The 57,671-nt window shown below is 71.0% G+C and carries 48 protein-coding genes and 1 tRNA gene; 18 read left to right on the top strand and 31 right to left on the bottom strand.

Features of this window, described 5'->3' with window-relative positions; translation table 11 throughout:
- The first annotated feature begins 188 nt into the window (after positions 1-188).
- From ACWEBX_RS05365 to ACWEBX_RS05350, 4 genes are all read left to right on the top strand, one after another.
- Positions 189-719 (top strand): PadR family transcriptional regulator, encoded by a 531-nt coding sequence (locus tag ACWEBX_RS05365; RefSeq protein ID WP_451883574.1) that lies wholly within the window; start codon positions 189-191, stop codon positions 717-719.
- A gap of 84 nt (positions 720-803) precedes the next feature.
- A complete protein-coding gene (locus ACWEBX_RS05360; RefSeq protein WP_451883573.1) occupies positions 804-1,979 on the top strand; it encodes a DUF2306 domain-containing protein in 1,176 nt (391 codons plus the stop codon).
- An 80-nt stretch (positions 1,980-2,059) separates the two neighbouring features.
- Positions 2,060-2,986 carry a hypothetical protein gene (locus tag ACWEBX_RS05355; RefSeq protein ID WP_451883572.1) on the top strand — a complete coding sequence of 309 codons (927 nt, stop codon included), beginning with the start codon at positions 2,060-2,062 and terminating at the stop codon, positions 2,984-2,986.
- 177 nt (positions 2,987-3,163) lie between these two features.
- The gene (locus tag ACWEBX_RS05350; protein WP_451883571.1) at positions 3,164-3,856 is read left to right on the top strand and encodes a hypothetical protein; all 693 of its coding nucleotides are present in this window, start codon (positions 3,164-3,166) and stop codon (positions 3,854-3,856) included.
- Between the two features lie 85 nt (positions 3,857-3,941).
- Here ACWEBX_RS05350 and ACWEBX_RS05345 read toward each other — a convergent pair whose 3' ends face one another.
- Complete coding sequence (locus ACWEBX_RS05345) at positions 3,942-5,171, bottom strand: PP2C family protein-serine/threonine phosphatase (protein ID WP_451883570.1); 1,230 nt, start codon at positions 5,169-5,171, stop codon at positions 3,942-3,944.
- A gap of 363 nt (positions 5,172-5,534) precedes the next feature.
- On the opposite strand from ACWEBX_RS05345, the gene ACWEBX_RS05340 reads away from it, so the two are divergent.
- From ACWEBX_RS05340 to ACWEBX_RS05325, 4 genes are all read left to right on the top strand, one after another.
- A complete protein-coding gene (locus ACWEBX_RS05340; protein WP_451883569.1) occupies positions 5,535-7,637 on the top strand; it encodes a DUF1996 domain-containing protein in 2,103 nt (700 codons plus the stop codon).
- 271 nt (positions 7,638-7,908) lie between these two features.
- Complete coding sequence (locus ACWEBX_RS05335) at positions 7,909-8,340, top strand: hypothetical protein (protein WP_355764276.1); 432 nt, start codon at positions 7,909-7,911, stop codon at positions 8,338-8,340.
- An 83-nt stretch (positions 8,341-8,423) separates the two neighbouring features.
- Positions 8,424-8,497 (top strand) — tRNA-Met (locus tag ACWEBX_RS05330).
- A 144-nt stretch (positions 8,498-8,641) separates the two neighbouring features.
- The gene (locus ACWEBX_RS05325) at positions 8,642-9,235 is read left to right on the top strand and encodes a uridine kinase family protein (RefSeq protein WP_451883568.1); all 594 of its coding nucleotides are present in this window, start codon (positions 8,642-8,644) and stop codon (positions 9,233-9,235) included.
- 236 nt (positions 9,236-9,471) lie between these two features.
- Here the strand turns inward: ACWEBX_RS05325 and pflA are convergent, their stop codons facing one another.
- The 3 genes from pflA to adhE all read right to left on the bottom strand — a co-directional run bounded on the left by pflA (position 9,472) and on the right by adhE (position 15,386).
- Positions 9,472-10,299: a pyruvate formate-lyase-activating protein gene (gene pflA, locus ACWEBX_RS05320; protein WP_451883567.1), complete on the bottom strand. Its 828-nt coding sequence runs from the start codon at positions 10,297-10,299 to the stop codon at positions 9,472-9,474.
- Between the two features lie 73 nt (positions 10,300-10,372).
- The gene (pflB, locus tag ACWEBX_RS05315; protein WP_451883566.1) at positions 10,373-12,637 is read right to left on the bottom strand and encodes a formate C-acetyltransferase; all 2,265 of its coding nucleotides are present in this window, start codon (positions 12,635-12,637) and stop codon (positions 10,373-10,375) included.
- Positions 12,638-12,698: 61 nt separating this feature from the next.
- Positions 12,699-15,386, bottom strand: coding sequence for a bifunctional acetaldehyde-CoA/alcohol dehydrogenase (gene adhE / locus ACWEBX_RS05310; protein WP_451883565.1), 2,688 nt, complete (start codon positions 15,384-15,386; stop codon positions 12,699-12,701).
- A 250-nt stretch (positions 15,387-15,636) separates the two neighbouring features.
- Here adhE and ACWEBX_RS05305 point away from each other — a divergent pair, with 250 nt between their 5' ends.
- Positions 15,637-16,089, top strand: coding sequence for a flavodoxin family protein (locus ACWEBX_RS05305; RefSeq protein WP_355764289.1), 453 nt, complete (start codon positions 15,637-15,639; stop codon positions 16,087-16,089).
- Positions 16,090-16,123: 34 nt separating this feature from the next.
- On the opposite strand, the gene ACWEBX_RS05300 is transcribed toward ACWEBX_RS05305, so the two are convergent.
- From ACWEBX_RS05300 to ACWEBX_RS05290, 3 genes are all read right to left on the bottom strand, one after another.
- Complete coding sequence (locus ACWEBX_RS05300; protein ID WP_451883564.1) at positions 16,124-17,773, bottom strand: FAD-dependent monooxygenase; 1,650 nt, start codon at positions 17,771-17,773, stop codon at positions 16,124-16,126.
- 122 nt (positions 17,774-17,895) lie between these two features.
- Positions 17,896-19,056 carry a PP2C family protein-serine/threonine phosphatase gene (locus ACWEBX_RS05295; RefSeq protein ID WP_451883563.1) on the bottom strand — a complete coding sequence of 387 codons (1,161 nt, stop codon included), beginning with the start codon at positions 19,054-19,056 and terminating at the stop codon, positions 17,896-17,898.
- A gap of 186 nt (positions 19,057-19,242) precedes the next feature.
- The gene (locus ACWEBX_RS05290) at positions 19,243-19,710 is read right to left on the bottom strand and encodes a hypothetical protein (protein ID WP_451883562.1); all 468 of its coding nucleotides are present in this window, start codon (positions 19,708-19,710) and stop codon (positions 19,243-19,245) included.
- A gap of 198 nt (positions 19,711-19,908) precedes the next feature.
- Here ACWEBX_RS05290 and ACWEBX_RS05285 point away from each other — a divergent pair, with 198 nt between their 5' ends.
- The gene (locus ACWEBX_RS05285; RefSeq protein WP_451883615.1) at positions 19,909-20,556 is read left to right on the top strand and encodes a TetR/AcrR family transcriptional regulator; all 648 of its coding nucleotides are present in this window, start codon (positions 19,909-19,911) and stop codon (positions 20,554-20,556) included.
- A gap of 182 nt (positions 20,557-20,738) precedes the next feature.
- Here the strand turns inward: ACWEBX_RS05285 and ACWEBX_RS05280 are convergent, their stop codons facing one another.
- From ACWEBX_RS05280 to katG, 6 genes are all read right to left on the bottom strand, one after another.
- Entirely contained in the window at positions 20,739-22,301 is a 1,563-nt protein-coding gene (locus ACWEBX_RS05280; protein ID WP_451883561.1) for an MFS transporter, read from the bottom strand.
- A 352-nt stretch (positions 22,302-22,653) separates the two neighbouring features.
- Entirely contained in the window at positions 22,654-23,388 is a 735-nt protein-coding gene (locus ACWEBX_RS05275; RefSeq protein WP_451883560.1) for an FAD binding domain-containing protein, read from the bottom strand.
- A 261-nt stretch (positions 23,389-23,649) separates the two neighbouring features.
- Positions 23,650-24,483, bottom strand: a complete 834-nt coding sequence (locus ACWEBX_RS05270; RefSeq protein WP_451883559.1) for an ABC transporter ATP-binding protein — start codon at positions 24,481-24,483, stop codon at positions 23,650-23,652.
- 153 nt (positions 24,484-24,636) lie between these two features.
- On the bottom strand, positions 24,637-25,371 hold the full coding sequence (locus tag ACWEBX_RS05265) for a hypothetical protein (RefSeq protein WP_451883558.1): 735 nt from the start codon (positions 25,369-25,371) through the stop codon (positions 24,637-24,639).
- Between the two features lie 18 nt (positions 25,372-25,389).
- Positions 25,390-26,790, bottom strand: a complete 1,401-nt coding sequence (lpdA, locus tag ACWEBX_RS05260) for a dihydrolipoyl dehydrogenase (protein WP_451883557.1) — start codon at positions 26,788-26,790, stop codon at positions 25,390-25,392.
- A gap of 159 nt (positions 26,791-26,949) precedes the next feature.
- Positions 26,950-29,172: a catalase/peroxidase HPI gene (gene katG, locus ACWEBX_RS05255; protein ID WP_451883556.1), complete on the bottom strand. Its 2,223-nt coding sequence runs from the start codon at positions 29,170-29,172 to the stop codon at positions 26,950-26,952.
- A gap of 592 nt (positions 29,173-29,764) precedes the next feature.
- On the opposite strand from katG, the gene ACWEBX_RS05250 reads away from it, so the two are divergent.
- Together ACWEBX_RS05250 and ACWEBX_RS05245 are read left to right on the top strand one after the other, a co-directional pair.
- The gene (locus ACWEBX_RS05250) at positions 29,765-30,175 is read left to right on the top strand and encodes a Fur family transcriptional regulator (RefSeq protein ID WP_355767177.1); all 411 of its coding nucleotides are present in this window, start codon (positions 29,765-29,767) and stop codon (positions 30,173-30,175) included.
- Between the two features lie 98 nt (positions 30,176-30,273).
- Positions 30,274-30,846, top strand: coding sequence for a GNAT family N-acetyltransferase (locus tag ACWEBX_RS05245; RefSeq protein ID WP_451883555.1), 573 nt, complete (start codon positions 30,274-30,276; stop codon positions 30,844-30,846).
- On the opposite strand, the gene ligA is transcribed toward ACWEBX_RS05245, so the two are convergent.
- From ligA to ACWEBX_RS05195, 10 genes are all read right to left on the bottom strand, one after another.
- Positions 30,834-32,927, bottom strand: a complete 2,094-nt coding sequence (ligA, locus tag ACWEBX_RS05240) for an NAD-dependent DNA ligase LigA (RefSeq protein ID WP_451883554.1) — start codon at positions 32,925-32,927, stop codon at positions 30,834-30,836. The two genes, ACWEBX_RS05245 and ligA, sit on opposite strands and share 13 nt — an antisense overlap.
- Before the next feature lie 211 nt (positions 32,928-33,138).
- Positions 33,139-33,513 carry an ArsR/SmtB family transcription factor gene (locus tag ACWEBX_RS05235; protein ID WP_451883614.1) on the bottom strand — a complete coding sequence of 125 codons (375 nt, stop codon included), beginning with the start codon at positions 33,511-33,513 and terminating at the stop codon, positions 33,139-33,141.
- A gap of 249 nt (positions 33,514-33,762) precedes the next feature.
- Positions 33,763-34,137 (bottom strand): hypothetical protein, encoded by a 375-nt coding sequence (locus ACWEBX_RS05230; RefSeq protein WP_355775584.1) that lies wholly within the window; start codon positions 34,135-34,137, stop codon positions 33,763-33,765.
- 171 nt (positions 34,138-34,308) lie between these two features.
- A complete protein-coding gene (locus ACWEBX_RS05225) occupies positions 34,309-36,309 on the bottom strand; it encodes an acetoacetate--CoA ligase (protein ID WP_451883553.1) in 2,001 nt (666 codons plus the stop codon).
- Between the two features lie 30 nt (positions 36,310-36,339).
- A complete protein-coding gene (locus ACWEBX_RS05220; protein ID WP_451883552.1) occupies positions 36,340-36,912 on the bottom strand; it encodes an RBBP9/YdeN family alpha/beta hydrolase in 573 nt (190 codons plus the stop codon).
- Between the two features lie 86 nt (positions 36,913-36,998).
- Positions 36,999-38,291 carry an MFS transporter gene (locus ACWEBX_RS05215; protein ID WP_451883551.1) on the bottom strand — a complete coding sequence of 431 codons (1,293 nt, stop codon included), beginning with the start codon at positions 38,289-38,291 and terminating at the stop codon, positions 36,999-37,001.
- Between the two features lie 129 nt (positions 38,292-38,420).
- Positions 38,421-39,329, bottom strand: coding sequence for a TauD/TfdA dioxygenase family protein (locus tag ACWEBX_RS05210; RefSeq protein ID WP_451883550.1), 909 nt, complete (start codon positions 39,327-39,329; stop codon positions 38,421-38,423).
- Between the two features lie 118 nt (positions 39,330-39,447).
- The gene (locus tag ACWEBX_RS05205) at positions 39,448-40,422 is read right to left on the bottom strand and encodes a quinone oxidoreductase family protein (RefSeq protein WP_451883549.1); all 975 of its coding nucleotides are present in this window, start codon (positions 40,420-40,422) and stop codon (positions 39,448-39,450) included.
- A 270-nt stretch (positions 40,423-40,692) separates the two neighbouring features.
- Entirely contained in the window at positions 40,693-41,745 is a 1,053-nt protein-coding gene (locus ACWEBX_RS05200; protein WP_451883548.1) for a 3-keto-5-aminohexanoate cleavage protein, read from the bottom strand.
- Between the two features lie 379 nt (positions 41,746-42,124).
- Complete coding sequence (locus tag ACWEBX_RS05195; RefSeq protein WP_451883547.1) at positions 42,125-43,126, bottom strand: AraC family transcriptional regulator; 1,002 nt, start codon at positions 43,124-43,126, stop codon at positions 42,125-42,127.
- A 323-nt stretch (positions 43,127-43,449) separates the two neighbouring features.
- Here ACWEBX_RS05195 and ACWEBX_RS05190 point away from each other — a divergent pair, with 323 nt between their 5' ends.
- Positions 43,450-44,943, top strand: coding sequence for a long-chain-fatty-acid--CoA ligase (locus ACWEBX_RS05190; protein ID WP_451883546.1), 1,494 nt, complete (start codon positions 43,450-43,452; stop codon positions 44,941-44,943).
- Positions 44,944-45,102: 159 nt separating this feature from the next.
- On the opposite strand, the gene ACWEBX_RS05185 is transcribed toward ACWEBX_RS05190, so the two are convergent.
- The 8 genes from ACWEBX_RS05185 to sigK all read right to left on the bottom strand — a co-directional run bounded on the left by ACWEBX_RS05185 (position 45,103) and on the right by sigK (position 53,099).
- Complete coding sequence (locus ACWEBX_RS05185; protein ID WP_451883545.1) at positions 45,103-46,713, bottom strand: sodium/solute symporter; 1,611 nt, start codon at positions 46,711-46,713, stop codon at positions 45,103-45,105.
- Positions 46,710-47,147, bottom strand: a complete 438-nt coding sequence (locus tag ACWEBX_RS05180; RefSeq protein WP_451883544.1) for a DUF485 domain-containing protein — start codon at positions 47,145-47,147, stop codon at positions 46,710-46,712. Before ACWEBX_RS05180 ends, ACWEBX_RS05185 begins: the two co-directional genes overlap by 4 nt.
- A 288-nt stretch (positions 47,148-47,435) precedes the next feature.
- Positions 47,436-48,101 carry a hypothetical protein gene (locus ACWEBX_RS05175; protein WP_451883543.1) on the bottom strand — a complete coding sequence of 222 codons (666 nt, stop codon included), beginning with the start codon at positions 48,099-48,101 and terminating at the stop codon, positions 47,436-47,438.
- 299 nt (positions 48,102-48,400) lie between these two features.
- Positions 48,401-48,892 (bottom strand): peptidylprolyl isomerase, encoded by a 492-nt coding sequence (locus ACWEBX_RS05170; RefSeq protein WP_451883542.1) that lies wholly within the window; start codon positions 48,890-48,892, stop codon positions 48,401-48,403.
- A 287-nt stretch (positions 48,893-49,179) separates the two neighbouring features.
- Entirely contained in the window at positions 49,180-50,697 is a 1,518-nt protein-coding gene (gene glpK / locus ACWEBX_RS05165) for a glycerol kinase GlpK (RefSeq protein WP_451883541.1), read from the bottom strand.
- Positions 50,698-50,721: 24 nt separating this feature from the next.
- A complete protein-coding gene (locus ACWEBX_RS05160) occupies positions 50,722-51,567 on the bottom strand; it encodes an MIP/aquaporin family protein (protein WP_451883540.1) in 846 nt (281 codons plus the stop codon).
- A gap of 198 nt (positions 51,568-51,765) precedes the next feature.
- Positions 51,766-52,500 (bottom strand): anti-sigma factor, encoded by a 735-nt coding sequence (locus ACWEBX_RS05155; protein ID WP_451883539.1) that lies wholly within the window; start codon positions 52,498-52,500, stop codon positions 51,766-51,768.
- Positions 52,497-53,099 carry an ECF RNA polymerase sigma factor SigK gene (sigK, locus tag ACWEBX_RS05150; RefSeq protein ID WP_451883538.1) on the bottom strand — a complete coding sequence of 201 codons (603 nt, stop codon included), beginning with the start codon at positions 53,097-53,099 and terminating at the stop codon, positions 52,497-52,499. Before sigK ends, ACWEBX_RS05155 begins: the two co-directional genes overlap by 4 nt.
- Positions 53,100-53,463: 364 nt before the next feature.
- Between sigK and ACWEBX_RS05145 the strand changes: the two genes are divergently transcribed.
- The 5 genes from ACWEBX_RS05145 (at position 53,464) to ACWEBX_RS05125 (ending at position 57,586) form a co-directional block, all read left to right on the top strand.
- Positions 53,464-53,820 (top strand): hypothetical protein, encoded by a 357-nt coding sequence (locus ACWEBX_RS05145; protein ID WP_451883537.1) that lies wholly within the window; start codon positions 53,464-53,466, stop codon positions 53,818-53,820.
- A gap of 220 nt (positions 53,821-54,040) precedes the next feature.
- Positions 54,041-54,400 carry a DUF6204 family protein gene (locus tag ACWEBX_RS05140; RefSeq protein ID WP_451883536.1) on the top strand — a complete coding sequence of 120 codons (360 nt, stop codon included), beginning with the start codon at positions 54,041-54,043 and terminating at the stop codon, positions 54,398-54,400.
- Positions 54,401-54,472: 72 nt separating this feature from the next.
- Positions 54,473-54,931 carry a MarR family winged helix-turn-helix transcriptional regulator gene (locus ACWEBX_RS05135; protein WP_451883535.1) on the top strand — a complete coding sequence of 153 codons (459 nt, stop codon included), beginning with the start codon at positions 54,473-54,475 and terminating at the stop codon, positions 54,929-54,931.
- A gap of 566 nt (positions 54,932-55,497) precedes the next feature.
- Positions 55,498-56,256, top strand: a complete 759-nt coding sequence (locus ACWEBX_RS05130) for an IclR family transcriptional regulator (RefSeq protein ID WP_451883534.1) — start codon at positions 55,498-55,500, stop codon at positions 56,254-56,256.
- A gap of 91 nt (positions 56,257-56,347) precedes the next feature.
- Positions 56,348-57,586: a PP2C family protein-serine/threonine phosphatase gene (locus ACWEBX_RS05125; protein WP_451883533.1), complete on the top strand. Its 1,239-nt coding sequence runs from the start codon at positions 56,348-56,350 to the stop codon at positions 57,584-57,586.
- The last annotated feature ends 85 nt before the right edge of the window (positions 57,587-57,671 follow it).

Genomic DNA, 57,671 nt, shown 5'->3' with positions numbered 1-57,671 from the left:
TGCGGTCGGTTGTGTGATCGCCCGTATACCCCGCATTGTGCCGGGCACCCGGATCTTCTTCGCGTCGGGCGGCGCCCGACGTGCCGCGGCCGTGTGTTCGGCGGAGCCCGTCGTGCGGAGTGCGCCGTGCGGTGGCCGGACCCGGCGGTGCCTGCCGCGCGGTGATCGCGTGGCGATACCGTCGCCCCATGGCTGACGCTAGGTTGACCACCGCCTCGTACCTCGTCCTCGGCATCATCGACAAGCTGGGCGAGGCCAGCGCGTACGACGTCAAAGGGGAGGCGGCGCGGACGGTCGCGCCCTTCTGGTCGGTGCCGCACGCGCAGGTGTACGCGCAGTGCGAGCGTCTCCTCGACGCCGGGATGCTGGCCCAGGTGCGGCAGGAGAGCGGCCGCAACCGCAGGGTGCTGACGCTGACGGACCAGGGCCGGGCCGCTCTGCGGGGCTGGCTCGACGACCCCGCGTTCGTCCCGGTGGAGGCCCGCGAGCGCGGCATCCTCAAGCTGTGGTTCGGCGGCGAGCCCGACGTGCTCGGCCCCGTACAGCTCGACGAGCACCGCAGAACCCTCGGCGACTACGAGGAACTCGCCGAGACGGTCGGCGCATTGCTGACGCGCGGGCAGCGGGACGCGCTCGAGTTCGGAATCCGGTACGAGCGGATGATGATCGACTTCTGGCAATGGGTGCAGCGCCGGGACGAGGACACGACAGACCGTTGACCCCGGCGGTGGACGGCCCTACCGTCTCGATAGTCCAAACGAGACTATTGATGGCCGGGCCGCGGCCACGAGCAGGGAGCCGTCGTGCGTCGTCCAACGGGCACCACCTGGCGCCGCCTCGCCGTCATCGCCGTGTCGGCCGTGTGCGTGGGCTACGCGCCGATCGCGATGACCGAGCTGTGGCCGTACGCGCGCCCCGGCGCGCCCGCGTTCGGTGAGTGGATCCTGGCCCACGTGGTCTCACCGCGCTACGTGGCCGACGCGCTGGCCACCCGGATCGGGCCGTACCGGCACAGCCTCGTCCCGATGATCGTGCACTCCGTTCTCGGCGGTGTGCTGATGCTGCTGGGTCCCGCGCAGGTGCTCACCGCCGTACGGCGACGCGTACGGCTGCACCGGGCCCTCGGGGTGGTCTTCGCGCTCACCGTGTACGCCTCGATGGCCGGCGCCGGCCTGTATCTGGCACGCACGGCGCCCGGGGACGCCTTCAGCGGTGCCGCGTTCTGGATCGTGCTCGCGACCATCCTGGTGGGCACCGTGATGAGCGTGACGTTCGGCGTGCTCGCCGCCGTCGGCGGGTTCCCCGACCTGCACCAGCGCTGGATGCTGCTGTGCTACGGCTTCCTGCTGACCGCCCCGCTGCTCCGGTTCGAGTGGGGTGGCCTGCCGCTGATCCTGCCCGGACTGTCCATGGCCGAGATCAACCAGCTCGCCACCATGCACCTGGGCTCCGTCGTCGCGTTCGGCGCCCTGATCGCCTCGCGTTCCCTCGACCGGCGCGTGAAGGTCGCCGGAGTCTCCGGTTCGTGGGCGCCCGTGCCCGTCCTGGCCGTCGCGCACCTCGCCGGGGCGGCCGCGCTGGCCTGGATCGCGCGCGCCTCGCTGGACCACGGCACGCAGGGGCGCCGGCTCCTGCTCGCCTATCTCCTGCCGTACGCCGTCACGTACGCGGCGATGGCCCTGGGCGCGAGGCGGGCCGGCCGGGAGGGCCGCCTCTGGGCGCGCGAGGAGTGGCGTCTGCACTGGGTGGCCCTGTGCCTGGCGCCGGTGCTGTCGGTCGGGGCCGCCCCTCTCTTCGAACGGTCGCTGGGGCTCGACGGGCTCACGGCGCTGGCCGCGGGGGCGGCGATCGGCTGCGGTGTGATGGCGTTCGCGGCGACTCTGATGGTGAGCCTGCGCGTCCTGTACGCACGGGAGGTCCTCAAGAGGGCCCTGCCCGCCCCCGGTTCGGCCGCGCGCCTGTCGGCACCGGTCTCGTAGCCCCCGCTCCGGCCCCTCTCCGATCCGGTCGGCTCGTTCACCGCATCCCATCGCGCCCTTCGTCCGGAAACGGAATCCTCATGCCGAACGCATCCGACCCGCCCCGGACCGACGACGTCCCGGGGCACCCCACGTCCCCCGCCGCGGGCGGGCGGCCGCTGACCGCGGGAGTGGCGATGCTGGCCATCGTGGTCGCCGTGGTCGGCGTCCTCGTCGGCGGCCTGCTGGCGGCCGTGGCCCTCACCGGACACGTCTTCGGCGCGTGGCGCTCCGACGAGTCGCTGACGCCGGGGCTGATCGGCGCGGCCATGCTCGGCACGGCGCCCGGCCTGTTCGCGCTGAACCGGGTCCGCGCCTGGCACGAGGCCCGCTCGCTCGTCCACCCGCTGGCCGTGGTGCTGGTCGGGCTGTTCACGGTGAGCCTGCTCAACGCGGGGCAGTTGTACATCGCCCGGGGCGGCTCCATCGTCCCGGTGCTGTTCAGCCTCGGCTGGCTCTTCGTGCTCGGCACCCTGTGCGTGTGCGCCCTGATCACGCTGGCCTGGCAGTACCTCACTCCCGGCCGGCCCCTCGGCCCACGCGGTGCGCCGCTGCCCGGCTGGTCGAAACCGGCGCTGGCCGTGCTCGGTTCGGCCTGGCTCGGTATCGGTACGGGTCTGCTCGTACGGCCCGGCTTCTGGGCCGACTTCGTGCCGTGGAGCGTCGGCCGCGCCGACGCGCAGGGGCTCGGGGTATGGGCACTGGCCCTCGGCGTCGGCGTCCTCGGAGCGCTCGCCGAGGACGACCTGGGCCGCACCGGACCGGCCCTGATCGCCCTGCCCGGCACGGCCGTCGCCGTGACCGTCGTACTGGCCTGCCGCGCCTCCGCCGTCAACTGGTCCTCGGGTCCGGCTCTCTGCCTCGTCGCCATGGTGGCCGGGCTCCTGCTGGCCGGTCTCAGCGGACGCGTGCTGCTGACGCGTTCCCTGGCGGCACCACCCCGGCAGACCCCAGCCGTCGAGAGCTGAGAACCCGGGGCCGGGCCAAGGCAGAGGGCCGAGGACGCGGACCGGGGCTTCGCTGCCGACTCCCGGAAACGTTGTCCACGTCATCTGTGCCGGACGGAGGCAGGGCCGTGGTCCGTACCAGGGCGGCAGGATATGAGGCGTCGACAGACAAGGAACCTTGCCGGGGGTGGTACAGCTATGCGCGGGTGGCGTCGTCCTCCGCCCGTCCAGGAGCCGGACCTGACGGCGTATCTGCGGAGCATGGTGTGGGGTCCCGCCGAGTTCGTCGGATGGCCGCCGCGTCGGCTGGTGGGGGAGGGGCTCCTCGCCGGGGCGCTCGGAGCGGGATCGATCGTCGGCGCCGGGGTCGCCGGCGACCGGACCGGCGTACCCGTGCTGGCCAGCGGTGAGGCGGGCCTCGTCTGCGCCGGGATCCTCGTCCTGCACCTCGTCCGCCTGCGGGCGGGGCGGGCGCTGGTCGGGATCGTCGCGGCTCTCGGCGTGTGTCTCGCCCTCCAGGCCCCGCCGGCCGCGGCGGACGTGGTGCCGGTGGACGGGGAGCGGGTGGCACCCATGGTCGTCATGTCCGTCGACGACGAGGGGAAGGCGGGCGCGGGCCGCACCCGTTACCTCTGCTCGGTGGTCGCCCGTGGCGGCGCACCCCTCGAAGTGCGCGTCCTGCGGGGATGCGGGCGGACCACCCGGCCGGGGGACGTCCTCGCCGTCGTCTACGACCCGGAGGGCCGGATGCCGCCACGTGCTCTGGCCACGGGACCCGTGACGACGGGGCCACTGCGTGACCTGGCCGCCCTGGCCGCGGCCCTCCTCGCCGCCTGCGTGCTCGCGGTCGTCCGCTCCCACCGGCTGACCACGGCGGGCTCCACCGCGTGACGCCAGGATCCGGCGGCCGTCGCCGCCGGTTGTCCGGAGGCGTCGGGCGGCCGAGGGCGCAGGGACCCTCCCGCGCCGGGCGGGCTCACAGCGGGAGGATCACCAGCGCCGTGTCGTCGGTGATGCCGACGGGCGGGAGCAGGTCCGTCAGCAGGGCGTCGGCGAGGGCCTCGGGCTCGGCCCGGCGGTGGTGGGTCAGCGCCGCGGCGAGGCGCCCGAGGCCCATGTCGATGTCCTCGCGGCGCCGTTCGATCAGACCGTCTGTGTAGAGGACCAGGGTGTCGCCCGCGGTGAAGTCCGTCGCGGCCTCGGGGCGCTCCACGTGCTCCGGCCGGGCTCCCAGCGGCGGGTCGGTCGCCCCGTCCAGGAACTCCACGCTCCCGTCGCCGCGCAGGAGCGCCGGCGGAGGATGCCCGGCGCTGCTGTACCGGATGGTGTGGGCCTCCCAGTCGATCCAGGCCGTCACCGCCGTGGTGGACTCGGCGCCCTCCACGGAGCGCGCGTACAGCCCGAGCACCTCCAGGGCGCGTGCGGGACCCTCGGCGGCACGGGACGCGGCACTGAGGGCGCTGCGCAACTGGCCCATGACGCAGGCGGCGGAGAGCCCGTGGCCCACGACATCGCCCACCGCGACCGCCATCCGCCCGTCGTTCAGCGTCACCAGGTCGTACCAGTCACCGCACACGTTCAGCGAACTCGTGGCCGGCCGGTAGCGCACCGCCGCACGGTGCGGCCCGGACTGGTCGGGGGAGGGAAGCAGCGCGTCCTGGAGGGCGACGGCGACCTCCCGCTCGCGGGCGTGGGCGCGCCGGAGGCGGTCGTTGAGCTCCTGCAGTTCGCGGGCCCGCGTGAACAAGTCGGCCTCCAGCACCGGGCTTCGGCCGCCCTGCTCGAGCCCGCCGCGGGCGCGGATGAGCTGGGTGACCTCCTCCACCCGGTGGACCACCAGGACCACGGTGCCGTCCTCGTGGAGCACGGGGGCGTTGACCGGGCTCCAGTACCGCTCCTCCCAGACACCCGGCCGGTCCAGGGACTGCACGTCGTAACGCTGGAGGGCCATGGCGTCGCGTTCCCCGGACTCCACCACCCGGCGCAGGGACGCCGCCAGGTTCCGCATCCCGGTGGAGGCGGGGTCGCCCGGCCGGTCGGGAAAGACGTCGAAGAGATACCGGCCGATCAGTTGCTCCCGGGAGCGCCCGGAATTGCTCAGGTAGTCGTCGTTGGCGTCCACGAAGACCATCTCGGGGGTGAGCAGGGCGACCATGCCGGGCAGGGCGTGGAAGACACCGCGGAAGTCGATCTCCGCTCCCGTCACTGGTTCACCGCCTCATGCCGCTGCCCTGGCCGTGCTCACGGGGGAAGCGGCGGAGCACCTTGCCCTGCCCCACCGGCCCTGGGCATGGCCGAGACCACGCCCAGGGCACACCCATGGTGCAGTGTTCCCATCAGGCCACCGGTCCGCCTCCGGTGCAACCGCAGAGGTGTGCGGGCCGCGCCCGCCGTGCCCGGTCCGCCCGGGGAGAGCGGGCGTCCGGGCGTCCGCCGAAGCGCCCTGGGGCAGTTGCTCCATACGGGGTCACTGTGAATTTCAGAGACGGCTGAACACAACGCGACCCGTGTGCGTATAGGGCCGGGGGATTTCCATGTCGAGCCGACCACGACGCGTAGGAGCACCACCTTGGGACGCAACAAGCGCAGACGCCCAACGGGCGCACGCCGCGCGACCTCTGCAGCTTTCGCACTGATACTGGGCGGAGGCGGACTCGTAGGAGTCAACGTCTACGCATCGGCGACCGAGACCGGCGCGACGGACGCGCAGGTCCTGTCCGCCGGCTCCGCCACCATCGACTGCCCCGACGTCGGCGACCAGTTGAAGGCGGTCCCGGACGCCGCCAAGGAGGCCGTCGACAAGGAACTCGGCGACCTGGACCAGCAGATCGCCGAGGCCTACCGGCAACTCCAGGCCCAGGCCGACCAGATGCAGCAGAACGGCGACAGCGGCGCCGACGCCGTCATGAATCCGCTGAAGGAGAAGCGGGCCGAGTCGATCGGCCGCATCGTGGCCGCCATCGACGCCGCGGGCGACCCGCCGAGCGGGCTCGACGCTTTCGCGGCCTGCACACTGCGCCCCTCCGGCAACCAGCCCGGCACCGGGGCGGACACCGGCCAGAGCGCCGCGCCGCAGGACCAGGGCGGCGCGTCACAGAGCGCGAGCGGCGCGCCCCAGGACCAGGGCGGCCAGCAGCAGGGCGCCCCGGCAGGCAACGGCCCCGTGGCCGCCGACTTCGCCGACATCAAGTCCGTGCAGCCCAACGCGCAGAACCCGCAGCCCCAGGCCGACGCCTCCCAGGGCGAGTTCGTCTCGAGCTGCGGTGTGAACGCCAACGGCCTGTTCAACTCGGACAACGTGATCGTGGCTCCCGGTGTCACCAACGGCGCCCACCACTTCCACGACTACATCGGCAACCAGTCCAACACCGCGTTCGCCAGTGACGACGACCTGGCCAAGGCCGACACCTCCTGCCAGGACAAGGGCGACAAGTCCTCGTACTACTGGCCCGTGGTGCGCCTCCAGAACGGGAAGCAGGAACGCGACGCGGGAGCCCCCGGAGGCGGGACCGAAGGCAACGCCGGTCAGATCGTCACGCCCAAGCAGGTCACGCTGACCTTCGTCGGCAACCCGCGCAGCAAGGTCACGGCCATGCCCCGCCTGCTGCGCATCATCACCGGCGACGCCAAGGCGTTCGTCAACGGGCCGGCCAACGCCAACGCCTCCTGGAGCTGCACCGGTTTCGAGGACCGGCAGTTGAAGGACAAGTACCCGCTGTGCCCGCAGGGCAGCGACGTGGTGCGCACCTTCAAGTTCCAGAGCTGCTGGGACGGCGCGAACATCGACAGCGCCAACCACCGTACCCACGTGGCCTTCGCGGACGCCCAGGGCAACTGCCCGGGCAACTTCAAGGCCATTCCGCAGTTGGTGCAGCGCATCGTCTACGGCATCGACGCGCCGAGCCTGCAGGACGGTGGCCGTACGTCGCCGCTGTTCGCGGTCGACTCCTTCCCCGAGAACCTCCACAAGCCGGTCACGGACCACGGCGACTTCATCAACGTCTTCGACGAAGGCCTCATGAACGACGTGGTCGACTGCATCAACAGTGGCAAGAAGTGCGGTGCGGGCGCCGGCAACGGGGGCGGCAACGGCAACGGGGGCGGTAACGGCAACGGCAACGGGGGTGGGCAGCAGGAGGACCCGCCGGCCACCGACGAGCCGTCGCAGACCGCCGACCCGAACCCGTCCGAGGCGGACCCGAACCCGTCGGAGAGCGCCGACCCGAATCCGTCGGAGGCGAACCCCTCGGAAGCCGACCCGAACCCCTCCGAGAACCCTTCCGAGGAGCCGGCGCCCACCGCGGACGACGGCAAGGGCGGAAACGCCGGTGACAACGGCGACGGCCAGACCGCCGAGCCCACCGAGGAAGCGCCGGGCACCGAGCCGGCCGGGGACGACGCCCCCACCGCCACGGTGGAGCCCAAGTCCGACGTGACGTCCTCGCCGCGGGAGACCGCGGGCGGCGACCAGGGCGGAGAGGTGGGGACACCCGCGCAGACCCAGCCCGCGGCCGAGTCCTACCCGCCGGCCACGTCGGGGATCGAGCCGCAGGCGGTCGGGACCGGGGGGCTCGCCGAGACCGGCGCGAACCTGTGGCCGGGCGTGATCGGCGGGATCTTCGTCCTCGGCGGCATCTTCGTCCTCTACCGGATCCGACGCACCTACGGGTGACGGGGACGGGCCCGGTAAGGGCGACTCCCGACGGATGAACCCGGACGGATGAGCCCGGACGGATGAACCCCGACGGGCGAAACCCGCCGGACGAGTCCTGATGGACGAGCTCCGAACGGCGAGTTTGAGGGGGCTCGTGACCTGTGCGGACAGGCCACGAGCCCCCTCGGCCGTGTTCCGGACGGCCGTCTCGACCGGCGGTGTGCGCCGATTCACAGCATGCTGGTGTGAGACGCGATCATGTCGTCCACATTGGGGAAGGCGAAGCTCCATGGACGCATCAGAGCAGGCACCGGATGACCGGCCCCTCGACCTGTACCTCGAAATGCTCCGCCTGCGCATGGATCCGGCGGACTACGCGCTCTTGTTGCGCATGGTCGAGCCCGTACTCGAAGCGATCAGGGAGGAGAGGGTGGGAGCCATCGAACTGTGTCTCGACGGCGCGGAACCCGACAGCGTCCCGCAGGAGGTCCGTGACGAGGCGTCCCTCGTGGTCGCCGTGGCCGTCACGGGACGTCTGGACAACCGGATCGTCGAGCTGGAGACCGAGGAGATCGGTGTCGTCCGGGTCGTCACGGATTCGGGTACGGCGGACGATCCCGAGCGGTGCAAGGAGATCGCCGACTTCATCGGCGAGCGGCACCGGCAGGACGAGGAGCTGCGGGGTATCGCCGAGGTGAGCGGGCTGCCCACCGACGTGTGACCTCACGCGGAGCACCCCGGCACCGCCGGCGGGCGATCATGGTTCTGGGACCGGAAAAGATGACGTAGAGTTGTGTTCACCGACGCGGGGTGGAGCAGCTCGGTAGCTCGCTGGGCTCATAACCCAGAGGTCGCAGGTTCAAATCCTGTCCCCGCTACTCGAAGTCAGAGGGGCCGACATCACCTGTCGGCCCCTCTGTCGTGTGTTCCGCCTCGTCCGCCCGGACCCGTGAGTCGTGGGAACGTACGAGACTGTGCTCATTCGTCATGGACGCGGCGCCGGGTGCCGCCACAATCACCCCATGACGAAGATCGAAGCTGTCGCGGAGCGCGTCGTGGCCGCGGCTCGCGCCCGCGGCAACCAAGGACTGGCGCTGATCGCCGTGGACGGCATGGGCGGGTCGGGCAAGTCGACCCTGGCGTCGGCCGTGGCCCGGCTCGGCGATGCCGTGGTCGTGCACGGAGACGACTTCTACCGTCCGATGGACGCGGACGAACGCGCCGCACTGACCCCCGCCGAGGGGTACGACCGCTACTTCGACTGGCAGCGGCTGCGCGACGAGGTCCTCACCCCGCTCGCCACCGGCCACGACGCGCACTACGGGCGCTACGACTGGCCGACCGGATCCCTGGCGACGGACGACCTGTGCGCCGTCGCCTGTGATGGCATCGTCCTCGTCGAGGGCGTCTACACCGCCCGGCCCGAACTCGTCGACCACTACGACCTGGTCGTCTACGTCGACACCCCGCCCGAGGAGTCCATGCGCCGGCTGCGGGCCCGTGGTGACGACCACGGACCGATCGACTGGGAGGCCCGCTGGCGTCTGGCCGAGGAGCACTACCTGACCACGACCCGCCCCCGGGACAGGGCGCATCTCGTGGTCCCCGGACACTGAGCGCAGGCGGTCGGACCACAACGAACACCGCCCCCGGTCGGATGACCGGGGGCGGTGTGCATGGAGCGCCGGGCAGGCCTTGCACCTGCATTTCCCCGCAGGAAGCGGGGCGTCTTTCCTTGGACCACCAACGCCGGGCTCGACACCGTGTGTTCGGTGCGGGCTCAAGATCGAGCATATCAGCAGATCATCGGGTCTCACGTCGGCCACCCCAGGCCGGTACACCCGCCCGTGCGTCACACCGCGTACAGGCCGTACGAGGCGAAGACGGAGCGGGCTTCGGCGATCTGGGCGGCGCTCGGGACGGGAGTGGAGGCGAGGGTGAAGTTCATGCCGAGGCCCGCCCACTTGTCGGCGCCGAACTTGTGGAAGGGCAGGACGTCGACACGGGTGACGTTGCCGAGGGACGCCGTGAAGGCGGCGACTCCCGCCACGTTCTCCGGGGGGTCGGTCAGCCCCGGGACCAGGACGAAGCGGACCCAGACCTCCTTGCCGAGTTCGGCCAGACGACGGGCGAAGACCAGGGTCGGCTCCAACTGACGGCTGGTGAGGCGCATGTAGAGCTCGCGGTCCCAGGACTTGATGTCCAGCAGCACCAGGTCGACGCTGTCCAGAAAGGCGTCGGTGGCGCGGGCGCCGAGGAAGCCGGAGGTGTCCAGGGCCGTGTGCAGGCCCAGGTCGTCGTGGCAGCGGCGCAGGATCTCGCCGATGAAGTCCGGCTGGAGCATCGGCTCCCCTCCGCTGACGGTGAAGCCGCCGCCCGCGGCGCGGATGAACGGTACGTACTTGGCCGCCTCCGCGACGACCTCGTCGGTCGTGGCGCGCTTGCCGTTGCTCATCCGCAGGGTGTCGGGGTTCTGGCAGTACAGACAGGCCAGCGGGCAGCCGGCCACGAAGAGGACGAAACGGGTGCCGGGACCGTCGACACCGGTGGAGACGTCCCAGGAGTGCACCGACCCGGTGAGGGGCCCGGTGCCGCGCTGCGGGACGGCCTGCTCGACCGGCCGGTCGGGGTCGGCGGAGACGATGGGCAGGAGAGCGTGTCCCGGCTGGATCAGGGTCATGGCGAAGCCTCCTTCCGTCGTGGCGGTTCCCGGGGAGCGCGGTGCGGGTCCGCGCTCCCCGGGAGGCCGACGGCTACAGCGACCCGTGGAAGGTGCGGCCCAGCACGTCGAGCTGCTGCTCGCGCGTCAGCCGTACGAAGTTGACCGCGTAGCCGCTGACCCGGACGGTGAGCTGCGGGTACTTCTCCGGATGCTCCATCGCGTCCATCAGCGTGTTCCGGTTGAGCACGTTGACGTTCATGTGGAAGCCCTGGGAGGTGACGAAGCCGTCCAGGACTCCCGCCAGGTTGCGGATCCGGTCCTCGGGGGTGCGGCCCAGCGCGTCGGGGGTGATCGTGTTCGTGAGCGAGACCCCGTCCTCCGCCTGCTCGTACGGCAGTTTGGCCACGGACAGCGCGCTGGCCACGTAACCGTGGGTGTCACGGCCGTTCATCGGGTTGGCGCCCGGCGAGAACGGCTCGCCCGCGCGGCGGCCGTCGGGGGTGTTGCCGGTCTTCTTCCCGTACACCACGTTCGAGGTGATGGTGAGCACCGACTGGGTGTGCTCGGCGCCCCGGTAGGTGGGGTGCTTGCGCACCTTGCGCATGAACTCCTCGACCAGCCACACCGCGATCGCGTCGGGCCGCTCGTCGTTGTTGCCGTACGCCGGGTAGGCGCCCTCGATGCGGAAGTCCACGGCCAGTCCCGTCTCGTCCCGCACCGGAGTGACCTCGGCGTACTTGATCGCCGACAGGGAGTCCGCGGCGACCGAGAGCCCGGCGATGCCGCACGCCATCGTGCGCCGGATGTCACGGTCGTGGAGTGCCATCTCCAGCCGTTCGTAGGCGTACTTGTCGTGCATGTAGTGGATGACGTTGAGGGCGTGGACATAGGTCTCGGCCAGCCAGTCCATCTGCCGGCCGAACTTGCTCAGCACCTCGTCGTAGTCCAGCGTCGCGCCGGTGACCGCCCCGGTGGCCGGGCCGACCTGGGCGCCGGACAGCTCGTCCCGGCCGCCGTTGATCGCGTACAGCAGTGTCTTGGCGAGATTGACCCGGGCGCCGAAGAACTGCATCTGCTTGCCGACCTCCATCGCCGAGACACAGCAGGCGATGGCGGTGTCGTCACCGAAGCGCGGGCGCATCAGTTCGTCGGACTCGTACTGCAGGCTGGAGGTGTCGATCGAGACCTGCGCGCAGAACTCCTTGAAGCCCTGCGGAAGCGCCGGAGACCAGAACACCGTCATGTTCGGCTCGGGCGCGGGCCCCAGGTTGTACAGGGTCTGCAGATAGCGGAAGGAGGTCCGGGTGACCAGGGTGCGGCCGTCCGAACCGATGCCGCCGATGGACTCCGTGACCCAGGTCGGGTCGCCGGAGAACAGCTCGTCGTACTCCGGGGTGCGCAGGAACCGCACGATCCGCAGTTTGACGATGAAGTCGTCGACGATCTCCTGAGCCGTGCTCTCGTCGAGGATGCCGGTGTCGATGTCCCGCTGGAGGTAGGCGTCGAGGAAGGTGGAGGTGCGGCCGAGGGACATCGCGGCGCCGTTCTGCTCCTTCACCGCCGCGAGGTAGGCGAAGTACAGCCACTGCACGGCCTCGCGGCCGGTGCTCGCCGGGACCGAGATGTCGGATCCGTAGGAGGCGGCCATCTCCTTCAGCTCGCCCAGGGCGCGGATCTGCTCGGAGATCTCCTCGCGTTCGCGGATCACCTCCTCCATGCGTGAGGCGTCGCGGGGCATGGCGTCCAGGCCGGCCTTCTCCTCCTGCTTGGCCTGGATCAGCCGGTCGACGCCGTACAGCGGGACCCGGCGGTAGTCGCCGATGATGCGGCCCCGGCCGTAGGCGTCGGGCAGGCCGGTGACGATGCCGGCCTTCCGGGCCGCCCTGATCTGCGGGGTGTACGCGTCGAACACCCCGGCGTTGTGGGTCTTGCGGTACTGGGTGAAGACCTTCTCCAGTTCCGGCGAGACGGGATAGCCGTAGGTCTGCAGCGCCCCGGCCACCATTCGCCAGCCGCCGAAGGGCATGATCGCCCGCTTCAGGGGGGCGTCGGTCTGGAGACCGACGATCAGCTCCGTGTCCTGGTCGATGTAGCCCGGCGGGTGGGCGGTGATGCTGGACGGGACGTCGTACGACACGTCCAGGACGCCCTTGGCGCGCTCGTCCGGGAACAGATCGGTGATCTTCTTCCACACGGCCGTCGTGCGCTCGGTGGGACCGGCCAGGAAGGAGCTGTCACCCTCGTACGGGGTGTAGTTCTGCTGGATGAAGTCCCGTACGTTGATCTCGTCCCGCCACAGACCTCCGCGGAAGCCGTCCCATGCGCTGCGAACGGACCGCTGCTGCTGCGTGGTCATCGGTGCACGACTCCTTCTCGGTGGGTCGGGGTCTTGTCGTTCCCGCGCTGTCCGCGGGGGCTCACACCGGGTCGCCGTAGTAGGCGCGGCGCATCAGTTCCTGCATGTCGGCCAGCATCGGCAGCCTCGGGTTGGCGGGCGCGCACTGGTCCTCGTAGGCGTTCATCGCCTGCTCGGGCAGGGCGTCCAGGAAGGCCGCCTCGTCGACCCCGGCGTCCTTGAACGACCGCGGGATGCCGACCTTCTCGCGCAGTTCCTCCAGCGCGTGGGCCAGGGACTCCACACCCTCCTCCGGGGTGTCGGCCGGCAGGTTCAGCATCCGGGCGACGTCCTGGTAGCGCTCGGGGGCGATGTACTCGTGGTACTTCGGCCAACTGGTGACCTTGGTGGGCGCCGACCCGTTGTAGCGGACGACGTGCGGCAGCAGCAGCGCGTTGGTGCGGCCGTGGGCGACGTGGAAGGTCGCGCCCAGGGTGTGCGCCATGGCGTGCACCACGCCGAGGAACGCCGAGCCGAAGGCCATGCCGGCGATGGTGCCCGCGTTGTGCATGCGTTCCCGGGCCACGGGGTCGTTCGGCCCGTTCAGCACGGCCTGTTCGAGGTTGTCGAAGATCAGTCGGACGCCCTGGAGCGCCAGCCCGTCGGTGAAGTCGTTGGCGTACACCGAGACGTAGGTCTCCAGACAGTGCGTGAGCGCGTCGAAGCCGGAGTCCGCGGTGATGGCCCTGGGCAGGTCGAGCGTGAGCGCCGGGTCGCAGATGGCGACGCTCGGCGTCAGCGCGTAGTCGGCCAGCGGGTACTTCTGCCCGGTGGCGGTGTCGGTGATGACGGCGAACGGGGTGACCTCGCTGCCGGTGCCCGAGGTGGTCGGGATACACACCAGGTCGGCCTTCTCGCCCAGGTCGGGGAACGTGAACGCGCGCTTGCGGATGTCGAAGAACTTCTCCTTCAGGTCCCCGAACTCGACCGCCGGGTGCTCGTACATCAGCCACATCACCTTGGCCGCGTCCATCGGTGAACCGCCGCCGAGGGCGATGATGGTGTCCGGCTCGAAGTGGCGCATCATCTCGGCGCCGGCGCGCACGGTGTCGATACTCGGGTTGGGCTCGACGTTGTCGATGACCCGGACCTCGGTGGGCTCGCCGCGGCGCCGCAGCACGGTGCGGATCCGCTCCAGGTGGCCGATCTCCACCATGGTCCTGTCGGTGACGACGACGACCCGGCTGCCGCGGCGCATGTCGGCGAGGTACTTGATGGAGTCCCGCTCGAAGTAGATCTTCGAGGGGATCTTGAACCACTGCATGTTGTTGTTCCGCCGCCCGATCCGCTTGATGTTGATCAGGTTCAGCGCGGTGACGTTCCCGGAGACCGAGTTGCTGCCGTACGAGCCGCAGCCCAGCGTCAGGGACGGCATGAACGCGTTGTAGACGTCACCGATTCCGCCCTGCGAGGTGGGCGCGTTCCAGATCACCCGGCAGGCCTTGACCGCATGTCCGTACTCCTCGGCGAAGGCCGGGTCCTCGGTGTGTACGGCGGCCGAGTGGCCCAGACCGTTGAACTCCACCATCTCCGTGGCCCGTCGCACACCGTCGGCCCGGCTGTCCACCGTCAGCACGGCCAGCACCGGGCAGAGCTTCTCCCGGGTCATCGGCTCCTCGACGCCGACCTCGGAGACCTCGACCAGGAGCACCGAGGTGTCCTCGGGCACCTCGAATCCGGCGCCCCCGGCGATGGCGACCGCGCTCTGCCCCACGATGTCGGCGTTCAACTGGGCGCCCGCGCAGTCGCGTCCGCCCTGCTGTTCGGCGCCGACACCGAACAGGTACGCCTCCAGCAGCGCCTTCTCGTGGTCGTTGACCGTGTACGCCTTGAGTTTGCGGAACTCGCCTATGGCCTCGTCGCGGATCTCCCGGTCGAGGATCACGGCCTGTTCGGAGGCGCACACCATGCCGTAGTCGTAGGTCTTGGAGAGCACCACGTCGTTGACCGCACGCCGTATCCGGGCGCTCTTCTCTATGTACGCGGGCACGTTGCCGGCCCCGACGCCCAGTGCGGGCTTACCGCAACTGTAGGCGGCCCGGACCATCGCGTTGCCGCCCGTGGCCAGGATCGACGCCACCCCGGGATGGTTCATCAGGGCGCTGGTGGCCTCCTTGGAAGGCCGCTCGATCCACTGCACGCAGTGGGCGGGGGCTCCGGCGCGCACGGCCGCGTCCCGGACGATCCGGGCGGCCTCGGCGGAGCAGTTCTGCGCGGCCGGGTGGAAGCCGAAGATGATCGGGTTGCGGGTCTTCAGCGCCATCAGGGCCTTGAAGACGGTGGTGGACGTGGGGTTCGTGACGGGGGTGACTCCCGCGATCACGCCGACCGGTTCGGCGATCTCCACGATCCCGTCGATGTCGTCGCGGCGGATCACCCCGACGGTCTTCACGCCCTTCATCGAGTGGGTGATGTTCTCGCAGGCGAAGATGTTCTTGACGGCCTTGTCCTCGAAGACGCCGCGCCCGGTCTCCTCGACCGCCATCATGGCGAGCCGGGTGTGCTCGGCGAGCGCGGCCAGACTGGCCTTCTTCACTATGTGGTCGATCTGTTCCTGGGTGTAGTCGGCGTACTCCTCCAGCGCCTCCAGGCCGCGAGCGACCAGCCCGTCCACGTCCTGCCCGACCCCGGCGGACCCGGATCGGGCGGCGGGAGCGGCTGCTCCGGCCCCGGAGGTGTGCCGGCCGTCGCTCTTCTTGCGGCTGGTCATCGGATCACCCTTCGGTCGAGGTGTGCCGAAACAGCCGGGCTTCAGCGGCTCCGGATTGGTTCCAGCCTTGCACCGCGGGCCCGATCGTGCAGCCGGGCGGAACCCCGCTTTCCGGCACGTGCGTGGCATGTGCGTGGCACGTGACGGACGGTGCCGGAGCGCGGATCTTCCGGCGCCCGGAGGGCAGTCGGCCGTCGGCGCGGCCCGTGGTGCTTGCGGTGGCGCCGGGCGGCGCGGCAGGGTGCGGGGTGTGCCTACTCTGCTGATCGTGCATCACACGCCCTCGCCCAACTGCCAGGCCATGTTCGAAGCCGTGCTCTCCGGCGCGACGGCGCCCGAGATCGAGGGCGTCCAGGTGGTGCGGCGGGCGGCGCTGGAGGCGACCGCCTCGGACGTGCTGGCCGCCGACGGCTATGTGCTCGGCACCCCGGCCAACCTCGGCTACATGTCGGGCGCGCTGAAGCATTTCTTCGACCAGGTCTACTACCCGTGCCTGGACGCGACGGCCGCGCGGCCCTTCGGCTACTACGTGCACGGCGGGAACGACGTCACGGGGGCGGTGCGCGGCATCGAGTCCGTGACGACGGGCCTCGGTTGGCGCCGTGCGGCCGAGGCGGTGAAGGTGACCGGCGAGCCGGGCAAGGCCGACATCGAGGCCTGCTGGGAGCTCGGTGCGACTCTCGCGGCCCAACTGATGGACTGAGCCCGCCCGTCGAGGCCGAAGGACGCCGACGCCGTTACCGGGTGCCGGAGTCGGCCGGGGCGAAGGTGCGGGCCAGGTGGGCTGTCAGCTCCGCCGCCGTCGGCGGGCAGAGGCGGGCGCCGATGTATCCGTCCGGGCGGACCAGGAAGGCGGTCACCGCGTCGGAGACCCCGTAGAGACGGGCGAACTCGCCGAGCGCGTCGACGTACGCCGGCGGGCCGGAGGTGTCCGGGGCGCTCCCGGCGGGCCGGATCAGACAGGTGCCGACCCGCCCTCCGGAAAACTCGCCCGCCACATCGGCGAGTTGGGAGCCCTGTTCGCCATCCCCGTACACGACCAGCACGTGTCCGCGATCGCGCATGAGGTCGTACAGACGCAGCGGGAAGGCGGCGATGTGCGCCCTGAGGCCGGTGCAGTCGGGTGCGCGGTCGCCCGGCCGGGGGCCGGGGCCTTCGGAGGCCGGGCCCACGAGAGGGCTGCCGCGGTAGCCGACGAGGAGCTGTGCCTCGCGCAGCATCACGGTCCCCGGGTCGTCCGGGTCGGCCTGGACGCCGTGCGCCGCGTGGCGGACCGTGCGCGCGACGACCTCCTCGCCGACGGGCCGCCGCTCGGCGTCGTAACTGGCCGCCAGTTCGTGGTGCGCGCCGCCCTCGATGGCGAGGGCGAGTTTCCAGGCCAGGTTCCAGGCGTCCTGGATACCCGTGTTCATGCCCTGGGCACCGGTCGGGGGGTGGATGTGCGCCGCGTCGCCCGCGACGAAGACGCGGCCGTCGCCGTAGCGGTCGACGATCCGGTGGCTGATGCGGAAGACCGAGGACCAGCGCAGGCGGGAGGCGGTCGCGGGCCGGGGGGACATCCGGTCCAGCACCGCCTGGATGTCCGGGAGCGCGGGTGCGATCCTGCCGTCCAGGCCGTGGGCGATGCCGTCGGCCGGACCGCCCGGCCCGTCGTTCCCCGCCGCGGCGGAGAGTTCGGGCGGGACCTTCATCGAGGTCCGGTACCGGTTGTCGCCGGGCAGCGGGATGCACACCAGGATGTCGTCCACCTCGCCGTCGCCGTCGTGGTGCATGGCGCGGACGCCGTAGCCGGGCGGCATGTCCCAGTCAACCTCCACATCCCCGAGCATGTACTCCTCGGGGAACGCGCTTCCCTCGAAGGTGAGACCCAGCGTCTTGCGCACGACGCTGTGCGCGCCGTCGCAGCCCACCAGATAGCGCGCCCTGACCTCTTCCTCGGTTCCGGACGCCGACCTCAGGGTTACGGTCACGCCGTCGGCGTCCTGGCTGAACGAGACCAGTTCCGTGTCCCGTTCGATCCCGGTCCCGAACCGTGCGAGATGTTCCTCGATGATGCGTTCGGTCTCGTACTGCGGCAGGGCGGCGAAGCCGTACGGCACCTCCGGCGGCAGGGCGAAGTCGATCCGGGCCTGCTCGGTGCCGTTGACGTAGGCGAGCTGCCCGTACATCGGTGCCGCCGCCTCCAGGACGGTGCGGGTAAGCCCCATGTGGTCCCAGATCTCCAGCGTGCGCGGCTGGATGCCCACCGCCTTCGCGTACGGGAGCCGCTCCGGAAGCCGGTCGACGATACGGCAGCGGACCCCGCGTCGGCGCAGTTCCGCGGCCGCGGTGAGACCCACGGGGCCCGCACCCGCCACCACGACGTCGGTTCCGAAGGCGTGGGCCACGGGAGCCTCCCTGGGTGTGCCCCTGCGTCGAGTCGATCTCCCTCCATCGTGGCCCCGGGGCGCCCGGCCTCGCCACCGGGCACGCGCGTGAGGAGCGGGCCGCTTGCCCCGGCGCCGGTGTCTCAGCGTTGTGCGGGAGGGGGCGATCCGTCGGTGGGAAGCCGGTGATGGCCGTCCAGGGGGCGGTGGGCGAGGCGGAGGTGGTGCGCGGCGACGCGTTCGATGACCAGGAAGGCGGCGTCGTCGCCGGGCTGGTCGCCGATGTGCCGGACGAGGTCGTCGTGGATCTGGCGCAGCAGGACGTCGGGGTTGGAGGCGGTGAAGCCGGAGACCCGCTCGGCCAGGGGGTAGAAGGTGCCGTCCGGTGAGCGGGCCTCGATCACGCCGTCGGTGTACAGCAGCAGGAAGTCGCCGGCCTCGAAGGTGAACGGATCGGTGTGGTGGCTGGAGGCGGGCAGCTCGCACATGCCCAGCGGGGGCACGGGGTGCCGTGCGTGCAGGACGCTCACCTGGTGATCACGCAGGATCAGCGGCGGCGGATGACCGCAGTTGATCATTTCGACCCGCGTGCTGTCGTCGGGGATGTCGAGAACGAGGGCCGTGACGAAGTGTTCGCCCGGGTCGTGTTCGGTGTCGGCCACCTCGTCCAGGTCCCGGCACACGCTCACCTCCAGGGCCGCCGTCAGTTCGGGCAGGCTGTCGTAGCGGTGGGCGCCCTCGCGGAAGGCGCCCAGCACCACCGAGGCCTCGCCGATGGCGGCCAGCCCCTTGCCCCGGACGTCCCCGATGATGACGCGGGTGGACGCGTCGGCGGCCCGGGTGACCGCGAACAGGTCGCCGCCGATCTGCGTGTCGTCGTCGGCGGCCAGATACAGCCAGGCCACGCGCAGCGGACCGATCCGGCGCGGTGGCGGCCGCAGCAGCACCCGTTGCGCGGTCTCGGCCACGGAGCGCGCCCGCACCAACTCCTGGGCGCGTCGCTCCCGTACATGACACACGAGCACGACCAGGGCGGAGAGCACCACCAGGGCGATGAGCTGGGCGATGTGATTGGTGGTGCCGATTCCGCCGTGCAGGATGGCGACGATCACCTGGGCGACGACCGCCAGGAGGCCGACCAGAGCTGTCAGCCCGGGGCCCGCGAGCGAGGCCGTGAGGGTCGGCGCGATGACGAGCAGGGGTCCCAGGTGGACGTCGGTGGGGGAGCGGATGTCCACCACGGTGATCACGACGATCAACGCGAGCGGGATCGCCACCAGACCGCGGCCCGACGGTTGTTCCACGAGACGGTCCACTGACATGCGCCGGATACCCACGTGCCCCATTTTGTACCTGTTTCCGTGGCTACGGGGTTCCATACGGTGTTCGCCGTCGGCGAGTCCGGCGCGGGCACCGGTACTCGGGTGACCCCTTGGAGCGGCCTCGGGCGGGGCCCCCGCGCGCGATGCCGGGTCCGCGAGGGACCGGCGTCAGTTCCACAACGGGTAGCTGACCTTCTGCGCGTAGCCGTCCGGGTGGTTCTGGGTGTAGGTGAGTGTCATCTGCGTGTAGTGCCGCAGATGCGGGTTCTTCTTCCACTGCTGCGGGTGGTCCAGTCGGACGACGACCGGGTACGAGTGGAACTTGCCCGCCGCGCAGTACGGCTTGCAGTCGTTCACCATGTTCACGCCCCGGGCCACCGCGGAGTCCTGGTTCCACTGCGACCAGTGGAGCGAGACGAGGCGGCTGTTGCCGTCGCCGCAGGCCAGGATGAACTCGGCGGGGCGCACATCCGGATGCCAGAAGCAGTCCACGAGTACGGGAGACGCCTGGCGCTGCCGCGCGGTGTGCGGGGCCGCGTGCGAGGTCGCGGGGATGGCGGAAGCGGTACCCGTGACCGCTGTGAGCGCCGCTGCCGCGCAGATGGTGAACGCGGTCCGGATCGAGTTTGTGCGCATATCAGCTCCGTGCGGGACGCTCTTTCGTATGGCCGTCAATGTGTCGGCTCTGGCTCGACGCTACGGCCTCGGTGTGTGATGTACCACTCATTCGGATGAACGATGCCATTTCGTAAGAAGCGGTCGACATCGGTACACAGGGTGACGCATCGGGACGCCCAGCGACCGCGTCGGTCGGCCCCGTAGAATTCGTCCGTGATGAATAAACCCGGTGCGCAGCGCGGTCGCAGGCCGGGAAGCCCGGACACCAGGGCCGCGATCCTGGAGGTCGCCCGGCGCCGCTTCCTCGAGGACGGTTATCACGCGGTGACCCTTCGGTCCGTCGCCGCCGAGGCCGAGGTCGATCTCGCTCTGATCAGCTACTACTTCGGGTCGAAGAAGGGGCTGTTCGGCGCCGCGCTGGCGCTGGGCGCGAACCCGGCCGAACTCCTCGCCCGGGTCGTGCGGGAAGGGGACCTCGCCACGTTTCCCGAACGGGTCGTCCGCCAGGTCGTCGCCGTCTGGGACCATCCCGTGACGGGCCCGCCCCTGCTCGCGATGATGAAGACCGCGATCGACGACGACTCCCTCGGCGCACTGGTGAAGGAGGCGCTCGAACGCGAGATCGTCGACCGGATCGCGACCCTCGTGCCCGGACGGGACGCCCGGCAGCGCGCCACCGCGTTCACCACGGTGATCGCCGGGCTGATCGCCACCCGCTATCTGCTGCGCCTGGAGCCGATCGCCTCCATGACGACCGACGAGCTGGTCCACCTCGTGAGCCCGCAACTTCGGCAGGCCCTGCGCGGCCCCGGACGCCCCGCACGGGACACCCGGCCCACGGGGCGACCGGCGCCGCGCCCCTGACGCGCCGATCGGCGCGGTCCCGACGGGCGGGGACCCGGAGGCCGGTGTCGCGCCCGTCGGCCCGTCGAGCCGTTCCGCTCGTCCCGTGGGTGCCGCGAGGCACGAAAGACCGGTGCCCCGCACGGGGCGGGGCACCGGTCTTCGGTACGGCGGGGCAGCGAGCTTCGGTACGGCGGGGCAGCTCAGAGGTACGAGGGCTGCTCCTGTGCGCCGGGAGTGTCCGGGACCTCGTGGGCCTCGGCGGACGCCTCCGGCCGCGGGGCGGACCGCAGCAGGGCCGCGACGGCGACGGCGGCCAGGACGGCGGCCGCCGAGGCACCGAGCAGTGCCAGGTGCATGCCGTCGACGAAGGCGGTCGTCGCCCGGCCGGAGACCGGGCCGCCGATGGCGTGGGCCGCGGCCAGCGAGGAACGGGCCGCGTCCGCCACCTGCTGCGGCAGACCGGGCAGGCTCAGGTGGTCGCGGTAGGCGGCGCTGAGCAGGCTGCCGAGGACGGCGATCCCCAGGGCACCGCCGAGCTCCCGCGCCAGGTCGTTCATGGCCGAACCGACGTTCTGCAGCGAGCGAGGCAGGGCGTCCGTGATGGAGGTCGTGGCCGGTGTCATGGCCAGACCCATCCCCGCGCCCAGCGGCACGAGCCCCGCGGCGATCAGCCAGTACGGGCTCGACGCGTCGAGGAGGGAGAGGATCCCCATGCCCGCCGCGACACCGACGAGACCGGCGACCCAGGGTCCCCGGAAACCGAACCGGCCGACCAGCACCGGGGCGGCGCGGGAGACCGGAACCATGGTCACGGCCATCGGCAGCATGGCGGTCGCGGCCATCAAGGCGCTGTCGCCGCGGACCAGTTGCAGGTACTGCATCATCACGAAGATGAAGCCGAAGAACACGAAGAACTGAAGCATGATCGACAGCGAGCCCGCGGCGAAGTGGCGGTTGCGGAACAGCCGGGGGTCGAGCAGCGGGTTCTCGCGGCGCAGCTCGAAGCGGACGAACCCGGCCAGCACGGCCAGACCCAGCCCGATCCCGGCGAGCGTGACCGGGTCGGCCCACCCTCGGGTCGGCGCCTCGATGACCGAGTAGACGAGCGCCACCAGACCGGCCACGGCCAGCAGGGCGCCCCCGACGTCGAGCCTGGGCTGCTTCGCCTCCGCGGACTCGGGCACGAACAGCAGCGTTCCGACCAGGGCCACCAGGGCCAGAGTGACGTTCAGCAGGAACACCGAGCGCCACGACCAGCCCTCCAGCAGGGCCCCGGAGGCGAACAGTCCCACCAGCGCGCTGGCTCCGGCGACCGCCGCCCAGACGCTCACCGCCCGTGCCCGCTGGGCGCGCGGGAACGTGGTGGTGATGGTCGACAGCGTGGCCGGCATGACCAGCGCCGCACCGACGCCGAGGACGCCCCGCAGCGCGATGAGTGCCGACGGCTCGGTCGTCAGCGCGGCGGCGGCGGACCCGGCGCCGAAGATCGTCAGCCCCGCGATCAGGGCCCGCCTGCGGCCGAAACGGTCGCCCAGGGCGCCGGCAGGCAGCAGCAGCGACGCGAAGACCAGGCTGTAGGCGTCGATGATCCAGGACAACTGCGTCTGCGTGGCATGGGTCTCACGGGCGAGATCGGGAAGCGCCACATTGAGCGATGCCATGGCGGCGACCACCGTGCCGAGGGCGACACAGGTGACCACCAGAACCAGGTTGTGTCGTACGGCCGGTGCTGGACCGGCGGCAGGGGTGCGGGTGGAGGGCATGGGCTCCGTCCTTCGTCCGAGCGGTCCGGGAGGTTCCCGGTGCCTGGACCCAGAGTCGGGAGTCGGCCCTGCGATTTCCACGTTGATGAATTAGGGGTTCCCCCGGTGGCCGGTGCCCGGGGGCCGCGTCCGTACGCGGCCCCCTGAGCCGGGTCGGGCGGAGACACCGGTCAGCGGGCCGGGGGGACCGGGACGGCGGACCGCCGGGGACGAGCGCGGCGACACCCACGTCCCCGGATCCGTGCCACCCCTCGCCGCCTGTTGAATTCCCGGTCGCCCAGTGCCCGGGCCCGGGAAGCAGGTCCTACGGAGTGTGTGGCGCCGCCCGGCAGGCGGGAATCGTCAGACGGCCCTACTGGTCGGCGGGGCGTGCCAGCAGGCCGGTCACCTGACGGCCGACAAGTTCCCATGCCGGGGCCGGGAGCCGGCCGAGCGAGCCGTCCCGCAGCGCGCGCAGCGTCGCGTCACTGTCGCCCCGCCACACGGCGTTCTCGCTGAACACCTCGTCCTCGGAGCGGACCGCGACGCGAAGGAGAGTCCCGTCGCTGTCGCTGTCGTTGTCGCCCGCGTGCAGGGCGGCGGCGACGACGAGCGGCGACGGTCCGCCCGGCTCGGCCGCGGCCTTGACGTAGTTGCTGGCGACCGGTGTGCGCCAGCGCAGGCTCAGGAGCAGATGACGCTTGGCGAGCACCTCGGCCAGATCGGTCTCGGTGACACCCTCCGGCTCCAGGATCATCGCCCGGGCGTCCAGGACGAGGGCCGCTGGCAGCAGACAACGCAGCGTGCTGCCCACGATGTTGCCGCCCACCGTGGCCGTCCGGCGTACCGCGCCGGTCCCCACGGTGGAGGCCGCCCGGCGCAGCACCTCCGGTACGCGGTCGTCGATGCGATTCAGCACCACGGCCGCACCCAGGGCCTCGGGCTCGATGGTGTTGGCCTCGGGGAGGTCGCGCAGCGACATGGCGTGGTCGGGGAACCCGTCCCGTTGCCAGGTGGCCCACACCAGTGTGGCGCCGCCGATGGGCACCGCCCCTTGGGTCAGGTACTCCTGTGCTTCGGACACGGACGTGGGCAGACGCAACAGCACGACAGCCGACCTGCTTTCCTGGTGACTTGGCGGCGGGGTACTCGGTGTCTTGGCGAAAAAGACCGTCGACAGGCGCATTTTCGCCGTACGGACGGGGGCGCGTACAGGGCACACTCCATCAACTGGTGCGCCCCGCCGTGCGGTTGGGCCCGCATCGGGGGACTTCACCGGGGGCGGCCCGCACGCGCTGTCCGTACTCACTGGGCGGCCATGGCGCCCGTCACTTTCCTTTCCCGCGCCGCGAGTTGCTTCGTACCGCTGTCAACTACCCTGGTGAGAGCCGGAATAGGCCGCCCATCGCCCGCCGTGCCGGACCACGGTGATCTGCCGGCCGAAGCAGTCGGTCATCCGGGAATCGGTCAGGGTGTCCTCGACGGGCCCCTGCGCCAGGACGCGCCCCTCGCGCAGGAGCAGCGTGTGACCGACGGCCGGGGCCAGCTCCTCCAGGTGGTGGGTGACCGTCACGGTGGCCAGTTCCGGACGGCTCTCGGCCAGCCGCTGCATGGCCTCGACAAGGTCCTCGCGGGACGGCAGGTCCAGGGCGTTGAACGGCTCGTCGAGCAGCAGCAGGGCCGGCTCGGCCATCAGCGCCCTGGCGATCAGGACGCGGGCCCGCTGCCCGCCCGAGCAGACCCCGTACGGCCGGTCGGCCAGCTCCTTGATGTCCAGTTCGGCGAGCAGTTCGTGACCACGCCGGCGTACCTCTGCGTCGTACTTCCGCCACAGCGGCTGTACGGTCCCGGTGTGGCCCGTCAGGACGACGCCGTGGGCGTCGAGGTCCTGCGGTACGCGCTGGGCCGTGCTCACATGGCCGATGCGGGCCCGCAGTTCGCGCATGTCGACCCGGCCGAGCCGGCAGCCGAGCACCTCGACGCTCCCGGTCGTCGGATGCATCAGCGCGCCGAGGAGGCGCAGCAGGGTCGTCTTGCCCGCGCCGTTGGCACCGAGCAGGGCCCAGTGCTCACCGGCCCGTACCGTCCAGTCGACCTCCGAGAGGATCACCTGGCGGTTCGTGTGACGGTGGACGCTCACGTCGCGGAGGGCGACCACCGTCCCCGGGCCGCCCGCGTCCGACTCGGTCCGTACCTCGGCCATGTCCGGTCTCCCTTCGATCGGTCGTCGCGTTCCGCACAGTAGATGCAGTGCGCATCTTGTTGTCCGTGTGTCCGCTGGGTGGACGGCGGTGAACCGCGTGGACCGCGTCGGCGGTGGGTCGAGCGGAGGCCCTCCGGCGGGAGCGGGGCACGATCACTTCAGGATGTTGACGGCGCGGGCCACCACCAGCACCACGGTCATCAGGGAGACGGTGGACTGGAGCATCATCAGCATCTTGGCCCAGCGGGACAGCGGCATCACGTCGGTCGGGCTGAAGGCGGCGGAGTTGGTGAAGGAGAGGTACAGGTAGTCCAGGAACGCCGGCTCCCAGTCCGGCGGCGCGGATTCGGGGCTCTGCATCTGGACGAAGAGGAAGTCCGCGTACTGGCGACGGCCCATCATCCGGTTCGCCGGTCCGCCGCGGTCCAACTCCCAGTACCACAGGGCGAACACGATGACGTTGGTGAGCCATATGTTGCCGCCGGTCAGCAGCAGCTTCGCGGCGTTCGACCCCTCGGCGCCGTGCGCGAGGCCCCGAACCAGCGCGGCCGCCGCCCAGCCGTTGGCCAGGCTGATCAGTCCGATGAGGGCGAGGCCGAGCGACCGCAGCCGCTTGTTCCGGGGCTCCACCCGGCGGGGGTTGGCGGCGACGAGGCCCATCAGCAGGACCACTTCAAGGGCCGGCAGCACGCCGAAGGGCAGGAGGGTCAGCCGCTCCGGCAGTTTGAGCTGGAGGGTGACCGCCGCCAGGATCGCGGCGGTCACCGCCCAGCGTGGCTCGCCGTGCGTCACCCTCCGCCAGGCGGGGGCCACTTCACGCTCGCCGGACTCCAGGAGCCGCTCGATCCCGATCAGCCGGCTCTCGGTGTCGTTCGATCCGTCGTTCATGCGGGTGATTGTCGCGCGTCACATGTTGATCATGTGGCCGGCCAGCCCGTGAACGGCCTCCTTGACCGCCTCTCCGAGTGTCGGGTGGCCGTGTACGTTGCGGGCGACCTCGTGGACCGTCAGGTCCCACTGTTGGGCGAGCGTCAACTCCGGTAGCAGTTCAGTGACTTCGGGGCCGATCAGGTGGGCGCCGAGGAGTTCGCCGTAGCGCGCGTCGCTGAGGATCTTGACGAATCCGGCAGGGTCGCCGAGGCCGTGGGCCTTCGCGTTCGCCGTGAACGGGAACTTCGCCACCTTCACGTCGAAGCCCCGCTCGCGCGCCTGCGCCTCGGTCCAGCCGAAACTGGCGATCTGGGGCTGACAGTAGGTCGCCCGCGGGATCATGACGTAGTCGAGCTCCATCGTCTCCGCGTCGCCGATCGTCTCGGCCGCCACGATGCCCATCGACTCCGCCGCGTGGGCGAGCATGAGCTTCGCCGTCACGTCCCCGATGGCGTAGATGTGCGGCACGCTCGTACGGCAGCGGCCGTCGATGTCGATCGCACCGCGGTCGGTGAGCTTCACACCGGTGTTCTCCAGGCCGTAGCCCTGTACGCGCGGCTGGAACCCGATCGCCTGGAGCACCTTGCCGGCCTCGAGCGTCTGCCGCTGCCCGCCCGTGGTCACCATGACCCTGACCGAGCCCCCCGAGTCGTCGATCGCCTCGACGCGGGTGGAGGTCAGCACGTTGATGCCGAGCCGCTTGTAGCGGCGGGCCAGTTCGGCGGAGACCTCCTCGTCCTCCAACGGGACGATCCGGTCGAGGAATTCGACGAGGGTGACCTGGACGCCGTAGTTGTGGAGCACGTAGGCGAACTCCACGCCGATGGCGCCGGCGCCCGCGATGACGATGCTGTCGGGGAGGGTGTCCGAGAGGATCTGCTCCTCGTACGTCACCACACGCTCGCTCAGCGAGGTTCCGGGGAGCAGCTTGGTGGTGGCGCCCGCGGCGATGACGCAGTTGCCGAAGGTGACGGTCTCCGAGCCGCCGTCGGTCAGGGCGACGTCGAGCGTGTGGTCGTCGCGGAAGGTACCGCGGCCGGTGTACTGGGTGATCTTGTTCTTCTTCATCAGGTAGTGGACGCCCTTGACCCGTCCGTCCGCCACCTTGCGACTGCGGGTGAAGGCGGCGCCGTAGTCGAAGCTCACCTCGCCGTTCACCTGGATACCGAAGGTCTTGGCCTCCTGGTTGAAGATGTGGGCGAGCTCCGCGTTGCGCAGCAGCGCCTTCGACGGGATGCACCCCACGTTGAGGCACACACCGCCCCAGTACTTCTCCTCGATGATCGCCGTGCTGAGTCCGAGCTGGGCGGCCCGGATCGCCGCGACATATCCTCCCGGGCCGGCGCCCAGGACCACCACGTCAAAGTGTGCGCTCATGGCGTTCAGCCTAGAACGCCACCACCCGCGGCGACGTGACGGGCGCGCGGCCGTGGAAGCCGCGGTGGACGCGGGCCGGGGAACGCGTACGGGCCGGCCCCCGGCGGGGGCCGGCCCGTACGTCAGGCCGTGTCAGGCGGCGTCAGGCGCCGCCCGACCTCAGACGAGGTCGAACCGGTCCAGGTTCATGACCTTGTCCCAGGCGGCGACGAAGTCCTTCACGAACTTCGCCCGGGCGTCGTCGCTCGCGTAGACCTCGGCGAGCGCGCGCAGCTCGGAGTTCGAGCCGAAGACGAGGTCGGCACGCGTGCCGGTCCACTTGACCTCGCCGGTGGCGTCGTCGCGGCCCTCGAAGGTGGTCGCGTCCTCGGAGGTCGCCTTCCACGTCGTGCCCAGGTCGAGCAGGTTGACGAAGAAGTCGTTGGTGAGCTGTCCGGGGGTCGCGGTGAGGACACCGTGCGAGGACTGGCCGTGGGTGGCGCCCAGGGCACGCAGACCGCCGACGAGGACGGTGAGCTCCGGCGCGCTCAGGGTCAGCAGGTTGGCGCGGTCGAGCAGCAGGTACTCGGCCGGAAGCCGGTTGCCCTTGCCGAGGTAGTTGCGGAAACCGTCCGAGGTGGGCTCCAGCGCGGCGAAGGACTCCGCGTCGGTGTGCTCGTCCGTCGCGTCGACGCGGCCGGGGGTGAAGGGCACCTGGATGTCGTGACCGGCGTCCTGGGCGGCCTTCTCGACCGCGGCGACGCCACCGAGGACGATCAGGTCGGCCAGCGAGACGTGCCGGGCACCGGAGTTGAAGTCCCGCTGGACGCCCTCCAGCGTGCGCAGCACCGTGGCCAGCGTGTCGGGGTCGTTGGCCTCCCAGCCGCGCTGCGGCTCCAGACGGATGCGGCCGCCGTTGGCGCCGCCGCGCTTGTCGCTGCCGCGGAACGTCGAGGCCGACGCCCACGCGGTGAAGACGAGCTGCGCGACCGTCAGGTCCGAGCCGAGGATCTTCGCCTTGAGGGCGCTGATGTCCTCGGCGCCGATGACCTCGCCCTCCGCCTCCGGCAGCGGGTCCTGCCACAGCAGGGTCTCCTCGGGGACCTCCGGGCCGAGGTAGAGGGACTTCGGGCCCATGTCACGGTGGGTCAGCTTGTACCAGGCCCGCGCGAAGGCGTCCGCGAACTCGGCGGGGTTCTCGTGGAAGCGGCGGGAGATCGGCTCGTAGACAGGGTCGAAGCGCAGCGACAGGTCGGTCGTGAGCATCGAGGGAGCGATCTTCTTCGCCGGGTCGTGGGCGGCCGGGACGGTGCCCTCGCCCGCGCCGTCCTTCGGCTTCCACTGGTTGGCGCCCGCGGGGCTCTGGGTCAGCTCCCACTCGTAGCCGAAGAGGATGTCGAAGAAGCCGTTGTCCCACTGGGTGGGTGCGGTGGTCCAGGTGACCTCCAGACCGGAGGTGATGGCGTCGCCGCCCTTGCCGCTGCCGTACGTGCTCTTCCAGCCCAGGCCCTGCGCCTCGAGCGGGGCGGCCTCGGGGTCGTCGCCGACGCTCTCCGACGGACCGGCGCCGTGGGTCTTGCCGAAGGTGTGACCGCCCGCGATCAGGGCGACCGTCTCCTCGTCGTTCATCGCCATCCGGCGGAACGTCTCACGGATGTCGCGGGCCGCCGCGATCGGGTCCGGGTTGCCGTTCGGGCCCTCGGGGTTGACGTAGATGAGACCCATCTGGACGGCGCCGAGCGGGTTCTCCAGGTCACGGTCGCCCGTGTAGCGCTCGTCGTCGAGCCAGGTGGTCTCCGGGCCCCAGTACACGTCCTCCTCGGACTCCCACACGTCCACGCGGCCGCCGGCGAAGCCGAAGGTGTCGAAGCCCATCTGCTCCAGGGCGACGTTACCGGTGAGGATCATGAGGTCGGCCCAGGAGAGGCTCTGGCCGTACTTCTTCTTGACGGGCCACAGCAGCCGGCGGGCCTTGTCCAGGTTGACATTGTCCGGCCAGCTGTTGAGGGGGGCGAAGCGCTGCTGACCGGCACCGGCGCCGCCGCGGCCGTCGCTGATGCGGTAGGTGCCCGCGCTGTGCCAGGCCATACGGATCATGAAGGGGCCGTAGTTGCCGAAGTCGGCGGGCCACCAGTCCTGCGAGGTCGTGAGCACCTCGGCGATGTCGTGCTTCACCGCGGCGAGGTCGAGGGACTCGAAGGCCGTGGCGTAGTCGAAGTCCTCGCCGAGCGGGTTGGCCACGGCGGGGTTCTTGGCAAGGATCTTCAGGTTGAGACGTTCCGGCCACCACTGGCGGTTTCCACCGCCCTGGGTCGGGTGCGGAGCGCGGCCGTGTGCGACCGGGCAGCCGCCCGCCCCCTCCGTTTTCGCGTCGGTGACGATCGCGTCGTGGTTCTCAGACATGGGAATCCTTCCGGATGGGCCGATCTCGGTGCTCAGCGACTACGGGTGGGGGGAACTGCCGGGGCGGGGCCCCGGCGGTCGGCCCCGGAACCTTCGGCAGAGCCGACGGAGAGGCCGTTGTTTTCGGACGATAACGCGCAAAGGGGGCGATCTGTCGCGCGGCCGGAGGCGGGGGTGCCGTACGCGGCTCGCGGCGGACCGGCTGGACCGGTCCGATACGGGGTACGCATCCCGCCACGGTGAGCGGACGGAGGGCTGTGTGCCACGTGCGGGGAGGTGCGGCGCAGGGTCGCCCGCCGTGGCGGCGATCACGTCGTCGCCGGGGCGGTCCCGGGCTCCGGGAGCTTCCCGGGCTGCGTGTCACGGCGGCCGTCACGCGCAGGCCGGCGCCGCGTGGTTCCACGGCGGTGGTCCCGACATCTGTGTCTCTCCTGCTCGTGCCGAAGTGTTCTTGTCCCTTGGCCAGTGCCAAAACCGATCCTACGATGGACAGAGTCCAAGTCAAGAAGGACACCAGACCCATATTCGATCGGACCCAGGATGCACACCGATAAACTGCGGGTTCCCACCGATCCTGAAAAGGTGAACCGATATGAGTGACCTGCTGGAGCGACTGCGAGGGCGTGGCTGGCGGATGACTTCCCAGCGACGCGTCGTTGCGGAGGTCCTCGACGGCGATCATGTGCATCTCACGGCCGACGAGGTGCATGCCCGCGCGGCCGAACGGCTGCCCGAGATCTCCCGGGCGACCGTCTACAACGCCCTGGGGGAGCTGGTCTCGCTCGGCGAGGTGATCGAGGTCACCACCGACGGCCGCGCCAAGCGCTACGACCCCAACGCGCACCGCCCGCACCAGCATCTGGTGTGTTCCGCCTGCGGCACCGTCCGTGACGTCCATCCCACCGGCAACCCGCTGGCCGACCTTCCCGCGACGGAACGCTTCGGTTTCACCGTGGCCGCCGTCGAGGTCACGTACCGGGGGCTGTGCCCGTCATGTGCCTAGGGCGCGGCAGGCGCGGCCGGGCCGCTTCGTGTGCCTGAGGCGTGCCGGGCGCGGCCCGGGCCGGTGAGACGTCGCGGACACGCCCTAGGCTTTCGGTCATGATCGAGACCGAGCGGGAGCTCTCACCGGCGATACGGATCAGGCCCGGCGGCCCGGCCGACGCGCAGGTCGTTCTGGACATGCTCGACGGAGCGGTGGTCTGGATGAACGCCCGGGGCAACACCGAGCAGTGGGGCACGACCCCGTACTCGGCGACAGCGGGCGGGACGGAGCGCGTCCTGCGGTACATGACCGAGAACGCGCCCTTCGTCGCCGAAGCCGACGGAACACCCGTCGGCGCCATGGTCCTCGACACCGGGCCCAGCCCGCGGATGCCGATCGAGCCCGCCGGGGAACCCGAGCGGTACGTCCGGCTGCTGGTGTCCGACCGACGGCACGCCGGCAGCGGCATCGGGGCCGCGCTCCTCGCCCACGCCGCCGAGGAGACACGGCGGTCCGGCGTCGAGCTGCTGCGGGTCGACTGCTGGGCGGGCGGCGGGGGCGAACTGGTCGCGTTCTACGAGCGCCAGGGATTCACCCCCACCGAGCGATTCCTGTCCGGGAGCCGGCCGGGCCAGGTGCTGGCCCGGCGGGTCGGCGTACCGCGCGCGCGGAGCGATCAGGCGAGGTAGTCGGCGACGAGCTCGGCGAACTCCTCCGGCGCCGCGAGCCTGACCCCGAGGCTCTCGGCCTTGGCGCGCTTGGATCCGGCACCCTCGCCGGCGACGACCAGGGTCGTCTTCTTCGACACGCTGGAGGAGGAACGGCCGCCGGCGCGCTCGATGAGCTCGTTCATCTGGTTGCGGCTGAGCTGCTCCAGGGCCCCGGTCATCGCACCGGTGACCACCACCGTCATCCCGGCCAGCGGCCCGCCGGCCGTCTCGGCCTCCTCCGCGTCCGGGCCGTCCTCGCCGGGCGCGGCGGGCGGGGTGGCGCCGGGCTCGGTCATGTTGACCCCGGCGGCGGCGAGCTTGTCGATCAGCGGGGCCAGTTCGGCCAGCTCCGCGACGATCGAGGGGGCCTTCTCCGTGCCGATGCCCTCCACCCGCTGCATCGCTTCCGCGTCCGCCGCGCGTATGTGCTCCATGGTCGCGAAATACCGGGCGATGCGCCGGGACATGGAACGGCCGGTGCCGCGGACACCGAGCGCGCACAGCACCCGGGACAGCGGTCTGCCCTTGGCCGTCTCGATCGCCGCGAGGAGGTTGTCGGTGCTGGTCTCCCCCATCCGGTCCAGGCCGAGGAGCTGCTCGCGGGTCAGGTCGAACAGACCGGCGAGATCGGCGACCAGACCGCTCTCGACGAGCTGGACGACCCGCGTGTGACCGAGACCCTCGATGTCGAGCTGGTCGCGGCCCGCCGCGTACGAGAGCGCGGCGACCAGATGGCAGTTGCGGCCCTGCTCGCAGCGCCACCGCTGCTCGCTGGTGTCGATGGCGGACCCGCAGTTCGGGCACGTCTCGGGGAAGAGGATGGGCTGTTCCTCGCCGGTGCGCAGATGGGCGACGGGAGCCTCGACGCGGGGGATGACGTCCCCGGCGCGGTGGACCATCACATGGTCGCCCAGCCGCAGATCGCGACGCGTGATGTCCGCCGGGTTGTGCAGGGTGGCGTACGTGATGGTCGAGCCGTCGATCTCGACCGGCTCCAGCACCGCACGCGGCGCGACGATGCCGGTGCGGCCCACGTTCCACTCGACCGCCAGCAGCCGGGTGATCTTCTCGACGGCCGGGAGCTTGTACGCGATCGCCCAGCGCGGTGCCCGTGTACCGGACCCGGCGGCCCGCTGGTCGGCGGCCAGATCGGCCTTGACGACGATCCCGTCGATCCCGAACGGCAGCTCGGCGCGCAGTGCCCCGATCTCCTGGACGCGCGCCAGGACCTGCTCGGCGGTCGCGGCGGTGATGCCGGGGACGGCCGTGCTCACGGTGGTGTTCACGCCCAGCTCTGCCGCCCGGGCCATGAGCTCGCTGTGCGCGAGCTCGTCGAGCCGGGCGGCCGTGGCGGCCTCGGTGCCGGGCACCGGCAGCAGGCCGTAGCCGAAGAAGGTCATCGGAACGGTGTAGGCGCGGTCCTTGGCGCGCAGCGTGCCGGCCGCGGCGTTGCGCGGGTTCGCGAACGGCTGCCCGCCGTGCGCCGTGCGTACCTCGTTGGCGTGCTCGAACTGTGCGGTCGTCATGAGGACTTCGCCGCGCGCCTCCAGGGTGAGCGGCTCGGCGAGCTCGCCGGGCAGGCCCTCGATCGTCCCGATCGCGTGCGACACGTCCTCACCGGCGGTGCCGTCCCCGCGGGTGATGAGGCGGGTGAGGCGGCCCTCCTGATACCGCGCCGCGATGGCCAAGCCGTCGAGCTTCGGCTCGATGCTGTACCGCTCCACCTCGTGACCGGTCCGCCGGGCCAGCGACGCCGTCCAGGCGATGAACTCCTCGGAGGAGAAGACGTTGTCCAGGCTCAGCATCGGCACCGTGTGCGGGACGTCCCCCTCGACGGCGCCGCCCGCGACCTTCCCGGTCGGCGAGTCGGGCAGCACCTGCTCGGGATGGGCGGCCTCCCACGCGGCGATGCCGCGCACCAGCCGGTCGTACGCGTCGTCGTCGAGCATGGACGTGCCGCCCTCGTAGTAGGCGGCCGACGCCTTCAGCGCGTCCTCGACCGCCTGCGCGTAGGCGACGGCATCCACGATCACTGCAACAGGTGTTGTCATACCCGCCATCCTGCCTGCCACCACTGACAATGCCCTCCCGACGGCTTCCTCGGGGCAGGCACCCCGCAGACGGCCGAGGGCGCGGTCGCCGTCTTCGTGAGGGCGCCTCCCGCCCTCGCGCTCGGCCACGCCGCGCGCCGGGGCTGGGTCTGAGGACCCGCCCCGTGGCGGTTCCGGGCGCGTCGGGGTGCGTCGGGGCGTCAGCCGGGGTGCGGGTGCGTCAGTGTCCGCGGCCCGCGGGTGAGGGCCGCGCGGAACGGGTGACGACGAGGTCCGGTTCGCGGGGACCGGGCGGCAGACCCGTCTCGACGTCGGCCTGGCGGAGCTCGGCCAGCAACTCGGTCTGCCCGGCCAGCAGTTCGGTGAGGATGCGGCGGGCGGCGCGCAGCAGTTCGGCGACATCGCCGCCCGCGAGCGCGTAACTGACGGTCGAACCCTCGCGGATGGACACGACGATGCCCGAGCGGCGCAGTACGGCCAGTTGCTGCGAGAGGTTGGACGGTTCGACCTCGATCTCGCTGAGCAGGTCGCGCACCGAGACGGGGCCGCTCTGCAGCAGCTCCAGGACGCGGATGCGCACAGGGTGTCCGAGCATGCGGAAGAACTCGGCCTTGGCCTGGTAGAGGGGAACCTGCCTGTTCAAAATCGTTCGCTCCCTGCCGCCTGGGACGGGCTGTTTCTCCGGCTGGTGCGGTGGCTGTCCGCGCGCGCCGCGAACGGTGCCCGAAGGACCGATCCTGGCGGCTCCACCTCCGCACACCCACGAGATTGACTCCATCTGGATGTACCTAAATGAAGAAGTCTTCAAGTCGTGGGCATGCGAAGGCGCGGAGAACGTGGCTGTCTACACCTCTAGTTCGGCTTCGATGCGTGCGAGCTGGTGGCGGGCCATGGCCAGGTTGGACGTCCCCTTGTTGAGCACGAGGTACAGGAACAGTCCGTTGCCGTTGCGGCCCGTGAGGGGCCGGATCACGTGGTACTGGTTCTCGAGCGTGATGAGTACGTCCTCGATCTTGCTCTTGAGCCCGAGATGCTCCATCGTGCGTACCTTGGCCCGGACCACGTCGGTGTTGCCGGCCGCGGCGACGTTCAGGTCGAGGTCCTTGCCGCCCCCCAGTGTGCCCAGCGCCATGCCGCTCGTGTAGTCGACGAGGGCGACGCCCAGCGCGCCCTCGATCGACGTCATCGTCTCCTTGAGGGAGATCTCCACATTTGCCATACCGATGTCTCCTTCGGGTCACCGCGCGGACGGAGGAGTTCCCGACCGGCCGGTGACCCGGACCCTACGGACCGCCCGCCGGGGTCAGCCGGGTTGTTTCGGGACTGACGGAAGGAGCGTCGAAAGGCGCATCGGGGGACAGCTAATTGATCGTCATTGGACGGTCGTTGATCACGATTGACGCCCTGCGCCCGGTGCCCGGGTGACGGCGAACTCCGCGAACCACGCCAGCATCTCCGGGTGGGTGATCGACCCTTCGCTGCTGACCTCGCCGGGGCGGGCGCCCTGGAGGACGCGTTTGACCGGGACTTCGAGCTTCTTGCCGGTGAGGGTGCGCGGGACGGCGGGGACCTGCACGATCACGTCGGGCACATGGCGCGGGGACAGTCGGCTCCTGATGGCCGCGGCGACGTGCCGGCGCAGACCGTCGTCGAGCGGGGTGCCCTCGGCGGGCACGACGAACAGCGGCATGAAGTAGGAGCCGTCGGGTTGTTCGACACCGATGACGAGACTGTCGGCAATCTCGGGGAGCTGGTCGACCACGGCGTAGATGTCGGCGGAACCCATACGTACGCCGGAGCGGTTCAGGGTGGAGTCGGAGCGGCCCGCGACGACGACCGACAGATCGGTGTCGATGGTGACCCAGTCGCCGTGCCGCCAGATGCCGGGGTAGGTGTCGAAGTAGCCGGCCCGGTAGCGGGCGCCGTCCGGGTCGCCGACGAAGCGGAGAGGCATGGAGGGCATCGGCGCGGTCACCACCAGCTCGCCCTGTTCACCGGTCAGCGGGCGTCCCTCGGGGTCCCAGGAGGCCAGGGCGACGCCGAGGGCGGGCGCCTGGATGCGGCCGACACGGACGGGCAGCAGCGGGGTGCTTCCGGCGAGGACCGAGCAGACGTCCGTACCGCCGCAGATGGACTGGAGCCGCACTCCGGGTGTCAGCCGGTCGTGGACCCACCGCCAGGTGCCGGGCGGCAGGGTTGATCCGGTCTGCAGGACGGTCCGCAGCCGGCCCAGCCCGAACGTGTCCGCGGGACGGGCGTCCGCCTTCTCCGCCGCGGTGAGATATGCGGCACCCAGGCCGAGCACGGTCGCGCCGGTCCGTTCGGCGATCTCCCAGACGCCGTCGAGGCCGGGATACGTCGGGCTGCCGTCGTACAGGATGACGGTGCTGCCGTGCAGCAGCCCGCCGACCAGGAAGTTCCACACCATCCAGCTCGTGGAGGTGATGAAGAGATAGCGGTCGTCGGCGCGCAGGTCGATGCCCAGGCCCAGTGCCTTGAGCAGTTCGACCACGATGCCGCCGTGCCCCTGGACGATCCCCTTCGGTATCCCGGTCGTTCCGGACGACCAGAGGATCCACAACGGGTGGTCGAAGGGCACCTCGGCGAACTCCGGCTCACCGTCCGCCGACGGCAGCTCCGACCAGGCGTGCTGCTCGACGCCGGGCCGCCCGCACCACGGTTCGGCAGGGACGGTGAACAGGCTGTCGACGGCGAGGACGTGGCGGACGGTGGGCAGCCCGTCCACGAGTTCGGCGACCTGCGGGCGCCTGTCGTACGTCTTGCCGCCGTAGCGGTATCCGTCGGCCGCGACCAGGACCTTCGGCCGTGCCTGGCGGAGCCGGGCGAGCACGGCGGGCGTTCCGAAGTCCGGGGAGCAGGCCGTCCACACGGCGCCGACGGCGGCCGTGGCGAGCAGCGCCACCACGGTCTGGCGGAGGTTGGGGAGGTACCCGGCCACACAGTCGCCGGACTCGACGCGCATGCCGCGCAGCGCCGCCGCGACATCGGCGACCTGCCGGCGCAGTTCGTGCCAGGAGGTTTCCTCGGGTGTGCCGTCCTCGGTCAGGCTCACGAGCGCAGGGCGGGCGTCCGTGGCCCGGGCCAGGCAGCGTTCGGCGAAGTTCAGCCGGGCGCCGGGGAACCAGTCGGCTCCCGGCATCGACGCGTCGGCCAGGACCTCGTCGTAGTCGGAGACCGCGTCCAGCCCGTAGAACTCCCACACCGCCGACCAGAATCCCGCGAGGTCGGTGGAGCTCCACCGCCACAGTTCGGCGTAGTCGGAGAAGGGGAGCCCCCGTACCTCGCCCACCCAGGCCATGAAGCGCGCGACGCCGGAGTCCTCCGCCTCGCGGCGACCGGGGGACCACAGCAGGTCGGAATCGGTGTTCATCGGGTGCCTTTCCGGGCTGGACGCGGCCGTTCAGCCGGTTTCCACGTCGCGGAGCAGTTCTTCCGCGCGCGGCCACGGGCCGTGGCCGGACGCGGGGTTGAGATGGCCGACCTCGCCGAGTTCGACCAGGGCGCCGCCCCAGTCGCGGGCCAGAGCGGCGACCCGCTCGGCCGTGCCGAGAGGGTCGTTCGCGCTGGCCGCGACGATGCTGGGGAAGGGCAGCGGGGTCCGGGGCACCGGCGTCCAGCCGTTCTCGTGGAGCACGTCCGGGGTCGGATAGCCCTCGGGCAGCGGGGTGTCGAAGTCCGGCGGTGTCGCGAGCAGCGCTCCGCGTACCCGGGCCGGGTGTCCCTGGGCCCAGTGGACCGTGGTGATCACGCCGGCGCTGTGCGCGACGAGCACGACGGGGCCCTCGGTCTCCGAGATCACCTTGTCGAGCGCCGCGACACGGGCCTCGCGGCTCAGACCGTCCTCGGTGAGCGGCGGGACCGTGCGTACGGTGCGCCCCGCCTCGGTCAGCCGGTCCGCGAGCAGGGTCTGCCAGTGGTCCGCGACATGCTCGCGCAGCCCCGGGACGATCACGATCACCGGATCGGGTCTCACGGACACACGATCGGTCGTCTCGGCCGCAGGGTCCGTGGTCACGGCCGCCGGACTCGTGCTCCCGGTGACCGGGTCGGTTCCGGCGCTCACGCGGTCACCACCGCGTCCTCCGGCTCCGCTTGCGACTCCAGGGCGGAGCCGCTCGTCAGACGGCGCAGATCACGCTCGTAGAAGTGACGGCCGATCAGGAACGCGGCGGTGGCGGCGAGCGCCCCGAGCGGGACGATCCGGAGGGCGCCGAGCAGCCCCACGTGGTCGGCTAGCGCGCCCGTGACGGCGGGGCCGGGAGCCAGTCCGAGCAGGCTGTTGGCGAAGGTCAGGGTGGCGAACGCCGTCGCGGAGATGGCCGCGGGAGTCAGGTTGGCCACCATGGCGGTCGCGGGACCGGCCGTGCCGGCCGACAGCAGGGCTCCGGCCGCCAGCACCATGAGCTGGAGCGGCCCGGTCGGCAGTCGGAACGCGGTCGTGAGCAGGGCGAGCGATCCGAGGCTGCACCCGATGGCGACCGCCCACTTACGGATGGGGAACGCACGGCTGATGCGGTCGGAGACGATGCCGCCGCCGATCATTCCGATACCGATCACGAGGATGAAGACGCCGGCCGTCGCGCCCGCCTTCGCCGTGGGCAGGTCGTAGTAGCGGTTGAAGTAGCTGGGCAGCCAGACCATCAGGGACGCGGCGATGGACAGTTGGAGACCGCTGCCCACGTAGGCGCTGATCACCGAGACGGAGGAGAACAGCCGGGGCAGCAGCAGGCGCAGCCGGCCGCGCGGCCCCGGATCGGGCTCGGCCCCGGTGGAACCGGCCTCCGGTCTCAGCCTCTTCTCGGTGACGACGAGACCGTAGACCGCGGCCAGCGCCAGGCCGAAGACACCCATGACGCCGAACGCCCAGCGCCAGCCGAGGTGTTCGGCGACGGCGCCGCCGATCGAGACGCCGAGGACCGAGCCGAAGGCCCCGCCCGCGATGAAGGCACCGGAGAGGGTGGCGCGCAGCCCGATCGGGAAGATGCTCAGGACGACGGCGATGCCGACACTTCCGTACGCCGCCTCGCCGACGCCCACGAAGAGGCGGCCGACGAACATCTGGTCGTAGTTCGCGGAGAGCGCGCAGCCGAGGGTCGCCACGCTCCACATCACCGCGGCGAGGAGCAGACTCCTCACCCGGCCCCAGCGGTCGGCGATGAGGGACATGGGGAAGGTGAGCAGGCCGACCATGAGGGCGACGACGCTGCTGAGTGTGCCGAGCCTGGCGTCCGAGAGCAGCCATTCGCTCTTGAGGTCCGGGAAGACGGCGTTGAGGACCTGCCGGGACATGTAGTCGGACAGCAGCAGGCCGAAACTGAGGGCGAAGACCACCCAGGCATAACGTCGGGGCACGGGCCATCCGGACGAGACGGACGATGCGGACGAGACGGTCGGGACGGTCGGGTCCGTCCCGGGGATGGCTTCGGCAGGGGGGTGCAACTCCATTGTCATCACCTCACGCGCTGTTGGAAAAGACGGGGGTCAGAAGGGTCTGTCGCCGACGATTCCCGCGCGCTCCATGCGGCGGACGGCGGGCCAGTAGTCCTGTACGGCGTAGTGCTGGGTGGAGCGGTTGTCCCAGATGGCGAAGCTGTTCGGGGTCCAGCGCCAGCGCACCTGGTACTCCGGGATCGCGGCCTGGGCGATCAGGTAGGTGAGCAGGAGGCTCGCGCCGGGCGCGAAGTCCTGTCCGAACCGCACGTTCCCGGGCGTGTGGTAGTTGACGAAGTGCGTGGTGAACGCGTTGACGAAGAGGATCTCCTCGCCGGTCTCCGGGTGGACGCGCACGACCGGGTGCTCCGCGTCCGGGAACCGCGCCTTGAGGGCCTGCCGCTTCTCCTGCGGCATGACGGCGCCGAACGTCGCCTCGATGCTGTGCCGGGCGCGCAGTCCACGGATCTTGGTGCGGATGTCCTCGGGCAGCCGGCGGTAGGCCTCCGCCATGTTGACCCAGATCGTGTCCCCGCCGACGGGGGGACCCTCGATACACCTCAGTACGGCGCCCATGGCCGGGTTCTCGCGCCACGTGCCGTCGGTGTGCAGGGCGTTCTCGTAGTGCTCGGCAGGACTGTCCAGGTCCTTGTAGATCCGCACCAGGCCGGGATGTTCGGGGTCGCTGCCGGCCACCGGGTGGTCCTCCAGCGCGCCGAACCGCTCGGCGAACGCGACGTGTTCGGCGCGGGTGAGGTCCTGGTCGCGCAGGAACAGCACCTTGTACTGGAGCAGCAGGGACTTGATCTCGGCGAAGAGGTCGTCGTCGCGCGCGGCATCGCCGAGGTTCACACCGGACAGTTCCGCGCCGATCGAGCAGGTCAGCGGTTCGACCCGGATCGAGCCGCGGTGGTGGGCGCGGACCGGCGCGTCCTCGGGCGGAGCGAGCGTGTGTTCCATGGTGCTTCCTCCTGGAGGCAGTGGAGTTGACCGAGGGGAAGTGCTGCGAAGCGAGGTGGAGTCGACTGCGGTGAGTGTGCGGATGGGGAGTGGTGTCGACTGCGGCGAACGCAGGGGATCAGAGGACGAAGACGGACGATCCGGTGGTCCGGCCGGCTTCCAGGTCGCGGTGCGCCCGGGCGGCGTCCTCAAGGGCGTAGCGCTGGTTGACCTGGATGCGGATGCGGCCCGAGATGACGTGCTCGAAGAGTTCACCGGCGAGCTCGGCCCGCTCCGCGGGGTCGGCGATGTAGTCGGCCAGGGCGGGCCGGGTGACGAACAGGGAGCCCTGGACGGCGAGTTGCATGGCGTCGATGGGCGGGACGGGTCCGGAGGCGGTGCCGAAGCAGACGAGCAGGCCGCGGCGTCGCAGCGAGGCGAGCGAGGAGGCGTACGTGGTCTTGCCGACGCTGTCGAAGACCACCGGGACCCCGGCGCCGTCGGTGAGTTCGCGCACCCGCTCGGCCACGTTCTCGCGCTGATGGTGGATGACGTGGTCGCAGCCGTGCGCCCGGGCCAGTTCGGCCTTCTCCTCGGTGGACACGGTGCCGATGACGTTCAGCCCGAGCAGCTTGGCCCACTGGCAGACGATGAGGCCGACGCCGCCCGCCGCGGCCGTGAGCAGGATCGAGTCACCCGTCGCGAGGGGGTGGATCCTGCGGAGCAGGTACGCGGAGGTCAGACCGCGCATGGTCATCGCCGCGGCGGTCTCGAACCCGATGCCGTCCGGCAGCCGGATCAAGGAGCCGACGGGCATGACACGTTCGGTGCTGTAGGCGCCGAGCGGACTTCCGGTGTACGTGACCCGGTCGCCCTCCGTGAACCCGGTGACACCCGCGCCGACCGCCTCGACCACGCCCGCCCCCTCGACACCGAGCCCGGCGGGCAGCGGCGCGGGGTAGAGCCCGGTGCGGAAGTAGGTGTCGGCGAAGTTGAGTCCGACGGCGTGGTGGCGGATCCGGACCTCGCCGGGGCCGGGGTCGCCGACGACGACCTCCTCCCGGCGCAGGACCTCGGGACCGCCGGTCTCCTTGAATCGAATGGCGTGGGCCACGGGGGCGCTCCGTTGTTCGTGTCGGGTGGTGGTCGGGGGGAGAGGAGGAGGAAGGGACCGCCGGAACCGGGGGGTCTGGCCCCGGCGGCCCCGTGGCGCGGCGACGGCGGCCACGGCGGATCGCCGCCCAGGGCGGGTCGCCGGGCCGGCCGGTGCCGGCAGCCGGACGGGCGCCCTGGGTCCGTCCCCGTGGGCCGGCGGGCTCCGCGGCCGGGCCGTGTCCGCGCATGCGGACCCGGCGCGGACCCGGCGCGGTGGGGAGCGGTGGGGTCAGGCGTCGCGCAGCATGAAGCCGCGCTGTCCCGGACGACGGTTCGGCACCATCCCGAGCCGGGCGAGGGTCTCGTCGGTGCCCGAGTAGGTCTCGCCGATCTTGTAGATCTTCCGGGCCTCGGCGCCGGTCGCGATGTCGCGGCCGAGCGCCTGGGAGAGCTGCACCATCTGCTCGACCTGCTCGACGCTGGACATGCGCTCGCCCTTGCGGCGCCACAGGTTGTCCTCGTTGCCCACCCGGACGTGCACGCCGAGCGCGATGCCGATCGCGTTCATGGGTGCCACGGCACGCATGGAGCTCTCGATGGTGAGGACGGCGCCGTCGGGGACGCGACGGACGAACTCGATCAGGTCGGCGGGGTGACGGCCGGCGAAACCGCCGCCGATCGCGACGTAGTTGAGGACCAGCGGGCCGGTGTGGACGCCGGACCGGACGAGTCGCTCCACGGTTTCGAGCTGGGCCAGGGTGGCGAGCTGGAAGTGCGGCTGGATACCGTTCTCGCCCAGCCGCTTGAGGTGCTCAAGGTAGAAGTCCGGGCCGGCCTCCAGGTACATGTCCCGATAGGCCTTGTAATAGTCGGGCTTGGCGATCGAGGTCCCTTCCAGATCGTCGTCGGTCATGATCTCGACGATGTTCATCTGGCTGGTGTTGATCGCGATAGTGACCTGGTCCGGCTTCGGGTCCAGGTCGGCGAGCATGTGACGGCTGTCGAAATCGAGCCACTTGGCCTCGGAGCCCTCGCCCTCCGGGGCGAAGGAGATCGACCCGCCGATCTGCAGGACCATGTCCGGCACGGCCTCGCGCAGTCGTCCTATCAGCTCGTTGAACATGGACAGGCGCTTGGAGCCCTTGCCGTCGAGCTCGCGGACGTGGATGTGGAGAACGGTGGCACCGGCGTTGTGGCAGTCGACGGCCGCCTGCACGTGCTCGTCCATCGTCAGGGGAAGGTCGTCGGCGTCGCCGGGAAGCCATTCGGGCCCGTAGGGGGCGGCCTGGATGACGAGTTTTTCCTGGTTCTCGGGGAAGAGCGAGTCGTCGTGGAAATGCACGGTCCGTCTCCTTCGTCGGATCGGTGATCACTCGCCGGGGGCATCGCCGCGTGCTGCGCGGGCCTGGGACGTCCGGCGGGGATCGATGCGGGTCACCGGTGACAGCGGGCGCGAGGCGGCCCGCTGCGATCGGCCGGTCCGGAGGGAGCCCGGGGGAGTGGTTCGGCTCCCTCCGACAGCCGACCGCGTTGTGCTGTGCGGTGGTGCAAAGGTAGGGCCGAGTCCAGGGACGTGCTTGTCGTCAGGGGACAGATGATTTGTCATTTGGGGACATCGGTGGGGCGGCACGCGAAGAGACCACCGTGTGGCCCGTACAGCCGCCCCGCCCGTCACGGCAGTACCGGCAGGGGAGTTGGTCCCGTCGGCGGGGCGGGGGCCGCTAAGGAGTCTTGCTCCCGCGCCACGCTCGCGGGCTGCACCCGAACTGCTCGCGGAACCACCGGGAGAACCCGCTCAGCGACGAGAACCCCAGCAGGTCGGAGATCTCCGTCAGCGACCGCCGGGGGTTCGCCACGAACTGCTCCGCGAGATGGCGTCGGGTGACGTTGAGGAGCGAGGAGAACGTCTCGCCCGACGCGGCCAGATGACGGTGCACCGTGCGCCGGTCGACGCCGAGGCCGCGCGCCACCTGCTCGATCGAACAGCGCCCGGTCGGCAGCAGGACCTCGATCAGTTCACGCACCCGGTCCGCGGCCGTGGTGTCCTTCGGTACGGCGATCGCGTCGAAGTACTGACGGGCGTACTCGCGCATCAGCGGGTCCGCCATGGCGTTGGGGGCGTCCAGGTCGTCCGCGTAGAAGACGATCCCGTCGATCTCGCGGTCGAACTGGACGATGGGCCCGAACGCGTGCCGGTGCGCCGAGGTGTCGGCCGGCGCGGAGTGCCGGAACCACACGGACAGCGGTTGCCAGCGGGCATGCAGGAAGTCGCTCAGGATGCGGTGGAAGGCGGCGACGGCCAGCTCCGTCGCCTGCCGGGACTCCATCGCCTCGCCGAGCCGCAGGTCGACCTTCAGCGTGGCCAGTCCGTCGCCCTCGGACAGCCGGGTGTGCAGCACCTCGTTGTACATGTACTGATGGCGGATCAGGAGTTCCAGCGCGCTGCGCACGTCCGGTTCCTCGCGGACCACGAGGCTGATGGGGCCGAGAGTGGAGAAGCGGCGGAACTCCGCCAGCCGCACCCCGAAGTCCTCGTGGCCCGACTCGGCGGCCGACAGCTCCAGCACCTGGACGGCCGCCGTGCCGGAGATCCACCGGTCCTGGACGGTGAGGGCGGCGGTGTCCAGACCCACCCGCTTCAGCAGCGCCTGCGGATCGATGTCCAGGGAGCGGCACAGCTCGACATAGCCGCTCAGGGCGGCGGTGCGGACCAGCGGTCTCATGGGCACGCTCCAGGGATGTCCCGAAAAGCCAAGTCTCCTGTCCCGCCATGACAAGCGCGGCGGTGGTCGAGGAACCTAGCATGACGCCGTTCACCTGCCGGGCCGGACCTGCTTCTGCTCCATACCCACCGAGTGATGCACGCGCATACGGCGTTCAAGGATCATGGACCGCCGGAACACCGACGCCACCCGCTGTGGCTCTGGCGGGCCTTCCCGCCGGGGCCCGGTAGCCAGGACGCACACCGCTGGGTCACGCTTCGCGATGTGATCCGACCGCGCGGCACCGCCGCGACCCGCGCGACGAACGCAAGGAGATCCACGGCATGACCAACCTCGTCACCCTTCTGGCCGCCACCGTCGCGGCCCACGGCGAGAACGTCGCCGTCCGCCACGACGACCACACGCTCACCTACGCCGAACTCGACGACGCGAGCGCGCGGGTGGCCGCGCTGCTGAGGGACCGCGGCGTCCAGCCGGGCGACCGTGTCGCGCTGACGATGCCCAACGTCCCGCTGTTCCCTGTCCTCTATTACGGCATCCTGCGGGCCGGCGGTGTCGTCGTCCCGATGAACCCGCTGCTCAAGGCCCGCGAGGTCGCCTTCACCCTGCGCGACTGCGGAGCGCGCTTCGCGCTGGTGTTCCCGCTGTTCGCCGACGAGGTGACGAAGGCCGCCGCCGAGACGGGCACCGAGTGCCTGGTGACCGACCCCCAGGCCTTCGACGCCCTGCTGCGCGGCCACGAACCCCTGCGCGACACACCGGACCGGGCCGACGAGGATCCCGCCCTCATCCTCTACACCTCCGGCACCACCGGAACGCCCAAGGGCGCCGAACTCTCCCACCGGAACCTGGCGAGCAACACGCTCACCACGGCCGAGACCCTCCTCCGGGTCGGACCGGACGACGTACTCTTCGGCGGCCTGCCCCTCTTCCACGCCTTCGGCCAGACCTGCGCGCTCAACGTGGCCGTCGCGACCGGAGCCACGCTGACCCTGCTGCCCCGGTTCGACCCGCGCGGCGCGCTGGAGATCATCGCCCGGGACAAGGTCACCGTCTTCCTCGGCGTGCCGACCATGTACGCGGCGCTGCTGCACGCCGAACTCCCCGACGGCTTCGACGCCGGGCTGGTACGCCTGGCCGTCTCCGGCGGGGCCGCGCTTCCGGTCGAGGTCCTGCACGGATTCGAGAGGCGCTTCGACGCGGCCGTCCTCGAGGGCTACGGGCTGTCCGAGACGTCACCGGTCGCCGCGTTCAACCACCCGGACCGTCCGCGCAAGGCGGGCTCGATCGGCCTCCCGATCCGCGGGGTCGAGATGCGGCTCGTCGCCGAGGACGGCGGCACGGCCGCGCCCGGAGAGGTGGGCGAGATCGCCATCCGCGGCGAGAACGTCATGACCGGGTACTGGAACCGCCCGGACGCCACCGCGGACGCGGTCCGCGACGGATGGTTCCACAGCGGTGATCTGGCCCGCGTCGACGAGGACGGCTTCTACTTCATCGTCGACCGCAAGAAGGACATGATCATCCGCGGCGGCTACAACGTCTATCCGCGCGAGATCGAGGAGGTGCTGTACGAGCACCCCGCCGTCGCCGAGGCCGCCGTCGTGGGCGTGCCGCATCCTTTGCATGGTGAGGAGGTCGCGGCCGTGGTCGCGCTCAGGCCCGGCGTCGAGGCCACGTCCGAGGAGATCCGGGCGCACGCCAAGGAGCGGGTCGCGGCGTACAAGTACCCGCGCCTCGTCACGATCGCGGCCGAGCTGCCCAAGGGACCCACCGGCAAGATCCTCAAGCGCGAGATCGTGGTCGACGGCTCCTGAACCGGTGACGGCACAGGTCGGACCGTGGGCGACTCCCCGGTGAGGGCGGCGGCGGTCCCGCGGCTCTCACCGCTCCCTCGGCCGCGGCTCGCGCCTGTCACCGCTCCCTCGGCCGCGGCTCGCGCCTGTCACCGCTCCCTCGGCCGCGGCTCGCGACCCTCACCGGTCCCTGGGCCGCGGCCCCGCGAGGATCAGGCTCTCGACGCTCTCGTACACCCCGCGTTCCCGGTCCGCCGCGCGGCGTCCGGACAGCATGCTGCCGAGCCAGCCGAACGCGAAGCCGAGCGGGATGGACACCAGCCCCGTGGTGGTGAACGGGAACCAGTTGAAGTCGGCGGCGGGAAAGGCGGACGTCGGGGAGCCGGACACCAGTCTGGTGCCCGGCATCAGCACCAGGACGGCGAGCGTGCCGCCGATGAGCGTGCTCAGCAGACCGGCGCGGGTGTAGCGGCGCCAGAAGAGGCTGTAGACCAGGGCCGGGGCGATCGCCGAGGCGCCCACGCAGAAGGACATCGTGGCCAGCGGCTGAAGACTCCGGTCCTGGACGAGGACCGCGAGGGCGATCACGGGTGCGCCGACGACCAGGGCGGAGCCGCGTGCGAAGGCCGTCTCGCGCTGGGCCGACATGGCGGTGCCGCGACCCGCGAAGACGTCGTGGGCGAGCGAGTTGGCGCAGGCGAGGGTCATGCCGGCGACGGAGGCGAGCAGGGTGAGGAAGATCGCCGTGGTGACCGTGGTGAACACCAGGGTCTCCGCCCGGGACACCGCGGGGCCGAACGCGGCACGTGCGCCCAGCAGATAGGCGGTGTGCCCGCGCGGGTCGGCGGCGGTGACGCCGGACCGGCCGATCATCGCCGTCGCGCCGATGGCGATGACGCCCGCCACCAGCATGAACAACGCCACCGAGGACACCGCCCAGGACATCGAACGCCGCACCTGGCGGGCGCTGTTCGCGGTGAACATCCGCATGGTCACATGCGGTAGACAGGCACCGCCCAGCACGATGGCGAACTGGGTGCTGATCATGTCGAGCCGAGGGTGCGGGCCTCCCGCGAACTGGAGTCCGCCGTGCAGGAACGCGTCCGGTGAGCCGCTGCGGTGCGCGGCCGCGGTGAACAGCGCCCCGGGGTTCCAGTGGAACCGGCCGAGGATCAGCAGCGCGACGGCGATTCCGGAACCGAGGAGCACGACCATCTTCAGAAGCTGGATCAACGCGGTGCCCCGCATACCGCCGATGGCCGCGTAGGTGATCATCAGGGTGCCGACGCCCACGATGCAGCCCGTCTTCATGGAGCTGTCCGTGAAGCCGAGGATGTATGCCAACAACTGTCCTGTACTGGCGAGTTGGACGAGCATCATCGGTACGAGCGCAGCGATCGTGACCGCGCATCCCGTGATCCTCACGGTGCGGCTCGGCATCCTGCGGGCCAGCACGTCGCCCATGGTGAACGTGCCCGTGTTCCGCAGGGGTTCGGCCAGCAGGAACATCAGCACGAGCAGCGAGAGCAGGGTGCTGAGAGCCAGGACGACCCCGTCGAAACCGCACAGGGCGATCACGCCGCCGATGGTCAGGACGGTCGCCGCGGAGATGTAGTCGCCGGCGATGGCGAGCCCGTTGCGCAGCGGGGAGAGCGAGCGGTAACCCGTGTAGAACTCGGCGAGGTCGTCACTGTCGGGGCCGGTGAGAACGCACAGCAGCAGCGTGACCGTGACGGCGATCGAGAAGGCGACGAGGGACCAGGACTGCGTGGAGCCGGCGAAGCCGCTCACCGCTTCCGTCCCTGCTCGCCGCTCGCCCACGGCACGCTCCGGTTCACACGGCGGGCGAGTGGGTCGACGTAGCGGCGGGCGGTGCGTTCGTAGACGAGCACGGCGAGCCAGGTGGCGGGGATCTGGCCGAGGGCGATGACCAGGCCGGCCGAGAGGCCGCCGGCGACGGGACGGTCCATCAGACCGGGAGAGCCGGCGCAGAGGCCGAGGAAGAGGGTGAAGCAGCCGAGCACCGCGAAGGTGGTCACGCGCCGCTGGCGGCGGTAGGCGCGCCGCAGGATGCGCAGATCGCGGTGGTGCCCGGTCCAGGCGTGGGGTGCTGCCCCGCCGCGTAAGGGTTCCGCCGCGGCGGGGTCCGGGACGTGCGGGGCGAAGGAGTTGTGGTGTCCCCGCGGCGGTCGCGCGGGGCGCGGGGCGGAGCTGTCGTACGACATGCCGGCCTCCTGGTGAGGTGCGGGCCCGGCGTGCACGGGCCGCGGGACAGTGGGGGAACGGCTCGGGTCCTCGCACGCTATGCGGCCCGTCGGCCCGCGCGAAGGGCTTTCCTTCAACTACCTGGTCGGACGGTGTACATGCCGCTGACCTCGTCTGTTGCCGAAGAAACCGCTGTTGCGCCCGTGCTCGGAGTGAGGGCTGTGGTCGGGGTGATGCGGACGTGGGCCGGTCCGGGCGGGCTCGGGAAACGGGTTCGTACGGGCTCGGGAGGAGAGGTTCGTACGGGTTCAGGAGGAGGGTTCGTACGGGCTCCAGGAGGAGTCGCCGAGTTCGTTCAGCGGGGTTCCGTGCGCCCAGTGCCGCAGGCACGAACCGTCGATGAGACGGACACCGCCCTGGCGTCGCGCCCACTGCACGTCACGCCGGGTGAAGGCCCCGCGGTGCACCACGAGCCGCAGTGGCGGGGCGGGACCGCCCGGACGCCCCGAGCGCGAGGGAGTGTCCTCGTCCGGCAGCGGCTCGGCCACGGGCCGGAAGGCGACCTCAAGACGGTGACCGTGACCGTTTCGCGCGCGGACCCGGACGCGGTCCTCGGTTACGCGCGGCGGGACCACACGCCAGCCGTCCCGGCGCAGCATCCTGGAGACGGCCAGGGCCAGACCCTGGGTGTCCAGCTCGGCGAGTTCCTCGGGTGTGTAGAAGCCGAGGCGCCGACGGGCCGTCGGCCGGTGCCGCCGCACCGCGGCGGGGGTGACGACGGCCAGGACGGCCAGAGCGGCGACGGGTACGCCGATACCGGCCACGCGGTAACCGACGGCGAGTCCGGCGACGACCGCGCACAAGGTGATGACGACCCCCGCGAGAGCGGGCAGCACGTCACGCAGCGCGGGCCCGTAGGCCCCTTCCGCACGCAGCCGGCGGACGGCTCGGCGCCGCTGCGCGCGTACTGACAAGCGTTTACCCGGTGTTCGCCCCCACCCACTCACGCGGGCCAGCTCCCCCCAACCCCAGCACGCTTCGGCGTGCTCGGGGAGGGCTACCCCTCGCGGGCGGGCCGGTCCCCTGGAGTACGGGTTCCGGCCACGAATCCGGCTGAACTCTTTCGAGGCGCCGCGACCCGTGGGGCACGATCGGTTCCGGTGGCCGCGGGGTCCTGTGCGGTGGACCGCCCGGCGGGGGCGGCGGATGCGTCACCCGCCGCCCCCGCCGCCACGTGTCCGCGGGAGGGCCCCGGAAGGGGCTGCCGGACCGCTCAGACGGTGCCGCTCTTGGAGATGACGAGCTTCTTGGAGGTGGTGCCGGAACCGCTGCCGAGCGCCTCGATCGCCTTCACGACGTCCATGCCCTCGACGACCTCGCCGAAGACGACGTGCTTGCCGTCCAGCCAGCCGGTGACGATGGTGGTGATGAAGAACTGCGAGCCGTTGGTGTTCGGGCCCGCGTTGGCCATGGACAGCAGACCCGGCTTGGTGTGCTTGAGCTTGAAGTTCTCATCGGCGAACTTCTCGCCGTAGATGCTCTTGCCGCCCGTGCCGTTCTGCCGCGTGAAGTCGCCGCCCTGGAGCATGAAGTCCGGGATCACGCGATGGAACGGCGAGCCCTCGTAACCGAAACCGTTTTGGCCGGTGGCGAGCTCGCGGAAGTTCCGCGCGGTCTCCGGGACGACGTCGTCGTAGAGCTTGAACTCGATGCGGCCCAGCGGCTGGCCGTCGGCCGTGACCTCGAAGAAGACGTTTTCGCTCATTGCTCTGCTCCTCATGGATGCGAAGGTTCGCCCCCGAGCATAGAGAAGCCGAGGTGGTGGACGCGTGACCGGGGGTGATCATTCGGCGTGTGGCCCCGGGACATGGAATGATGGGCGGCCGGTGGCCTATGCCCCGGAACATACCCGGGACGCGGCGGCCTCGCGCGCGACCGCGGGGCTTCGCGACCGCACACCGGGAACGCGCTCCCGGCGGCGTTCGGCCCCCGACGCGATACGGGTCGGGAGCCGAACGCGGCACCGAGGTCACCGGGACGACCGGCGCCCGGCTATTCCACCCTCGCCCAGTCCAGCGTGCGCTCCACCGCCCTCTTCCAGTCCGCGTAGCCCTGTTGCCGCCTGTCCTCCGACCACTGGGGCTCCCAGCGCCTGGACTCCTGCCAGTGGGTGCGCAGTTCGTCGGTGTCCCGCCAGAAACCGGTGGCCAGACCGGCCGCGTACGAGGCGCCGAGCGCGGTGGTCTCGGCGACGACGGGACGGCTGACGGGTACGCCGAGGACATCGGCCTGGATCTGCATGCACAGGTCGTTGGCGGTCACACCGCCGTCGACCTTGAGGACGTCGAGATGGACTCCGGAGTCCTGCTCCATCGCCTCGACGACATCGCGGCTCTGGTAGCAGATGGCCTCCAGCGTCGCCCGGGCCAGATGGGCGTTGCTGTTGTACCGGGCGAGTCCGACGATCGCGCCGCGGGCGTCGGAACGCCAGTACGGGGCGAACAGGCCGGAGAACGCCGGGACGAAGTACATCCCGCCGTTGTCCTCCACCGTGCGGGCCAGTGTCTCGCTCTCGGCCGCGTCCGTGATGATCTTCATCTGGTCCCGGAGCCACTGCACCGCGGACCCGGTGACCGCGATGGAGCCCTCAAGCGCGTAGACGGCGGGCTCGCCGCCGAATCGGTAGGCCACGGTGGTCAGCAGGCCGTGCCGCGAACGGACCAACTCCGTACCGGTGTTGAGGACGAGGAAGTTGCCGGTGCCGTACGTGTTCTTGGCCTCGCCGGGCGCGTAGCAGACCTGCCCGACGGTGGCCGCCTGCTGGTCGCCGAGCACGCCGGTGATGGGGATGGGGGCGCGCAGTGGCCTGGAGGTGCGTGCCGTGCCGTACGCCTCGGGGTCGGACGAGGGGTTGATGCTGGGCAGCATGGCCCTCGGCACCCCGAAGAAGCCCAGCAGTTCGTCGTCCCAGTCGAGGGTCTCGAGGTCCATGAGCATGGTGCGACTGGCGTTGGTCACGTCGGTGGCGTGGACGCCGCCGTCCGGGCCGCCGGTCAGGTTCCACAGGACCCAGGCGTCGGTGTTGCCGAACAGGGCGTGCCCTTGCTCCGCCGCCTCGCGGACCCCGTCGACGTTCTCCAGGATCCACTGGATCTTGCCGCCGGAGAAGTAGGTCGCCGGCGGCAGCCCCGCCTTGCGGCGGATGACGTCGCCCCGGCCGGAACGCTCCAGGGCCGCGGCGATGGAATCGGTGCGGGTGTCCTGCCAGACGATGGCGTTGTAGTACGGACGGCCGTTGCGCGGGTCCCACACGACCGTGGTCTCCCGCTGGTTGGTGATGCCGATCGCCGTCAGGTCCTCGGCGCTCAGGTTCTTGTGCCGCAACGCGTTCTGGATCACCGAGTTGGTGCGTTCCCAGATCTCCACCGGGTCGTGCTCGACCCATCCGGAGCGCGGAAGGATCTGGGCGTGCTCCAGTTGGTGCTTCGCCACCTCGTTGCCCGCGTGGTCGAAGATCATGAATCGGGTGCTGGTGGTCCCCTGGTCCACCGCGCCCACGAAGTCAGCCATGGGTCGCCGCCTCTGCTGCGGGTGTCAGTCCTGGGGGGCCGGGATCTGTCCCGGTGGCTCGGGCTCCGCCATCGGCAGGAACCGGCCGACGAAGAGCTTGTAGATGCCGGCGCCGAGCACGCCGCCGATCAGCGGACCGAGGATCGGCACCCAGAAGTAGAAGTTGCCGTACTGATCTCGCCAGGCCCCTCCGTATCCCGTGAGGAAGCTGGCCAGACGGGGTCCGAAGTCACGTGCCGGGTTGATCGCGTAACCGGCGAGGGTGCCCCATGCCATGCCGATGCCCACGACCAGCAGGCCGATGATGAACGGGCCGAGGTTCGCGCCGGGCGGGGTGTTGAGCAGGTCGGTGACCGCGAAGATCACCAGGAGCAGGATGGCCGTGCCGATGATCTGGTCGCGGAACGCGCCCCATTCGTGGACCGGCAGGTTCGGGTTGCCGTTGGCGGGCAGGGTGGAGAACACGCCCTGGGTCTTGATGGTGTGGCCGGGGTCGGCCTTCGCCAGTGCCTCCGTGTAGTTCCAGCGCACGATCATCGCCGCCACGAAGGCGCCGACGGTCTGGGCCACCACGTAGGGGGCCACCTTGCGCCACGGGAAATCCTTGAACGTGGCCAGCGCGACGGTGACTGCGGGGTTGAGGTGGGCGCCGCTCAGCCGTGCCGCGACGTAGATGCCCATGGTGACGCCGATGCCCCAGGCCCACGCGATGCTGTCGTGGTTGCCGAGACCGCCCGGCGGCGTCGTGAGTGCTCCGCCGGCGACCACTTGGGCCACCACGCCACACCCGAACAGGATGAGAATCATCGTGCCGAGGAACTCACCGGACAACTCGCCGATCAGTCCCGAGTTTTTGAACCGCTCAGCCATGGAAGCCCGCTTCCCGCCGGTCCAGGACCGGCTGTTGACCGCCGCCCGAGCCCTCCCTCGTATCAGCATAGGATGATCAAGAATGAATTGCATCAAAAGTTAACTATCCAGTTTTGGGGCGTCAAATCAGGTAACCCACAACTTTGATGCGGTTCGCGGCGATGGGTGCCCGCGGTCTTCGGCGCGGGCTCGGGGGCTTCAGGCGGGCACCGTGACGATGCCGAGCGGCTCACTCGTGGGCTGCCGTGATCCACCCGCCGGTTCGGTCGTGATGCCCACGGCGCTGACGTCGTCCAGAGGGCCGTGGAGCAGCCGGGCCTGTCCGCCGCCGGTGCCGGTGAGCAGGCCCGCCGGGCGAAGGGCACCGGAGTCGGCGGCGTACCAGAGCTCGTAGACCTGGTCGTTTCCGAGGCGGGGCAGGTCCGAGGCGATGAAGGCGGCCCGGCCCTGGGAACGGGAGGCGACGACGCTGATGTCGGCTCCGTTGTCCAGCTTTTGCGTGCTGATCTTCACGTCCCGGGCCGTCAGGAGGTTGGAGAGGACGGACGCCTGTGCCTTTGTGGCGGCGACCTCGGCCTGCGCGTCCTCGGCCTGGGTGTGCTGCCAGACGGCGATTCCGCCGAGTGCGGCCGCGAGAGCCAGGCAGGCGGCCAGCGCCATCCGCAGGGCCCGCCGGCGAGTCGGGAGGGCTGGGGGCCGACGCTCCTGGCGCGTGTGGACGATCTGTTCGAGGACGTTCCGGCGCAGTTCGGGGGACGGGGTCGCGTCCTGGGCCGAGGCGAGCCGCAGGGTGACCTCGGACAGCTCCGCCACTTCGTCCCGGCACGCGGCGCAGCCGGCGAGATGGTTCTCGAAGGAGGCCTCCTCGGCCGCCGGCAGGGCGTGCAGGACGTACGCGCCGACGAGCTGATGCGGGTCCTCGGCGGCCGTCATCGGCCGGCCTCCAGACATCTGCGCAGCAGCCGCAGCCCGGAGCGCATCCTGGACTTCACGGTGCCCGCCGGGGTGGCCAGGCAGGCGGCCACCTCCAGATAGGTCATGCCCTCGTAGTAGGCGAGCACCAGGGGCACGCGCTGATGGCGTTCCAGGTCGGCGAGACAGCGCTGCACGCGGTCGTGCTCCTCGTGCCGCTCCACGGCCTCGGCCACCTCGTCGAAGGGGCGGTCCTCCGCGAGCAGGGCACTGCGCCGCTCCCGTTCCGTACTGGCCTGGACGTGCCGGACCCGGTCGACGGCCCGCCGGTGCGCGAGGGTCAGGACCCATCCCCGGGCGGTGCCGAGTTCGGGGCGGTAGCGGTCCGCGGTCCGCCAGATCTCCACCATCACGTCCTGTGCCACCTCCTCGGCCTGGGCCTCGTCCCGCAGTACGCGGCAGATCAGGCCTTTGACCGGCCGCGCGAGGGTGTCGTACACATCGGCGAACGCGTCCTGGTCACCCTGTGCGGCGCGTTCGAGCCGTGCGTCCAGCCACGTCTCCGCCGAGGGGTGCGGTCGCGAACCCTGTCCGTCCCGGCCGGTCTTGGCATCGCTCACGGAATCCGTCCATTGCTTCCTTCTCGCCCGGCCCGTCCGTCGTGTTCGGCGAGCGCGGGGCCGGTGCGGTCGGCGACCGGTCCCGCGACGGGGGAGGGGCCTCGTCACCGTGTATTCGTGGCCACCCGGCCCGTGGATGAGCCGAGGGCCCTGCGCGTTCCCCGCGCCGGGCCGTGGTCGCCCCCTCTCGAAAACTCGTACCGAAAACTCACCTAGGTCTATCCTCATACGTACCTTTTGTCGCTCCGAATACCCTATGTCCCGCGCATCGAGGGCCTGGAAACGTACCGTCAGCTTCGGCGCGAACTTCATGGACATCGGCCCCCGTTGCGCACGTCCATCACATTGCGAGGAGGTGAGTCCGATGACCACACGCGTCAGCCCCCGGCGGCTGCTCGCCGGTGCGGCCGCCACGGCGCTGCTGGCCGGAGGGGCCGCCCTGGGAACGTCCGGTGCCGCCGTCGCGAGCCCGGCGCCGCCGCCCACACCGTCGGTGACGGCCCCCGACCATCACGGTCACCACGACCGCTGCGAGTGGAAGAAGGGCCACTGGGAGAAGAAGTGGGTGCCCGGACACTGGGTCAAGAAGTGGGTCCACCAGGACTCCTGGCACCACGGTCACCACCACCACGGCTGGGTGAAGAAGTGGGTCTACGTTCCCGGTCACTGGGACAAGGTGTGGGTCAAGGCCCACTGGGACTGCCGGCACCACGGCCACTGAGCGCCCCGGTCGCGGCGTGAGGACCGGATGCGGTCACCCCCGCACCCGGTCCGTCCCCGCGTCGCCCCGGTCGGTCCCCACCCCGGTCCGGCCGTGATCCGGTTCGTAGGCTCCCCGCATCCCGCCCGCCCGCTACGCGCGTTCACCTGGGTGCGCGCCGACGACGAGCTCACCGGAAACGCGGTGGAACAGGGCCGATCCCGTTGGTTAGGCTCGTCCGATGACCACACGCACCTTTCGTATCACCGTTCGCGGTGTCTTCGACGGACTCAGCGCCGACCAGCGTGCCGAACTTCTGGCACACGCCCCGGAACACGACGTTCTGCGGGCGGCCTTCACCTCCGAAGGACACCTCAGCTACGACGTGGCCGCCCGGCCGGCCTTCACCTTCCGCTACCTGGACTCGGGAGAGGCGGAGGAGGACATCCTTGAGGCCGCCGAACGGGCCGAGGCCGCCGCGACGGCCTGGCTCACCGAGCGAGGCTACGGCTTCAAGCGGCTCAAGTCCCAAGCCGAGGATCTCTCCCAGGCGCCCCTCGGCAAACGACAGCGGCGGACCATCGCCCAGAACACCCCCTGATCCCTGGAAGGCCAAGGGGGATCTATGCTTCACAGATACTTGAGTACTCAAAGAGATATCAAGGAGATGTCAATGAGTGGAGGGCTGGACGCGGTACTGCGTCTGGTGCGGGCGCAGGCTGCCCTGGTGAAGCGGTTCGACGCGAGCCTCGGCGGACTGCACGGGGTGAGCCTGGCCGACTTCACGATGCTCCTGCGCCTGTCCGAGACCCCGGGCGGCCGTATGCGCCGGGTGGACCTGGCGGAGGCGCTGGGGCTGACCGCGTCCGGTGTCACTCGCGGACTCGTACCGCTGGAGCGGATCGGCCTGGTCAGACGGGACCCGGACGCCCGTGACGCGCGGGTGGCCTACGCGGCCCTGACCGGGACAGGCCGGGAACGCCTGGCGGAGATGCTCGTGACCGCCGAACGGGTCGGCGAGGAGGTCTTCGCCGAGCCGGCGTGGACCAAGGAGGAGACGGCGCGGCTCGCCGGTCTTCTCGGCCGCTTCGGCGGCACCGGGTTCACCCGACGCGAGCCCGACGGCTCCTGAGCCCGCCGGTCTCGGGCGGGGCGCCCCAGGGCTCTCCACCTGGGGTCGGCGGCCCGCTGGGCCTCGACGCCCGGGGCAGCCGGCCGGGGCCGGTGTCGGCCGGGTGCGGCATGCCGTCACCTTGCCCGGGACCGGCGTCCCGACCTTGCCCGGGGTCGGCGTCCCGCTGGGGAGGCGACACCTTGGGCGCGTCGCCCGGGGTCGGCCCCCCTGGGCTTCGATGCCCCCGGCAGCTACCCGGGGGCCGGTGTCGGCCGAGTGCGGTGCGCCGGGCGCCTCGCCCGGGGTCGGCGTCCCGCTGGGCTTCGACGTCCCGGGTGCCTTGCCGGGGGTCGGTGTCAGTGGGTGGGGCAGGCCGCGTACCTCGCGCGAGATCGTGTCCCGCCGGGGTGGCGACACCTCGGGCGCGTCGCCTGGGGGTAACGATCCGCCGGGCGCCGACGCCTCCGATGGCGTCGTGGCCGGGTGTGACCGGTCGTGACGCTTCCGTCACGCGGTGGGGTCCTGATGGGACGGGCGTCCGGTGACGCCTTGCCTGTCTCGTGGCCTCGGCGCACGCTGGTGGCATGGGAGCTCGCGACGGGCCCACGCTCATCACCTCCGTCCAGCGGGCCTTCCGCCTTCTGGAGGCGGTGAGCGCTCACGAGAACGGTGCGCCCGCCAAACAGCTCGCACGTGAGACCGAGCTGCCCCTCGCCACCGCGTACCACCTGCTCCGGACCCTCGTCCACGACGGTTACATCCGCAAACTCGACGACGGCGGATTCATCCTCGGCGACAAGATGCAGACGCTGCGCACCCAGGGCCGCGGACAGGCGCTGCTCAGCCGGGTGCGTCCCGCGCTCGCCGCTCTGCGTGACGAACTCGCCTCGGCCGCCTACCTCACCTTCTACGAGGAGGGCGAGATCAGGGTCGCCGAGATCGTCGACGGGCCGCGGGCGCCCCGGGTCGACCTGTGGGTCGGATTCGAGGACGCCGGACACGCCACCGCACTGGGGAAGTCCGTCCTGCGCGAGATGGACGAGGAGTCCCGCAACGACTATCTCGCCCGGCACGCCCTCCCCGATCTCACCCCTCGGACCATCACGAGCCGGCGTGAACTGCTGCGCCATCTGGCCTCGTCGCCGGTGGCCCCGGCCGTCACGGACCTGGAGGAGTACGCTCTCGGCACGGTCTGTGTCGCCGTACCCGTGTACAGCGGGGACACGTTGGGCTCGCTGGGTGTCTCGCTCCCCGCCGAGCGGCTGCCCCGGCTCGACGAGGTCCTCACGCGGCTGATTCCGACCGCGAACCGGGTGACCAGGAGCCTGTCGCTCACCATTTGAAATCCCCGCGCTTGTGGATCAGGTCTCGAACGTCTTTCCTAGACCAACCGGACATTTCAGGGATGAACCCAGGTGAGGACTGCGGACGAGCATGAGTCAGGCCCGAGAGCACGGTAGCGAGCACTGGCCGAAACGGACGTTCAGGAACCGAGGCGTCGGTTCCGGAGCGGCGGCCCGCAAACGCGCCGCCCACCTCGCCTTCGGCACACCGGTGCTGCCTTTACTGATCGTCGGAGCCATCGTGCTCATCGACCTGGCCGGTGGAGCGGGGGTGATCTGGCTGCCGCTGCTGGCCGCCGGACCCGCGCTGGCGGCCACCACCAGCCGGCCGCTCGGCGTTCTGTGCGTCGGTTTCCTGGCCGCGGCGCTGAGCGCGCTGCTGGGCACCCGCGACGGTGTTCCGGGCGCCGAGCTCCTCGCCGTCCTGTCCGCCCTGGCGGCCGTCACCGGGGCGAGCGCCCTGGCCAGCGCGCTGCGCTGGCGCCGGGAACGCGTCCTCGCGGCAGTCCGCTCCGTCGCGGAGGCCGCCCAGCACGCGCTGCTCGCCCCCATTCCGTCGAGTGTCGGACCCTTCCAGGTGGCCGTCCGCTACAGCGCCGCCGCGGCCGAGGCCCGGATCGGCGGGGATCTCTACGCGCTGGTGCCGACGCCGTACGGGGTCCGCATGATCATCGGCGATGTCCGGGGCAAGGGCCTGCCGGCCGTGGGCACCGCCGCGCTCGTCCTCGGCGTCTTCCGCGAAGCCGCCTACGACGAGCCCGACCTCCTCACCGTCGTGGCCCGGATCGAACGGAGCCTGGCGCGCAACCTGGGCTACGACGACTTCGTGACCGCCGTCGTCGCCGGATACCCGGAACCGGGCCGGCTGGAGGTCGTCAACTGCGGACACGCGCCTCCGCTGCACGTCCGGGCGTCCGGGAGCGTCGTGTCGTTCGACCCCGTGAACCCCGCTCCGCCGCTCGGGCTGCGGGCCCTGACGGGGGAGACCCCGAGCCTCCAGGTGCTGCCTCTGGCGGACGGCGATCAGCTCCTCCTGTACACGGACGGGGTCACCGAGGCGCGTGACCACGGCCGGGAGTTCTACGCCCTCGCCGAGGGCCTGGCCCGACACGTGTCGGACGAGCCGGGCTCCACACTCGCCGCGCTCGACGCCGAGCTCCAGGCCCATGTGGGCGGCCGGCTGCACGACGACGCGGCCCTGCTGCTGCTCCGCAAACCGGCACCCGCCGAGCCGGCGACCGAGGTGATCGCGAGTGGTGGCTCGGTCACCGTTCCCTCCCCGCCGGGGCCGTCCGCCGCGGGTGTGACCTGCGGCAGGAGCGCGGAGTAGCCGGTCGCGGCAGGGGAGGTCCGTTCCGGAGAGGGAGTCGTCGCGGTGGGCGCCGGATTCGAGCAGCCGCGCGACGCGACGGAGA

The sequence above is a fragment of the Streptomyces sp. NPDC005070 genome (assembly GCF_053600395.1).
This window is presented reverse-complemented; position numbering and strand designations above follow the sequence as displayed.

Excerpts from the sequence above, each read along its gene's own strand:
- ACWEBX_RS05180 (WP_451883544.1), bottom strand. The coding sequence starts at position 47,147 with ATGTCGTACGACAGCTCCGCCCCGCGCCCCGCGCGACCGCCGCGGGGA.
- ACWEBX_RS05350 (WP_451883571.1), top strand. The coding sequence starts at position 3,164 with ATGCGCGGGTGGCGTCGTCCTCCGCCCGTCCAGGAGCCGGACCTGACG.
- pflA (WP_451883567.1), bottom strand. The coding sequence starts at position 10,299 with ATGACCCTGATCCAGCCGGGACACGCTCTCCTGCCCATCGTCTCCGCC.
- glpK (WP_451883541.1), bottom strand. The coding sequence starts at position 50,697 with ATGGCTGACTTCGTGGGCGCGGTGGACCAGGGGACCACCAGCACCCGA.
- ACWEBX_RS05230 (WP_355775584.1), bottom strand. The coding sequence starts at position 34,137 with ATGGCAAATGTGGAGATCTCCCTCAAGGAGACGATGACGTCGATCGAG.
- ACWEBX_RS05335 (WP_355764276.1), top strand. The coding sequence starts at position 7,909 with ATGGACGCATCAGAGCAGGCACCGGATGACCGGCCCCTCGACCTGTAC.
- ACWEBX_RS05210 (WP_451883550.1), bottom strand. The coding sequence starts at position 39,329 with ATGGAACACACGCTCGCTCCGCCCGAGGACGCGCCGGTCCGCGCCCAC.
- adhE (WP_451883565.1), bottom strand. The coding sequence starts at position 15,386 with ATGACCAGCCGCAAGAAGAGCGACGGCCGGCACACCTCCGGGGCCGGA.
- ACWEBX_RS05140 (WP_451883536.1), top strand. The coding sequence starts at position 54,041 with ATGACCACACGCACCTTTCGTATCACCGTTCGCGGTGTCTTCGACGGA.
- ACWEBX_RS05265 (WP_451883558.1), bottom strand. The coding sequence starts at position 25,371 with ATGAACGACGGATCGAACGACACCGAGAGCCGGCTGATCGGGATCGAG.
- ACWEBX_RS05130 (WP_451883534.1), top strand. The coding sequence starts at position 55,498 with ATGGGAGCTCGCGACGGGCCCACGCTCATCACCTCCGTCCAGCGGGCC.
- lpdA (WP_451883557.1), bottom strand. The coding sequence starts at position 26,790 with ATGAGCGCACACTTTGACGTGGTGGTCCTGGGCGCCGGCCCGGGAGGA.
- ACWEBX_RS05285 (WP_451883615.1), top strand. The coding sequence starts at position 19,909 with ATGAATAAACCCGGTGCGCAGCGCGGTCGCAGGCCGGGAAGCCCGGAC.
- ACWEBX_RS05270 (WP_451883559.1), bottom strand. The coding sequence starts at position 24,483 with ATGGCCGAGGTACGGACCGAGTCGGACGCGGGCGGCCCGGGGACGGTG.
- ACWEBX_RS05325 (WP_451883568.1), top strand. The coding sequence starts at position 8,642 with ATGACGAAGATCGAAGCTGTCGCGGAGCGCGTCGTGGCCGCGGCTCGC.
- katG (WP_451883556.1), bottom strand. The coding sequence starts at position 29,172 with ATGTCTGAGAACCACGACGCGATCGTCACCGACGCGAAAACGGAGGGG.
- ACWEBX_RS05235 (WP_451883614.1), bottom strand. The coding sequence starts at position 33,513 with ATGCTCGGACACCCTGTGCGCATCCGCGTCCTGGAGCTGCTGCAGAGC.
- ACWEBX_RS05365 (WP_451883574.1), top strand. The coding sequence starts at position 189 with ATGGCTGACGCTAGGTTGACCACCGCCTCGTACCTCGTCCTCGGCATC.
- ACWEBX_RS05135 (WP_451883535.1), top strand. The coding sequence starts at position 54,473 with ATGAGTGGAGGGCTGGACGCGGTACTGCGTCTGGTGCGGGCGCAGGCT.
- ACWEBX_RS05280 (WP_451883561.1), bottom strand. The coding sequence starts at position 22,301 with ATGCCCTCCACCCGCACCCCTGCCGCCGGTCCAGCACCGGCCGTACGA.
- ACWEBX_RS05195 (WP_451883547.1), bottom strand. The coding sequence starts at position 43,126 with ATGAGACCGCTGGTCCGCACCGCCGCCCTGAGCGGCTATGTCGAGCTG.
- ligA (WP_451883554.1), bottom strand. The coding sequence starts at position 32,927 with ATGGCGGGTATGACAACACCTGTTGCAGTGATCGTGGATGCCGTCGCC.
- ACWEBX_RS05355 (WP_451883572.1), top strand. The coding sequence starts at position 2,060 with ATGCCGAACGCATCCGACCCGCCCCGGACCGACGACGTCCCGGGGCAC.
- ACWEBX_RS05170 (WP_451883542.1), bottom strand. The coding sequence starts at position 48,892 with ATGAGCGAAAACGTCTTCTTCGAGGTCACGGCCGACGGCCAGCCGCTG.
- ACWEBX_RS05290 (WP_451883562.1), bottom strand. The coding sequence starts at position 19,710 with ATGCGCACAAACTCGATCCGGACCGCGTTCACCATCTGCGCGGCAGCG.
- pflB (WP_451883566.1), bottom strand. The coding sequence starts at position 12,637 with ATGACCACGCAGCAGCAGCGGTCCGTTCGCAGCGCATGGGACGGCTTC.
- ACWEBX_RS05225 (WP_451883553.1), bottom strand. The coding sequence starts at position 36,309 with ATGAACACCGATTCCGACCTGCTGTGGTCCCCCGGTCGCCGCGAGGCG.
- ACWEBX_RS05250 (WP_355767177.1), top strand. The coding sequence starts at position 29,765 with ATGAGTGACCTGCTGGAGCGACTGCGAGGGCGTGGCTGGCGGATGACT.
- ACWEBX_RS05190 (WP_451883546.1), top strand. The coding sequence starts at position 43,450 with ATGACCAACCTCGTCACCCTTCTGGCCGCCACCGTCGCGGCCCACGGC.
- ACWEBX_RS05145 (WP_451883537.1), top strand. The coding sequence starts at position 53,464 with ATGACCACACGCGTCAGCCCCCGGCGGCTGCTCGCCGGTGCGGCCGCC.
- ACWEBX_RS05245 (WP_451883555.1), top strand. The coding sequence starts at position 30,274 with ATGATCGAGACCGAGCGGGAGCTCTCACCGGCGATACGGATCAGGCCC.
- ACWEBX_RS05155 (WP_451883539.1), bottom strand. The coding sequence starts at position 52,500 with ATGACGGCCGCCGAGGACCCGCATCAGCTCGTCGGCGCGTACGTCCTG.
- ACWEBX_RS05160 (WP_451883540.1), bottom strand. The coding sequence starts at position 51,567 with ATGGCTGAGCGGTTCAAAAACTCGGGACTGATCGGCGAGTTGTCCGGT.
- ACWEBX_RS05125 (WP_451883533.1), top strand. The coding sequence starts at position 56,348 with ATGAGTCAGGCCCGAGAGCACGGTAGCGAGCACTGGCCGAAACGGACG.